Raw genomic sequence first — 57,671 nt, forward strand, 5'->3', positions numbered from 1 at the left:
AGGTATTATATCTTCTACCTTTTCTATTGTACTATTCAGACTGAATGATTTTATTACCTATTACCTATTACCTATTACCTATTACCTATTACCTATTACCTATTACCTATTACCTATTACCTATTACCTATTACCCAATAATACCCATGAAAAAAACATACGCTCTTAGTTTATCACTGCTCATATTACTTAGCTGCCAGAGTACATCCTTTCCTGATGAAGAAAGCTGGATTGATTTAACACATAGCCTCGATCAGCATACCATTTATTGGCCCACAGAACCGGGCACTTTCCATTTAGACCCCGTATATGAAGGAGAAACAGAGGGAGGGTACTATTATTCTGCCTATAAGTTTTGTATGCCAGAACATGGAGGAACTCATATGGATGCCCCCGTTCACTTTGCCGAAGGGAATAAAAGTGTAGATCAAATAGAGATCAAGCAATTGATAGGGGAAGGGATTGTGGTAGACCTCTCGGATAAGGCGCATAATAATCCAGACTACTTGATTTCGGAGAAAGATTTAGAAGAGTGGTTCAAGAAAGAAAAGGTGAATCCTACCGGGAAGATTATCTTGTTTTATACGGGACATGAGAGTAAGTGGTCAGATAGGGCGGATTATTTGGGAACTCCTCTAAAAGGAGAGGAGGCAGTACCGAATCTACATTTCCCAGGACTTTCAGAAAAAGGAGCTTTATGGCTAGTAAATGTAGGGGCTAAGGCGGTAGGGTTAGATACCCCTAGTATTGACTATGGGCAGTCTAAAGATTTTATGGCACATAGAGTATTGTTTGCGGCCAATATTCCCGCTTTTGAGAACCTGACCAATCTAAAGAAAATAGCAGATCAAAAAGTATATGTGATAGCATTACCTTCTAAGATTGGAGGGGGAAGTGGAGCTCCATTGAGAGTGATTGCCACACCGATTTAATGAAGAATGAAGAGTTAAAAATGAAGAATAAAAAATGACTATTCTTCATTCTTCATTTTTAATTCTTCATTAACTAATGGTGTTTTGCCTTAAGTTTTTTCTCTTGCTCTAAGTGAGTCTCGAAGAAGGTAGGGTGAATTTTTACCATTACCCAAGCCCAGTTATTGAACTTTTCAGCATCACCTCCTTTCAGAACTTCCATAGACTCAGTGGCTGCCATTACAGAGTAGCCGGCTTTAATGGCTACTTCATCAGAAAGGTGGTAGGCCGTAGAAATATCAATTTCTGTTCCCAGTTGAGGGTGGTATTGTCCGTCTTCTGTGACGATGTTCCCCATTGCATTAAATAGATGTGTTTCTACACTGGTATCCCAATGGTGGTAATGGTGAGATATTCCTATATAATGGTCTGCTAGTCCAACGCTATTTTCATGATTCTCTACATAGAAATAATCCATATAGCCATTGAAGTGGTGATTACTGCCATAAAGTGGATTGAAGGCACGACAAACATTATCTGTAGCGTCCATATCAGTTCCGGAAAGAAGCTCTGTGCCAGCGAGTAAAGACAAACCGTTATCTATTTTATATCTGACCTCGCAGAGAATATTATAGGCTCTAAGGTTTTGGTTTTCACAATTGGTACCTCCCTGATAATAAGCAGAAGTATTGATGCTAAGGTGATTTTTATGGTATTCGATATAAGTACCTAATAGCTGTGAGTAGATGGTTTCCAACTCTGATGGCGTATGATGGGATAGACCTTCCTCTTCCTCTTCCACATACTCAATACCGTTATTCAATAATAAAATACTCCAATTAAGGTGCTCCCACTGTTTATTGAACCATAAGAACTGCATTTCCTTATAGTTACCAGAGACCTCAAAAGGGGTTTTGTAGAGACTTTCTTCTCCTACATTATAGGCCAATCCGGCATGGAGCTTAAACAGGTTTTCATATTTGAAGAGGGCCAAGTCATGACTCCTTCCCTGTTCTGTCCAGTCCATATTCCCGAGGATACGAGAATTGTCATAGACCAGCTCTTGTCGACCAAGTTTCATGAAGAGGTGCTCATTGAAGTTGATCTCCGTCCAAGCCTCGTGAATGCCGAGATTGTTGGCATCTCCAACACTAAGCTGTTTGGTAGCACCCCAGGTTCGAACGTCCTGTACGGATACCCCCACGCTGATATGTTTTAGTTGGTTGCCGTAAAACAGGTTGAGACGAGAACGTTGTACAAAGAAATTGGCTGCAACATCCATATGATCGTCAACTGGACGTAAGGTTTTAAAGCCGTGTCGATGCTCAAAACGATGCTTCAGTTGTCCAGAGACTTTCAGGTGTTGGGCATTCGACATCAGCGGGAACAACAGTAGTAGTCCCATTAAGTAGTAGAGTGTTTTCATAACGCATTTGTAGATAATTGATGCGTTGGAGTGGAAACGGGGGAGTGTACAGTTAGTCGTCTTTTCGCGGCAGGCTAAAAATGCAGAGGCTCTTTCCACTGAAACGCATATCGTTGTATAGTGAAATCGAATAATTGTTAAAGCTTGTTCGATGGGGTAAAGGTCTATATTGGGGTAGAAAAATAAAGGGAGAGAGGTTAGTGGGAAATGGTGATTTGGGTCATCATAAAAAAAGCTTCTGACATTGCGATGCCAGAAGCTTAGATAAGTATTATTAGTGTACTTGGATTAGTCAAGAATTTCAGTTACCTGACCAGCACCAACAGTTCTACCACCTTCTCTGATAGCACTCACTTTTTCAGTATCTTTATTTACTTGAATAGGCTCGATTTCCTCTTGTTGTGTACAGTTAGAGAATGCAAACATCATAGATACAGAAGCGATCAGTACGAATACTTTTTTCATAATTTTAATTTGGTTATTAATTTAGAGGTTATTTAAAAATAGCATCAACAAGTGTTAATGATGGTGTGAAAATGCACAAAACATACTTGATATGCAAAATATATTGTTGTTTTTAATTCCAAAACCACCACTCCGCCTTCACGCCCAAGTAATGCCCCCAACGCTGAGAGCCAGCAAATCGAAGGAAAGGAGAGTAAAGTGTCTCTCTCGCTTGATCATTATAGCGTGCAAAAGAAACGACAAACCGTAAGTGAGGACGAGCAAAGTGTTGTCTCTCTTGTGTGGGAACTAGGGTAGGCGCAAAGCTGAACTTGACCATGGAAGCAGGGTCTTGCTCTCCGTCTTGACGTTGGCTATAGTGGACTTCTCCGAACAGGTGAATCAAATCACTGAGGTAATAAGTGGCTCGGGTACCTACAGTAAAGTCTTCCTTACGGTTAAATACTTCCCTTCCAAAATAAGTCTCTGCTATCCCATTGGTGTTGGCGGCACCTTTGCTGAGTTGATAAACCAGGTAGCTGCCGAATGAGATTTTATCATTAAACTGCAATACACTATGGCCTATCAAGGCCCAGGCATAAGCTCCCTTAAATTTTCCGATATCCAAATTTGGTGCTCCAAAGGTGAGGTAGGTCCTAGATATTCCTCCATCTCCACCATTGGCAATACGGTTACCGTATCGTATGGATAGATTAGTGAAGGAGTTGTTGATTAAGTTTTGATGGCTATGGTGGTATCTGGCCCCAAAGACCCACCCCCAATCGGCAGGGTAATTTAGCACATCTTGCAGGCTATCGGGTAGTTGTCGGATTTCTTCAGGATTAGCATTTTCCAGGTGATGAAACTCCATTAAGGCAGTAACGGACTGACGGGCATTAAATTGAAAGTCATGTTCTAGCGCATAGACAAATCGTCCCCTTAAGGCAATACTTGGAGTACCACTTTGTATATTGATAAAGAAAGAAGGAGGAAGGGTAGAGGTAGTATCTGTCGAAGAAACTACAATTGTTGATAAACGAGTATTTTTATATTCTATCCCAAATCCTTGTCCTGAATGGTCATTGAAGTAAAAATAATCTGCAATTTGGATATCCCCTCCACGGTAGAGTCGGCTACCTAACCAGACATTTAAGGGAAGGCCTTTAATACCTTTAGCCAATACGTACAGTTCCGGAAAAGCAAAGGCTAATCCTCCAGGAGAAGCACTGTTGGCGTTAGCAAAGTAGCTTAAACTTTTGGAAAAGATCGAAAGACGAGACTGTATATGGATAAGTGTAGAGTCTGGTGTTGGGGAAGTAAAGCGAAAAGCATTGGCTAATTCAAAGTAATCTTGCTCTTCTAATCGGCCGCCTATGCTCCCCATATTATCCAGGTTTAATCTCCTCCCTAAACTTCCATTGTTCTCATAGTTCCAATCCATTCCTACACGTCCATAGGTACCTATAAAAACCTTATCATTGGTAATTTCCTGATAGGCAATTTGACTGTAGAGGTTGTGATTTAATATGAGTAATAAGAATAGGCTAATACAGAAAGCTCTCATGGGTTAGTAGTGTTTATGGGGTATCCTATTTGCCTTGGATGAAAGGTGTTATAAGGTTTTAGGTTAAAGTAATATTTAAAATCATTAACTTTTGGGAAGAAAAAAAGGAAAGGGGAGAGTTTTCTAAAACTTTTACGGTATAGAAAAGTTATTTGATGAAGGATGAAGCAAGGGCGTCCCTTGTGGTCGCCCCGACGATAGTAAGGAGAAGTAGGAAGTAAGGGCGCCCCTTGTGGTCGTCCCGACGATAGTAAGGAGAAGTAGGAAGTAAGGGCGCCCCTTGTGGTCGTCCCGACGATAGTAAGGAGAAGTAGGAAGTAAGGGTGTCCCTTGTGGTCGCCCCGACGATAGTAGGGAAAAGTAGGACATGACTGATTTTTTAAGACTATTATAAAATAGATATGAAAGCAATTGTAATAGGAGCAGGAGTTGCAGGGCTTTCTTCGGCATGTCGATTGGCGGCCGATGGCTTTGAGGTAAAGGTGCTCGAAAGAAATGCATTTGTAGGAGGAAAGTTATCGACTTTTTCATTGGGAGAGTATCGCTTTGACCGAGGCCCTTCCTTGTTTACACTTCCACATCTATTGGAAGAGACATTTTCTTATTGTGGAAAGCGCTTGGAGGACTACTTCTCTTATGTGACGGAGTCTACGGGATGCCATTACTTCTGGAAAGATGGTACACAGTTACAAGCGGCGACTAATCCTGAGGAGTTTGCAAAACAGGCTGAAGATTTATTTGGAGTTCCTGCAGAGCAGGTTGCTCAATACCTTCAAAAAAGTCAATGGAAATATGATTTGACTAAGAATGTTTTTGTCGAAAACTCCTTACACCGTTGGTCTACTTACAAGCAGAAAGGGGTGGCGAGTGCTGCTTTACAGTCTTTTAAACTCAACCCGTTTACTTCCTTAAATAGTTTGAATCGTAGGAAGCTTAAGCACCCTAAGTTGGTTCAATTGTTTGATCGTTATGCGACATATAACGGGTCGGACCCTTATCAGACTTCCGGGGTGATGAGTATGATTCCTAGTTTGGAGTTTAATCAAGGTGTACACTTCCCCGTAAAGGGAATGCAATCCATCAGTGATGCGTTGTATCACCTGGCTTTAGACATGGGGGTGTCGTTTCATTTTTCAGAAGGAGCAGAGGAGATAGAGATCCAAGAAGGAAAAGCAAAAGGGGTACGTAGTACCAAGGAAAGGTATCCGGCAGATGTCGTGGTTTCCAATGTTGATATATTCTATACTTATACAAGGTTGTTGAAACAACCGATCAAAAAGCGTTATGACTTTAGGAGTTTCCCAAGTTCCTCAGCCATTGTTTTTTATTGGGGAATGGGTAAGGTTTTTCCAGAACTAGGTTTACATAATATATTTTTTAGTGAAGACTATAAACGGGAGTTTGAGCAAATTTTTGGAGATAAAACTTGGCCGGAAGACCCTACCATCTATGTTCATATTTCTTCCAAAGTGGTAAAGCAGGATGCTCCAGAAGGAAAAGAGAATTGGTTTGTGATGGTGAACCTTCCTGCTCAGGAAGGAGAGGAAGTGTTGCTGCCAGAAAAGCAAAAGGCAATGAAGCAACTTGTTCTCAAAAGGCTATCAGAAGCCCTGAACGTAGAGGTAGCTTCTTATATTGAAGAGGAGGAAATCATGAATCCTCAAAAAATCGAACAAAAGACAGGCTCTTTTATGGGGGCCTTGTATGGAGGAAATAGCAACTCCTGGCAGTCGGCTTTCTTAAGACATCCCAACCATACGTATATTAAGGGATTGTATTGTGCAGGAGGTACAGTACATCCAGGAGGAGGTATTCCTCTATGTTTAAACTCAGCAAAGATAACGGTAAACATGATTAAAGATGACATTACAATTGAAGCATAGTGTTTGGCTGGTCTATTTTTTTCTGACGGTAGGAGTGATAGGGATGGCTACCCCTTGGAGTGCGATTTTCGTAAACTTGACACCCATGATGCTCTTGATGATCTTGGTAGTGCTCTTGTATTTACAACAGGTACGGGAGGCTAAACGAATCGCATTGATAGGGTTGATATTTACAATTGGATATGCGGCAGAGATATTAGGCGTGAATACGGGAGTGCCTTTTGGTAATTATACTTATGGAAGTACTTTAGGGCCGAAGTGGTTGGAGACACCTCCAATGATTGGTGTCAACTGGGTAATCGTTAGTTTGATCAGCGTGAGCTTGGTTCCTTTCAAAAATGAATGGTTAAAATTATTCCTCTCCGCAGGTATATTGGTGTTGTTGGATATTCTTATAGAACCCGTGGCTATTCATTTTGAATGGTGGACATGGGAAGAGGGTATTGTTCCCTTACAAAATTATGTCGGCTGGTATGTTGTGGGGTTAGTCGCTAATTTTATAGGAATGGAGGTTGTTAAAGAACGACAGTATACCGCCATGTTGGGTGCAGGAATGTTCGTGTTTTTTGTCGCCCTGAATATATTAGTTAATTAAGAATTATACATTCTATGGAAATGCTAACAAACATACTGGTATTGATCGGAGTATTCTGGTTGATGGAATTTGTCGCTTGGTTTGCACACAAGTACGTCATGCATGGTTTTTTGTGGAAGTTGCATGAAGACCATCACTCACCTTATCATGGGATATTTCAGAAGAATGACTCCTTCTTTTTGATTTTTGCAATTCCAAGTTGGTTGTTGATCATGTTTGGAATGATGCATGGGTATGATTACAAGATGTGGGCTGGATTTGGTATTGCCTTGTATGGATTGGTTTACTTTTTTATTCATGAACTGTTTATACATCAGCGCCTGAAAGTGTTGACACATACGGACAATGCTTACCTAAAAGCGATTCGAAAGGCCCATAAGGTGCATCATAAGCATCAGGGAAAAGAAGATGGGGAATGTTTTGGGATGTTGGTAGTCCCTTTGAAGTTTTATAGGGAACAAAGAAAGAAAAAAGCATGAGTCTATATCTTTGGATTGATTTACTCGTCATTATATTTCCACTGCTGTTGAGCTTTGATAAGAAGGTGCATTTCTATACGTACTGGAAGGCCCTTTGGCCTGCAATTACTGTGGTGGGTACTTTTTTTATTCTGTGGGATATATTATTCACGGCTTATGGAGTGTGGGGATTTAATCCGAGGTACTTGCAAGGTATTGCCTTCTTTGGGTTGCCGATCGAAGAGATATTATTCTTTGTAACGGTTCCTTATGCCTGTATTTTTACCCATTACGTTTTGACGACCTATTTTCCTTATCAACTATCAGAACAGTTGACAGAAAAGATAACGTTGGGTTTACAGTTGGTGTTAGGAGGTTTATTGGTGATTTATTGGGATAACTGGTATACAGCATCTGCCTTTGCATTTACCTTACTGTTGATTATGGGTATTGAACGTTCTGCACATAAAACGATACTACGTCAATTTTACTGGACGTATTTGGTGATGTTATTGCCGTTTTTATTGGTGAATGGAGTATTGACTGGAACAGGTATAGAGGAAGAAGTTGTATGGTATAATGAAGCGCACTTTATGGGCTTCCGTATCTTAACTATTCCTTTGGAGGATAGTATTTATGGAATGGGATTGATTCTAGGTGGAGTCTTTATGACGGAGTATTTAAGGAAGAAGAAACGTAACCCGAGGCTGGAGCCTCGTTAAAAGCGCTTTTAGGTCGTAAGCAGGAGCTTACGACCAGTATGTTGACCATAAGCTAAATACTGGGCATAAGCTCTAACTTAAACACTAAACACTAAACACTAAACACAAAACACTGGTCGTAAGCTCCAGCTTACGACCCACAAGCGATTTGGAGGCTCCAGCCTCCAGTATTGTGAATCCTATCCAAATACCGTATTTTAAGGAGAACCCAACCCTTAAAATATGCGTCCCCAATTACTAAACAGTTTCCAAAAGCAATGGAAGAGCATTAAAAACTCTATCTCGTTTTATGCCTCTTTGGTTGCTTTTCTTTTTTTCTTGTTTGCACTCCTTATTCGGTCGTTGGAGTATACGGAGTGGGCCATTTATTATAAGGAGAAGTGGTCTATTATAAATACGGAAGAAAATGCCCGTTTGATCTTAGGAACCTTAGTGGGAGGGATAATTTCATTGATGGTATTCAGTTTCTCTATGGTGATGGTGGTGATTAATAATGCTAGTCAGAGTCTTTCGCCAAGAGTAGTACCTGGAATTATTGCTCATAAACCTCACCAATTGGTATTAGGAACCTATATCGGTACGATTCTTTTTTGCTTGATCATGGTGACGGCTGTAGGAGAGGCAGTACCCAAGGGAAGGAGTACTGCTGACTTGGGTGTTATGCTTTCTTTGGTGTTGGGAATAAGCTGCTTTGGTTTGTTTGTATATTTTATTCATTCTATTTCTCAATCTATTCAGGTGGATGCTATTACCAATAGGGTATATGAAAGGGCATTGGGGAAAATACAGCAAGCGATAGAACAGAATAAAGAACTTCCAGAAAAAGTATTTGACAAAGAGAAGAATGGAGAAGATTGGAAGGAGGTTTATACAGATACGGTTGGTTACCTTAAAAATATACATTTATCCCCTTTACTTTCCTGGCTACAGGAACGGGAGTTAAAGTTAGAAGTGGTCAGTAGGATGGGAGATTTTACAGTAAAGGGATTCCCATATTTGCGAGTAAATCAAAAATTGGAAAAGGAGGAAGTGAATGAGCTGCAAACCTTTTTTGAGTTTTATCAGCAAGAGTATGAACATGATCATTACCGCTTTGATTTTAAGCAAATAACTGAGATCGCTTTGAAGGCCTTGAGTCCTGGGATCAATGACCCTAGAACAGCGGTTAGAGCCGTAGATTTATTGACCATCCTTTTTGCAGAACATTTTGAAATCAAAGATTGTACTGTATACCTCAATGAGGAAGAGAAACCTTTGATTTTCGTTAGAGAGCCTACTTTTGAAGAGCTTTTATATGAGTGTGTAACCCCCATACGTCAATATGGGAAAGAAGATCACTTGGTCACAGGAACGGTATTGGACATGCTCAAGAATCTTATCATCGTAGCAGTAGATCAAGGACATGAGTCAAACCTTTCAGTACTGAGTAAGTTTGTTTCCAGTGTTTCTGAAGAAGTTGATCGTTCCATTCATAATAGCCTGGATCGTAAGAAACTTAACCGGATGCTGGAAACTATAGAGCGATTGCTGAATGAAAGAGAAGGAATTGATCCGGAAGATTATATTAAGCTATGTATTGATGAATAAGAACATGTTCTAAGTGTTTCATTTGGGTAGATGCACTGTAAATGTAGTGCCTTTTCCTTCTTCGCTGTCTACGGTAAACCACCCTTGATGCAGATCTAGAAATTGTTTGGAAATGTACAGTCCTAAGCCACTTCCAGTGATATTCACGGCATTGGACGCACGATAAAAGGATTTGAATATATTGAGCTGTTCCTCTTTTGGAATACCTATTCCGAAATCCTGTACTTTGATCTGTATACTGCGAGTTCCTTCAGTCAGTGTAACCACTGCAGGTTTTTGATTAGACGTATACTTAATAGTATTATTTAGAAGGTTCATAAAAATATGGTGAATCAATTCCGGATCAATCATCATATCCGTAATCCCTTCTGAAGGGTAATGGAATTGAATTTGCTCAAATCGTTGATTCTCCAATAAATGTTCTAGAAGTTCTATCAGATTACAAGAGACCGGGTGAAAGGGAAGCTTATCTGATTTGGTTTGTGCATAGGCAAGAATTTCAGATTGTAGTTTATTTAGGCGGTCAATTCCCTCCATACTTCGCTCACAATAGATCAATAGCTTATCATTTTCAGGCATTTCCTGCTGCTTGAGATAGAGCTTAATGAGTTGAATATGTGATTTGACAATAGACAATGGAGTAGCAAATTCATGAGAGACAATCTGTATCAGGTTATCTTTGAGTTCGTTGATTTTTTTTGTTTTGCTGAGTGCTTCTTCAATACTTTTTTCTGCCTTGGCTTTTTGATCTCTGTTGATAATACAGGCATAGGTGTGTAACACGGCAGGGGACCCGAGGTAAACACTTTTATACCATACTTCACTATTGAAGACTTGCCCTTGAAGTGTTTTATGTTTCCAGTGAAAATGGTGTTCCCCTTTCTGAATAGACTCTTGGGTGTGTTCCTTAATTAAGGAAAGGATTTCGTTCTCATTTTTGCTAGGAATATAGGAGAAGTCAATCACTTTTTTATTCAGGATATCTTGTTTTTCCTTTCCTCCAAATAATTGAATAGTAGCCTTATTACAATCGATTATGCTTCCTTCCTTGGCCAGAATCATTGCGAGTGGAGAGAGTTCAAAGAGGGCTTGCAGTTTCTGTTGCTCTGTGGTGAGCATTAATTGTTGTTGAGTGCGCTCGGCTAATTCCAGTTGTTTCTCTTTAGTAATATTTCGGATAATAAATAAGGTACTATTGTCTTGTAGTCCCACGACCCTACACTCATAATGTTCAAGAGTATTGGACATGGCAAGGTCATATTCGACGGTGGTACTCTTTTTTGTAGAATGTACCTTTTGCTTTGCCTCAGCACATTTTTCGGCTACATGTTTAGGGACTGTTTCTGTAAACATTCTTCCCATGAAGGCTTCTGGAGGAACGTAAGTTTTTTGTCCTTTGGGAGCATGATAATGAATAATTTTATCCTGACGATCTGTAATAAATAATAGGTCGGGTATTTCCTTTATAATCTCGGCATTGATTTTTTCCGTGAAGGATAAGGATGCTTTTGTTTTCTGTAGGGTAGTAATATCGTTGATGACGAGTATACTTTGTGTTTGTCGTTTATGAATAAAGTAGTTTTTGGCATAAGGGTAAAACCGTAGTTGTAGCCATTTCTGAACTCCTTTTGGAGTAGTATAAAGTATTTCTTTAATGATAGGGGTAGAGGATTGTGTGACCTCAGCAAAGTCTTGTATTTGTTTTGCAGGTAAGTGAAGTAGGTACTCAGAAAGGTGTGCTTGCTCAGAATTGGGGAGTTCCAACAGTTCAAAAAACATATTGTTGTGCCATCGGATCTGTCCTTTTTTATTCAGCACAAGCATACAGGTTTGTGTATGCTCCAGTGCTAAGTCCATTTGTTCCAGGTGATTGATTTTGAGATAAATGTAATTTCTCAAAAAAATGAACAAACTAATTACGATAAAAAAGCCCGCTCCGAATAATGCGGATATGACCAGTATATGAGGGGTGTTGTAGTCTTGTATACTTAAATTTAGTAATGGTATGTTAGGTAGAAATAGTATCATACGCTTAAGGATAGAAAAAGATACTGGATGGAAGAGATCTTATTTTAGCCCTTAAATATAAATACTGTTAGTTGGAAGAGAAAAGTGATGTAGGGTATGAAGAAGTTTTGTTAATAAAGTTAAATTCCGCTTATCGCTTATCGCTTATCGCTTATCGCTTATCGCTTATCGCTTATCGCTTATGCTTGGGTACTATCAATTAAATAGTAGTTAAACGATAAGCGATAAACAATAAGCAATAACCGCTAAAAAACGATTAGTTGTATTCTATAACTTTAATGCCAGGATTATTCAACCTAACTTGCAGCCAGGATTCCATCTTACCAGCATAAGCTTTTCGTTGCGTATAACGCATTCCCTTTTTTAGCTTGATCAATACATTGGTCAGGGTATCCATTTGTATGGAGTCCTGTAGCTGAAGGTGAGTGCCTTCTGAAATACTGAATCGCTCTACCTCAGGGTACTGAAACTGAATTTCTTTTACCAATTGCTGTAAAGGAAGTGTGTCTGATTCGGTTTGAGCGTACTGTAGAATGCGCTCTTCCAAAAGTTTAATTTTAAGATCTTTTCCCTGAATCACTTCCTCATTTTTCTTATAGATATCTTCTAGAATTCTGATCTGTAGCTGACTATTGTATTGGTCAAATTTCTTCTCAATATCTACGGTATTACCATCTTCCTGATGCACGCGTACCACTGTTTTCTTGGTTAATGGAAACCAGCGATCTTCATTGTTGGCAATCTTGTATTGTGATAAACGATCATTCAGCAATAGTACTTGATCATCATTGATCCTTTTACCCATATAGTAAAGGTCAATCACAGATAAGGTGTCTGAGAAGTTTACTTTATGAGTAAGTAATTCACTTCCATCCAAAGAAGTGCTCTCTTTGATAAATGCATCCACCGCAATGCGGAAACGTGTTTCTTGGATTACATTACTGAAGATGATACCACTAGGAACAACGGTAATCAATAGAAATGAGATCAAGAACAGTTTATAACGTTGATATTTTTTGTGATCAATAAACTGCTTAACCGGGAAGTCTAGATAGCGTACTACAATAAAGGTAGACAAGCTAATGAACACCGAGTTGATGAAAAACAAATAGAAGGCTCCAAAGAAGTAAATCCACTTACCCGTTGCTAAACCAAATCCCGCCGTACATAATGGAGGCATTAAGGCAGTAGCAATAGCTACCCCAGGAATTACGTTGGTTTTCTCTTTTCGTGAACCGGCAATAATGCCAGAGAATCCACCAAACATAGCCACCAATACATCCAATATAGTAGGCTTGGTACGAGCTAAAATCTCTGACTGCTCTATCGCCAGGGGCGTAATCAGGAAGTATAGGGTAGAGGTTAATAAACTAATCCCTACGGCTATTCCCAAGTTTTTTAAAGCTCTCAGGAGCATATCCATATCGTGTGTCCCCACTGCAGTACCGATTCCAAGAATAGGGCCCATCAATGGAGAAATAAGCATGGCTCCAATAATGACCGCCGGAGAATTGGCATTCAATCCAATAGAAGCGATAAAGATGGAGAAAATAAGAATCCATGCAGTAGGCCCACGGAAAGAAATGTCTTTGGTAATTCCTTCCAGCGTCTGTTGAGGGTCACTTCCCTCTTTGATACTCAAGATATCATGTGCCACTCTTTTGACCGATATAAAGAAGTATCGAACGTTTTTGTTTTGCATGCTTAGCGTTTAACTTATAGTATAAAAGTGGGGAATATTAGTACATATTTATTAGGCATACAATAGGTATTATTAAAATTTAAAGGAATGATATAAAAAAACAGGAGCCTCTTACAAAGAAGCTCCTGTCCCAACTGATTATGATCTGATAAGAAACTGACTTTAAAGTCTTTTATATTTTAAACTGAAGCTGAGCGATCATCATTCCTTTGTGATCTTCAACCGTAAGCCCTTCATTATAAATAGGACGTGTAGAATATTGTACGGACAACTTCACTGCATTTTTGTGAATGAGGTAGTGTGCTCCCAAGTCATACTGCAATGAAGCTTCATTAAGTGCTTCCAGGTCTTTGTATTGTACTGCACCAAATGGCATGATGCGCTGTGTCTGATGAATCTTGAAAGGCAATAAGTAGCCAATCATTGCATAGCCTACCTGACCACTGCCAAAGGTATATTGGTTGATACCAGGCCCTTGTTGAGCGACAAAGTCTGCATTAGGATCAGTGCTGGCGATACCCCCCATCGGAATCGTTTGCCATAGGTAATTGTCTCCGTAGTCATATTGAAATAAAGCGGCATAAGCACTGACAGCTCCACCATTGGCGGTAGGAGTTTCAAAGAACAGGTCAACAGCCACTGCTAGTTGATCATGAACCTGTACTTGATTTTCTTCCATCAAGATACCTGATGCATTAGGAGTTAGTTGAAAACCAGCTCCTATATTCAGGAAGGTCCCCTTTTCTCCGAAGTATGAAGTTGACTTGAATGGAGTAACGCCTACTTTTTCGTTGGTCGCAAAACTCCAGTCCGCATACCCTCTATAGGCCATATTGCTGAACTTACGGTTCTGTGCCACGCCCATCGCCCCTTTGTCAATGATTTGCTGTGTACTCAAGGTACGGGAAGCATCCATGATAGGCTTGTTTACGGCAAACTGATAAGAAAGACGGTTGATTTTACCGTGAGCAAATACTCCGATCTGTCTTACAAACATGTCATTGACGTTGACATTCGGGAAGCTGAAGCCAGGGTTGTCAATCACTAGAATAGAACCGTAACTGGTATTGCTTAAACGAGAGAGGCCATTGAACATATGCTGACCCGCTCCCAGGTATAGTTCATTGCCTTTAGTGATTTTTACTTTAGCCCAGATATCGTGAAAGAAGGTGCGTGCAGTTCGTCCATTGTAAGGGGCCAAGCTCGTATTTCCATATTGTGTATAGAAGAAATATTTGCCTCCAAAGTTAGCCAACATAGAAAGTCTAGCTCTTCGGATCGCAAAGTCGGTGTAAGTTTCGGCAGATAATCCGGTGTTTTTATCCAGGGAGCCGGGATTGAGCGAGGCATGTCTGCCCCACACCTGTACTCCTGCCCCAAAAGTCACAGAGTTTTGTTTGTTGGCATCCAGGTAAAACTTAAGCTTTTGTGGCTTAGGAGCTGGAAGTTCTTGCTGTTCCTGTGCATATAAGCCATTTAAAGAAAGTACAATAAAAACGAGAGTGGTAAATAAATGTTTCATTGTTAATTGTTTGTGATGTAAAGTGCCTCAGCACCTCTGATAATACTATCCGTTTTGTTGTTGGTTTAATTGCTAGGGAGTTTACACCTCCCTTTAGTTGATGCAATAATGCTTTTGTTTGTTTTTATGGAGGTGAAGGTAGGGGGAAATAGTCTTATGATTTATGAGAGGAGGGTATCTTATCTACTGATCTTCCTCCTTGCTTTTTTATACTGAATAACAGTTGATAGAGGTAAGTTTTTCTAAGGAATTGCTTTTGTGTGCATTACGTAAGTTGTGTAGCTTAATTGAAGTAAATTAATTGACATATTGCTTACCCATTATTTTACTTAAAATCATGACTTACAAAAAAATGCTAAGACAATTGGCGGTACTGATCTGCACAATTGCTCTAATGTCTTCTTGCTATCCTTACAAAGTAATCTCAGGCAATGGCCCTCAAGGAAAAGGAGAAGTCACACAGTGGAACCACTATGTGATTTATGGGTTGCTTCCCGTAGGTGTTTCTGATCCTAAAGTGCTGGCAGGAGACAGCAATGACTATAGCGTGTATACCCGCCATAGCTTCTGGAATGGATTGGTGTCTGCAGTAACGTTTGGTATTTATACACCTACGACCACTACTGTAAAACGATAATCCCTTTTTTTAATGAAGAATGAATAATGAGGAATGAAGAATAAGTATTGACTCTTCACTCTTAATTTTTTATTCTTCATTAAAATCTGGACTCCAAACAAGCTTTAAGTATTAACTTCTTCATTATAATTACAATGGTTTTAGCTCGAAAAATTGCCCTAGTACTTTCTGTATTATTGACATTGGCACAAGTGCCTCGTGGTATTGATTATTTTCTGGAGACAGGAGATGAGTATACGAGTTACGATGGAGGGTACTTCTTAGGGGTGCTGTTACTTTTTGTTATTGGGTTGGGGTTGTCATTTTACTTTGCAACAAGGTTAAGTAAGCAAGCACAGTAAAGAATAGAGTATACTATGCTTATCGTTTAAAAAAGCTTTGAAAAATGTTGGTGGGTGATCTCTTATCGTATAGGGTTCAAATAACTTTGCTCACTGCTCACTGCTCACTGCTCACTGCTCACTGCTCACTGCTCACTGCTCACTGCTCACTGCTCACTGCTCACTGCTACGATAAGGCATACACACTAACTTTTTCCATTTTCCCTTTCACTTGTATGCTTCCTTTGGCTCTGCTGTTTAGGTCAGGGGTGAGTGTTTTTAATTCTTCGGTAATCAAAAAGTTTTCTTGTAGTATATCGCATTGTGTGATTAAGCGAGAGGCTGTATTGAGTACGTCGCTATGGTAGGCGATTTCTTTTCTTAAAATACCAATTTCTGCGACAGTCACCATCCCTACGTTAGCAGCCGCTTTAAACGATGGGATATGTTGGTAATGGGATAAATAATAGGCTTGTCGTTTTTGAATGGTTGTTTGGATGTCAAAAAATAATCGTACATATCGTTGCTGTTTAATTCCCTCTTGCTTTTTCCAGGTAAGTACGATCTCATCTCCTACATATTGATAAATAGAGGCTCGGTGCTTTTCTATACTTCGGTGTAGGTCTTTGTAATAGTCTTGAAGAAATTGACTATACCTCGTGTGTCCTAGCTGCTCAGCTAGCGTAGTGGAATGATTGAGATCAATAAACATAAAGATACGTTCCTCTTCAGTAGGGTTCTGATACTTGCCTGTTACTAAGTTGAACATCATTTCGGGACCCAGTCGATTCCATAGTTGCTCGATAATCGTTAACACAACCCACCAGCAGCCAGCATACATGAGAAAGGCAATAACCGTTAGCTGAAAGTTACTTTTGAATAAGGTATTGAGGGGCATATGCGGATAGAAGATCGCAATAATAAGTGCAATGGAGAAAACGCCAATAATCAATAAAGAGCTCACTCCTGTTAGACTTTTTAGTAGAATCAAGTGGGCGTAACAGAGATTGTACTGATAGGTGATTGTTCTGCTGACCTTAGATATACTCCAAAACAATAAGCCCATAAGTATCCCTAAGTAATGAGACAACCAGAAACTTACTTCTTCGAATGCCTCAAAAGAAAAAGGGGGAAGGGGAATCATTCCGGTATACCTTACCCAGCGGAAAAGGTGTACAATTCCTAACCACAGGAGTATATCACTAATTAATCCTAGCCAAAGTGTTCGTTTTTTGGATAAGTACATGAGATGCTACATTTTCAAGGCCTAACTGAAATATAAGGTAACGAGGAATGCCCCCACGGATACGGCTACTCCCCACATAAAGACTGTATAGGATATACGTAACATTCGATACTTTCCTGCAAGTACTTGTCCCAAGGAATGGATGTCGTGAATCAACTCTTCATATACATGATCTGGGTTAGCCATTAACTGTTTCATCGCCCAGGTATAATCCTCCAAAGGCGTATTATGGAAGTTACCAAAGAAGAGCATATTTACCTTCTGGCTGAGCACTTCTTCTTTCTTGAATCGCCCTTTCATGACTTGTGGACGGGTAGCCAAGACTGCAAATACAATAGAGGTGAGTGAACTGATCGCGAAAAAAGAGGTTGGGATAAACATTAATTCATTGACATAGGCTCGATAGATCAAGTAGAAAATTAAGGAGATAATCATGGAGTTGACAGAAATCATCATGTTAGCCTTTTTGTCGGCCATTTCACTCAGCGTCATATGGTTTTGAGCCATAATACGAAACATAGTTTCTACTCCTTTACCATAAGGTTGCTTCCCTTTATCAGGGGTAGGTAAAGCTTTCTTTTTCTTCTTCTCTTTTTTTGCTGCTTTCTTTTTTTTCTTGGAAACATCCGAAGACAGCTGTAGTTGTTCCTGTAGAGTATATAACGCATTGATATTTTCTTCTTTTATAGGGTTCCAATGCTGCTTTGCGTAGGAAGTATGAAAAGCATGTTCTTTCAGAAATCGAATGTTTTCCCCTATCCATTCTTTAGGGGATAAAAGGCATTGTTTATTCTGTTGAAGCTCCCGGAAAAGACGTTGGCTTTTAGTCTGAAACTGTTTACTGCCTAAATGCTGTAAGTCGGCATCCTTGATGATAGACTCTGAAAGGTCTTCAGGAGCATGTGATAGTTGTGTTGCCATAATCAGACGAGAAACTTCTTGAATATAGTCCTGAGAAACCTGTTCTTTTTCTAGGAAATTCTTGGCGATTTCTACGCTAGCCAGTTCATGCACTTCCAAGGACGTAAAATAGCCTACATCATGAAACCAAGCGGCAATAATCAATTGCTCTTGTACTTTATCAGAAACGTCTTCTTCCCGACATAAGACTTCTATGGCATGCACGACATCTGCGGTGTGTGTGAAGTCATGGAACAGGGGCTCTTGTTGCTCATGTTTTTTGAAGAATTGGCGTACATATGAAGAGGCCTTATCAATAATTGTAGAAGAAGTATAGCGTTCGGACATGGTGATTTTTTCTTGTTGTATGTTTGAAGATCATATCTATTCCAAAGAGGACGTTTCAAAACATACTCTCATAACAATTGTCAAAGCTCCCCTGTTCATAAAGGCGGAAAGGGTATTTCATCAGAATACCTATCTTGCATCAATAAATACCAATTCATTTTTTATAGACTATGATAAAACAAACACTTCTTCTGTTATTGTTCATTTACTCTTTTTTAGGAGCTTTTGCGCAATCCTTACATGTTCCAGTTGATACTGCTGTCGTAAGCCACGATCAGGTGGTGATCAATGGAAAAACGATTAAATATCAAGCGACAACAGGTACGCAGCCTGTATGGGATAAAAGCGGAAAGCCCATCGCAACGCTTTATTATACCTATTATCAAAAGAAAGATCCTGCCAAGAAAGGGAAAACAGACTATGCAGATCGTCCTTTGGTGATCTCTTTTAATGGAGGACCTGGGTCGGCTTCTGTTTGGATGCATATTGCCTATACAGGACCCAAGGTATTGAATATCGACGAAGAGGGCTACCCTGTACAGCCTTATGGAGTGCATGACAATGAGTTCTCTATTTTGGATGTGGCAGATATCTTGTATGTGAATCCGGTGAATACGGGTTACTCCCGTACGCTCCCGATAGATGGAAAGGAAGTTCAAAGAGATCAGTTCTTTGGCATTAATGCAGACATTAAATACCTGGCCGAATGGGTGAATACCTTTGTCAATCGAAATAACCGTTGGCTTTCTCCTAAGTACCTTATTGGTGAAAGTTATGGAGGAACAAGAGTGGCAGGGTTGGCTTCGGAGCTGCAGGAACGTCAGTGGATGTACCTCAACGGAGTGATATTGGTATCTCCTGCAGACTATAAAGCCATGGAGTCAGATGCTCCTATCTCTTCAGCGATTAACTTCCCTTACTTTACGGCAGCGGCTTGGTATCACGGGCAGTTGCCAGAAGCATTGCAGCAAAAAGATTTATTGGAAGTCTTGCCACAGGCAGAAGCGTTTGCCGTCAATACCTTAATGCCTGCCTTGACTAAGGGAGGATTCTTACCTCAAGAGGAAAAAGAGGCGGTAGCCAAAAAAATGGCAGAACTATCAGGTATATCCAAAGAGGTGATCTTACAATATAACCTTGACGTTCCAACGTCTTTCTTCTGGAAAGAACTACTGAGAAATAAGTCTGGCCATACTATCGGACGTTTAGATTCTCGTTATTTGGGGTTGGATAAAACAGAAGGAGGAGTGCGCCCGGACTTTAATGCAGAGCTTAATTCCTGGCTACACTCCTTTACTCCAGCTATCAACTATTATATCAAAAATCACTTGGGTTTCCGTACTGACTTGAAGTACAATATGTTTGGTCCGGTTCACCCTTGGGATAGAAGTAATAACAATACCCGGGATAACCTTAGAAGAGCTATGGCCCAGAATCCATACCTTAAGGTGCTATTCCAATCGGGATACTATGACGGAGCAACCACTTATTTCAATGCTAAATATACGATGTGGCAACTAGATCCAAGCGGAAAGCTAAAAGACCGTATGGACTTCAAAGGATATCGCAGCGGCCATATGATGTACCTCAGAAAGCAAGACCTGAAGACGGCAAATGACGACCTTCGTGAATTTATCCTTGGTAGCATGCCAGGTAGTAAGGCTGCCAAATATTAGAAAGGATAAAAGGTAAAAGGTAATAAGTAAAAGGTAATAAGTAAGGACGACTCTTGTGGTTGAGCCTATAATGCCATCATGTAGGCCCTCGCCGTGAGGCGAGGGCTATTATTGTTTATCGTTTAACAAAATACATTGATGGGTGTCACGCAATGGTTATTGCGTATTATTTCTGGTTAATATAAATTTCTTAACTGCTCACTGCTCACTGCTCACTGCTCACTGCTCACTGCTCACTGCTCACTGCTCACTGCTCACTGCTCACTGCTCACTAATCGTACAGATCTTTTTCAACCTCCCCCTTAAGATAGGTGAAAAACATAGAGATGAGAACCATGCCGATAATCATTAGAAAATTCATAGTAGTTTCTGCCTGATAATTTTATTTGGAATAGCTATAAGTGAGGATAACGATATTATTGCTTTGAGAACCCTCGCCTGAGGCGAGGATCTACATTATCTCATTATAACTAAAAAACTAGTTACTTTTTACCTCTTACTTATTACCTTTTCTCCTAATCTGCCAAAGCGTAGACCTACCTGATAGCCTGCCCATATCTGTACATTGGTAGCAGTATATTGTTTCTCGAACAAGGTGTTGGTACGGTATAGTGGAGGAGTGCCTTCTGTTAATGGATGTGCACCATAGAACTGAGAAGTAAGTACGTTAAGAGAAGGGGAGACTGCTACAGCAACCCAAGGAAATAAACGCAGTTCAAGTCCAACATTTACCTTGGAGACCAGGTTGAGCCCATTGGTCCAGAGTTCATCTTCATTGATATGAAAGGCAGAGGCCTCTGCAAAAAAGCGATTCTTGCGGTCAATAAATTTGTGGTATCCAATTCCGTAGCCTAAGGCATATCGTTTATATCCAGATTGCTCTTGATAGCCCAAGGAGAATAGGTTGTAGATATCACCGCCGCCCATACGATAGGTTGCCAGTACATCATAGGTAGAAGTGTTACTGACTTCCATACTTCTATAGCCCTTTTTGACAATGCTTAATATTCCGATAGAAGCGCCATCTACCTCATCTGCAATATTCAAGATTCCCACTTGCACTCCTTTTATATAGCGTCCCATATTCAAGCAAGCTACTTGGACTCCTTTTAAACTATCGGTAGCAAGATTAACGACACCTAATTGAGCTCCTTTACCTTCAGATGTTAAGAGGTTAGTAAGGCCTAACTGCGTACCGGAGAATTTACCGATTCCAATATTGACAGGGGCGGCTTGTACTCCGTAAAAACGAGATTGGGTAATATTGGCACCTCCTGCTGTCATAAAACCAGAAGAAGGCATACGTAACACATTTCCTAATCCACCCAATTCCATTCCTTGAAGACCGCCATTGATTCCAAACAACAGGTTTAAGGAATAATGATGGGTTGTCTTCCAAGGTTTTTTACCCATTAAAAGATTATCTGTGGATAAGCCGGGTACTAAAGAAACTTGTGTGACGATCCACTTTTTAGGAGGAGCCTCATCCAGACTGTTATTAACCAAAAAGCTAACAAAAGGATCTTGTTTAGAAGTATCTGGCACAAACGTCAACAAGGATGCTACTTCGGAGTCTTCTGGCTCCTGTGCCCACAGAAAAGTGCTCCATAAGTTGATAAGTCCAAAAAGGAGGATAAATTTCTTCATCTTATATAAGGTTTAATGACGGAGTCAGCGTATCATTGATTAAGATAGTCTCAAAGCACTAAGACCACCTTTTCGTTAATAAGATGTATGAGTCTGGGGTTACCCCTATTGAGAAATGGATTTTTTTGAAAAAAAATATAGTGTTATTTATATATGAAGTTGTTAAATAAAGCGTTATTTATGAAGAGTAAAAAGGAAAGGATAATTCTGAAAGAATTACCGCTAAGGGTTCAATAATTATTTACAAAAATATTGATATAAAATTGTCAATGCTGTTATTCGGTTTGTCAATTAAATGAAAGACGGCAAAGAGACCGTTTTTGACCAAGGTTCTATTCTTATTGAGATAAGTAAGCTACGACAACCAATTAAAAAAACATTCAAGTTGCCGTTATGGCTCAAGTGCAAGCTGTAACATGATGAACTATTTACAACACTAAGAAATTACTGAAACTAAGATTAATGATTTCTCCTGTTTAAGGAAAGGGGAGACATGACAGGGTGATCAACACTTTAGTTTACTTGTATAAGTAAGTATCATTCAAGTGATGGTCATAGTCTATAAGTACGTTTGCGATAATTTTAACCAATAACAAACAACTTTATTATTAATAGCTTATTAGAGGACTGAATTCTTATATCTCTTAAAATTCCTATATCTATAGAAAATATTGGAAGGTGGAGTTATTGCCAAAATTCCCATGATGATACTATACCAAAAGAGGTATAGGGAGTGAATCGCATGCCTCATAACAAGGTAGATTATTTCAATTCCTTAAAGTAACAGCAGCAAAAGATAATATGTGGCAGTATGCACTTTTCAGAACTGTGTATCACGGTCCATATTTTTTAATAATCAATAACTGTAGTCTAACATTTAACTTTAAACTTAACACAAATGAAAAAGTATCTATTGCTTTTGGTAGGAGTAGCATGTTTCTCAACGGAAAACTTTGCTCAAGTAACTGCAAGATTATCTAATGGAAGCAGCCTTGGAGGGAACATATCGTATACTTCTGATGCCTACTATGGTGATAAAGGCACATACTTCGCCGATGTCAATGGTGATGGTAAAGCAGATGCGATTGTCGTAAACAATGGCGGAATCGTAGCCAGACTATCTGATGGAAATAAGTTCGGTGGCCATGTTGTCATGAGCGACCATGGTTATTATGGTGACAGAGGTACCTACTTTGCCGATGTCAATGGCGATGGCAAAGCGGATGCGATCGTAGTGAACAACGATAAGGTTGTGGCAAGACTATCTGATGGCAGTAAGTTTGGAGATCATGTGATTTTGAGTGATCACGCTTACTATGGCGACAAGGGTACCTACTTTGCGGATGTCAATGGTGATGGCAAAGCAGATGCGATCGTAGTAAACAACGATAAAGTTGTAGCAAGACTATCTGACGGCAGTAAGCTTGGTGGACACGTAATCTTAAGTGATCACGGCTATTATGGTGATAAAGGTACCTACTTTGCCGACGTTAACGGTGATGGTAAAGCAGACGGTATTGTAGTAAACAACGATAAGGTTGTGGCAAGACTATCTGACGGTAGTAAGCTTGGTGGACACGTGATCTTAAGTGATCATGCTTATTATGCAGATAGAACGATGGCTTTCGCGGATGTGAATGGAGATGGCAAAGCAGACGGTATTGTAGTGAACAACGATAAGGTTGTAGCTAGACTATCTGACGGAAGTAAGCTAGGTGGTCATGTGATCTTAAGTAACCATGCTTACTATGGTACTAAAGGAACTATGTTCGCAGATGTAAACGGTGACGGTAAAGCAGATGGTATCGTTGTCAACGAGTCAGCAAACTAAGATTATTTCATTGATTTCTTTCTACGACCTATAATGTATAGGTCGTAGTTAGCTACAATTAATAAAGCCGTATTTCTTTGAGGAGAAATACGGCTTTATTGTTATTGTGGTAGGGGAGCAATATTTTCGGAAGGATAAAGGAGTAAGGATAAAGGAAGATATTTTTACGAATTTAATCCTTCTTCCTTTATCCGTCAACTGTTTTCACTAGGCTTCTGCAGTGACTTTCTTATGACGAACACCCGTTTTAGGCATTCTAAAGAAGAACATCAATAACAAGCCAATGATAAATAATCCACCAAGAGCTAGAACAGAGTAGCGCATATTTCCTGTTAGTTGCTCTATGAATCCATAAGCAAAAGTACCAATAACGATGGATAGCTTCTCTGCTACATCGTAAAAGCTGAAATAAGAGGTAGTATCAGGAGATCCTTCAGGGATAAGCTTGGAGAAGGTAGAGCGTGACAGCGATTGTATTCCTCCCATTACGAGACCAACACTCATACCTACGATATAAAATTGTAGTTGGTCCTGCACAAAGTAAGCAGAAACACATAGAGCGATCCAGATCAGAATCATGCTGATAAGTGCGGCTTTATTAGAGGTCTTTTTGGAAACAAAGGCAAATAATGCCGCTCCTCCAATAGCAACCACTTGTAATAGGATAATTAGACCGATTAGCCCGGCAGAGTCCATTTTTAGTTCTTTTTCACCAAAACTGGCAGCTAATAAGATGACGGTTTGTACACCCATGCTATAAAAGAAGAAGGAAGCCAGGAAAATACGTATATAAGGCTTGTCTTTAGCATCTCTCCATACCTTGTGAATTTCCTTATATCCTTTGCGAAATAATTTATGTACAGGAGAAGGGTCCTTTTCATGTTGTTCATTGGGTAGATGTGCAAAGGTGTATTGAGAGAAGCCAAACCACCATACGCCCACACTTAAGAAGGCTATACGAGAAGGAAGCGTATCACTTTCGATACCAAACCAGTCTTTTTTCAGAATGAGGATTAAACTAACAACCAGATGGATGACACTGCCAATATAGCCTAAGGCAAAGCCACGTGCTGATACGACATCGTATCGGTCTTCGGTGACAATCTCGGGAAGGTAAGCATTGTAGAATACGAGTGAGCCAGAGAAGCCTATGCTCGCTAACATGCTAAATAGGATACCCCATTCCACATTTTCTCCAGTAAAAAAGAATAGGGCAGTGCAGGAAAAGGATCCGAGGTAAACGAAAAATTTTAATAACTGCTTTTTGTACCCTCCAGCATCTGCAATACCAGATAATAGAGGGGATAACCCCGCAATCAATAAGAAAGAAAACGAAAGGGCATAAGCCAATAATACCGTGTTTTCTATTTCAATACCAAAAAATGGTACTATTCCCTCTTTAAAAAGCTTACCAGTGGTAGCGGTATAAAAAATGGGAAAGATTGCAGTGGAAATTGCTAAAGAATATACAGAGTTGGCCCAGTCATACATGCACCAGGCATTTACCACTTGTTTGTCGTTTTTCATGATCGTTTAGTCAAATAAGTTTCTTTTCAGAAAGCATAGTTTCTTTCGCAAAGTATATATAATTATACATACTCTGTTTACTAACGATCATTTTTTAAAAATCACATAACAGGTTCCCCATGTTTTCGCATTGTAGCAACGGCTTTATAGATCAGGTTTCTGAGCGATTGATACTTAATGCCAGTAATGGCACCGATCTCTTCATAGCTTTTACCTTCATAAAACTTAAGCTGTACAACCTCACGTTGACGGTTGCTTAGGGTAGAAAGGCTATTTTCCAACCAATACTGTTTGGCACGTTCATCCTCTTTCTGTATGATTTGCTCTTCGTCAGAAAGCTCTATTTCTGTCGTATTCCAGTCCCATTCCCCTACGTGTTGGTGTTTCTGTTGCTCTTTGACGCATTTGATCAAATTATTTCTCAGGGCACGGAAGAGGTAGGCCTGAATGGAGCGGATATCTTGCAAGTGATCCCTATTCTCCCAAAGACGAGCAAACAGATCTTGAATAGCATCCTGTGTGAGGGATTCGTCTTGAGTGATCTTGATGCCGTAAGCCTTCATCGGCGCATAATACTCCTGGAATACTTCGGAGAGCATTCCTCCCTGAGCGTGCTCGGTAGCTTCTTGGCGACCAAGCAGATGATACATAGTCATAACAGTAAACATTTAGGTTGGTAATGGAAAACCCTGTATAGTTGTTCTTTACACACCCTAAACATATCGCCTTTCGAGGGGTACTCTATCCCCGAAAAACAGGATACAAAAAAATCACGTTTTATTTATACTCTTACTCATAGTTACAAGGTAGTCGAAAATTAATCATTCTACATGACCCTAAATTCCCCGTATTCTGACTATTTATCCCTTTTTCCCTCCTATACTTTCCTGTGAATTCCTTACCTTCGATTTTTATAATACTAACTTAAAAAAGCACAGCATATGAAAGTATCTCAATTGATTTTAGCCGCAGCAGCCTCTGGTTTGCTGATGACTTCGGCTTGTAATAAAACAGATCAAAAAGCAGACGATAAAACGATGGAGCAAAATGAACCTATGAGTAAAGGAGAGGCTTTAATGTCAAGCTATACGCCTTTTACATTGACCGCTGATCTTTCGAACTTATCTGAGAAGCAGCAACAATTGGTGGCTCACTTGATTGATGCAGCCCAAATTATGGATCAACTGTTCTGGAAACAGGCATATCCTGGAGATAAGGAGGCTTTATTGGGAGCACAAACTGATCCGGCTTTAAAACAATATATTCAGGTTAATTATGGTCCTTGGGATCGTTTGAATGATAACCAACCATTTATCGATGGAGTAGGAGAAAAACCAAAGACAGCCAATTTCTATCCTACAGATATGACACAAGAGGAGTTTGATAACTTATCTGGGGAGGAGAAAAAGAGTCTTTACACTTTGATTAGAAGAGAAGGTAAGAATCTTAAAGTGGTTCCTTACAGCGAAGCATACAAAGAAGAGTTGACGCAAGCAGCAGAGCTATTGAGAAAAGCAGCAGCCTTGGCAGAAGACGAAGGCTTCAAGAAATACCTGACACTAAGAGCAGACGCTTTATTGTCCAATGAGTACTATGAATCGGATGTTGCATGGATGGAGATGAAGGATAATGAGATCGATGTCGTGATCGGTCCAATTGAAAACTATGAGGATAAGTTGTATGGGTATAAGGCAGCTTTTGAGGGGTATGTATTGATCAAGGACATGAAATGGTCTAAGAAACTGGAGAAATTTGCCCAGTTCTTACCTGAGTTACAAGAGGGATTGCCTGTTGAGGATAAGTATAAGCAAGAAAAGCCAGGTACGAATTCTCAGCTGAATGCTTACGATGTGGTGTACTATGCGGGTGATTGCAATGCAGCCTCTAAAACCATTGCCATTAACCTACCGAATGACGAGCGTGTACAGTTAAAATATGGCTCAAGAAGATTACAGTTGAAAAATGCAATGCGTGCGAAGTTCGATAAGATTTTGGTACCTATCGCTAAGGAGTTGATTGACAAGTCACAGCAACAAAATGTCACATTTGATGCCTTCTTTGCGAACACAATGTTCCATGAGGTAGCACACGGGTTGGGAATCAAAAATACGATTAACGGAAAAGGAACTGTACGTAATGCACTTCAGGCACATTACTCTGCATTAGAAGAAGGAAAGGCTGATATTCTTGGCTTGTATATGGTGCAGCAGCTACATAAGAAAGGAGAGATTGAAGGTGATATGAAAGACTATTACACGACTTTCCTGGCGGGTATCTTCCGTTCGGTACGTTTTGGAGCAGCTTCTGCTCACGGAGTAGCGAATATGATTCGTTTCAACTTCTTTAAAGAGTACGGAGCTTTTGAAAAAACAGAGAAGGGAGCCTATAAGGTGAACTATGATAAGATGGAGGAAGCAATGAACGCTCTTTCTCAGAAAATTCTTCAACTGCAAGGAGAAGGAGACTTTGAAGGTACATCTCAATTGGTAAAAGAGATGGGGATGATTTCCAATGATCTTCAAAAAGATCTGAACCGATTGGAGGAAGCAGGTATACCCGTTGACGTTATATTCAATCAAGGTAAAGAAGTAATGGGCTTGTAATTTTTCCTTGCAAAAACAACCTCTTAATTGTAGGATGAAGGAATCTATACCCTGAAAAGATGTATTTTCCTTCATCCTTCATCCTTCATCCTTCATCCTTCATCCTTCATCCTTCATCCTTCATCCTTCCACTTCTTTTTCAACTGAGAGATAACCATTTTTTGTTAATTAACAGAAATGGTACAATTAGGACAAAGAGTATTATAATTTAATTATATTCTTTAGTCTATATGATTTAGTTTTAAAAAAATCATAAAAAATATCATAAATTTGGCCAGTAAACTCACGTGGCTTTAAACACTAAATTAAAGAAAACGAATGTTTAAGCATTACGAATTCTAACTTATACTTTTGTTATTGACTATGAGCAGAACTAAAACTAAGATCGCATTGGGGCTGAGCTTAATGCTGGCATCCTCATGTGCATTGATTAATGAAGAAGTAGTAATAGATAAGGATAATCTGGTGAAAGCACCCAATGATTTTCAAGCGGGGTTGCCTTTGCTGGATGGTATTATAAATATAGACGACTTTATCTCAGCAGGAGAAGGGTTGACAGTAGGTACAGATGATATCTATACTTTTGAGGAAACATCTTCGATGTCTTTATCCAATTTGGATGATGTAGCACAAGGGATGGGATTAGATTCCTTTGATGAGTTAGTCAATCTGGATTTCTCGGATTTAGCTATTTTTGATGAGATGGTGACCTATGAGGATATCGTTATGCAAATCAAGCCAGATCTAGAGGTTACTTTTCTTCCAAGTGGAGCAGCAAGTAATAATATTTCTGTAGTGATAGATCCTTATTTGCCAGAGAATATTGACCCATTTAATCCGCCATCATTTGATAATCCAGCAGCCTTTGAGTTTGAGGTGCCGTTGGCAGTGACTGAAAATTTGGTCTATGACTTGGGTATTGGATTAATAGACTTTACACAGGGAGGTATGTCAGTAGTGTTGGACGTACACAATGCTGATCTTTTTGAGGCAACAGTAAAGATCAATAATCTAAGATCAGAAGATGAAGCAGAGGTAGAAGAAGTGATTGCTCCCAAGGAGAAAATAAGTAATACGAAGGTAAGATATACAATACCTTTGAGTGGAAAGGTTTTCGACTTAGTGACAACAGGGGCTTCTTACCCTAAAGAACTGTTACCTAAGTTGACAATTACGGGAGCCACTACTCCTTATATGATTTCAGGGTTGGAATTAGCTCCTGAAAAAGAAATCTCTACGGTAAAGGTATTATTTAATCAGGATGCTGATATCAGTATCGATATTCCAGAGACTACGCAGGATTTTGCCTTGGATCTAGGCGCTATGGAAGGAGCAAGTATTACATTTAATCCAAACAATGAGGACTTAAAGATTGGAATGGACTTCCATAGTTCGTATGGAATTGATGTTTCTTTTGCTCCTAGTCTTAAAGCAACATTTAGCGATAATAGCGTTGAGACAATCTTCTTACAGCAAGAAAATGACTTGGGAGCTACAGAGAAGATTGAAGAAAGTGCCGTTATTAAAGGTGCAATGGAGGATGGTGCAATGGCAACGACTTCTGTGAGTATCTATGAGGTGGCTAATTTGTTGAATATCTCTCCTGAAAAGAAAATTTCTTCATTGGCATTAGGAGGTCAGATGAAGTTGATCAGTGCTGGGAAAGACTTATTAGCTGCAGGAACTGAGATTACGTTGGAAGTAGGTGATGAAGCGACAATGGAGCTGGCTGCAATCATCCCGATTGATGCTCGATTAGACGGGCTTACTTCTGAAATCGCCTTGGAAGATGGTTTTGCGTTGGATCAGAATATTAATGAAGAAAGTGAAGTGACCATGTCTATTGAGAGTAAGAGTGAGATTGCTCTTGATCTAGGAATGACCTTTGAAGTACAGACAGAAGAAGGAATACAAGTATATAGTCTAAATGAAGGTAAAGCAGTGATCGTAGGGGGAAGACCTACGGGGTATATGACTTCCTTTAAGTTGACCGCAGAAGAAATCAATGCGCTATTGAACAATCAGGGATTGACTGTAAAACTGACAGCTGAGTCATCTGATTTGGATGAGGATGGCATCAAGGAGTTTACCCAATTGAAAAAGGGAAGTTCCATTGAGCTGAAAGGCGGTATTTTGCTGCATGTGAAAAATGGAAGCAACGAGTAGTAATCACTGACATTATTAAGACTATAGAAACAATATCATGAAAACATATATTCTTAGAAGCCTGACACTTTCTTTGATGTTTTCCCTGGCAACTTTTACGGCATGGGGACAGGACATCTATTTCTTCAATGACTCTCACCACCAATCGCTTCATTTGAATCCTGCGAAGCGTTTGAACCATCGCTTTAATCTGGTGCTTCCTGCAGGTTATATGAGTACCAATGTGTATGGAAGTCATTCGTTTAATCAGATTTTCTCTGAAAACACTGAAACAGGAAAATATCAGATCGATTTGGATCAATTGTATGAGCAATCTACTGATGGTGCTTTTTCAGAGGTAGATTTTAGCTTTGAACTATTTGGTGCTTATTATAAGTCGGATAAGTATACGGCATTCTTATCGGTAAGAGAGAAGGTCTTCTCAGAAGTGGGTACTTCTCCAGAGTTGCTTGAGTTTATGGCAAAGGGACCTGCATCTAAGACGGACTATACATGGAACCTAGCTCCTGTTTTTGATCTTCAATACCTTAGAGAGGTGAAAATTGGAGGTTCTTATAAGGTCAATGACCGATTGAATATCGGTGGTGCGATTAACTATCAGCAAGGAGTACAATCGTTCAAGATTCAGGAAGAAGGAAACATTTCCGTGACACAAGGTGGTGCACCTAACTATCCAATCACTACATCTTCAGATTTAATTATTCTGACGACAACTTCTCTGGGAGATTTCGATACAGAAAACAATACGTACGAACTGGTAGAGAGCGATGAGATTATTAGTCAAGCAATTAGTCCTTCGAACAAAGGGTTTACCATTGATCTGGGAGCTACCTTTAAGCTAACAGACAAAATTAACTTGGAGACAAGTATCTTGAACCTGGGTACTGGTGTGGTTTGGAAAAACGATATTACAGGATATAAAGTAACTTTGGATAATGTAAGCTTTGAAGGTCTTGATCCAGCAGAACTGCAAGGAGATAATGCTGATTCTGAAAGTAGTACTTCTTTTGCTTCTGATAGTTTACTCTCTTATGAGAATATATCAGAAGGCGTAGAAGCGTATTATATTGGTCAACCTACGGTATGGAATATTGGAGGTAGCTATGAGCTATACAAGAACCTGACAGCAGGTGTGTTATTGACCAATAAATTCTATAATGATCGAGTGAATACTGGATTGGGAATTTACATTGATCAGGGTTTAGGTGATTTCCTAAATGTAGGCTTGGGATATAAAATCGATAGCTTTGGTAGCCAATTAGGCGCTTCTCTGGCATTGGGATTCCCTGGCTTCAAGTTGTATATGTCAGCTGATAATGCATTCGGCCCGATGATTGGTGGAGGTCTGGGTACCAAACGCTTGAATGTCAATACGGGTATGGCTATTCAAATAGGAAGAAGCAAAGAGCAACGCTATCCTGCCAAACTGAAATAAGGTATAGGAAGTCAGTTGAATCATGAAAGCGCAGTGTGCCTTGGCATATTGCGCTTTCTTTTTATTTTAAATGAAAAGTAATAAGTCCTTCCATAGGAGATACTTGAATGCGTTGTATGTCTATACCCATTGCTTCACCTTCCTCCCTTAAAAGATCCTGAAAGTAGAAAGCTACAGAACCGACAATATGAACGGGGAATATCACGCTATGTTCTGTTTCTTCATAAGTTTTGACAAAGTAGGAGAAGAATAGTCGGAAGTTTTCCCTGACCATTTTTTCGATGACCTCAACTTCAATATGTTTATAAATAAAGTGTGTAAAGGAAGCAAGAAAGCGATTGGGATAGGCTTTTCTATAGAGGTTGTTCAATATATCTACTTTTTGTAAGTGATATTCTTGATGAAAAGCATCTTCAACTTTTCGAGGCAATTGATGTGTTAATAGGAGGCCTATGAACTCTTTACCCAATACAGCTCCACTTCCCCAATCCCCAAGAATATACCCTATGGAGGGAACGGTTTTGATGATCTGAGTACCATCATAGAGACATGAGTTGGTCCCCGTTCCCATGATACAAGCGATGCCAGGGCGATCTAGGAATAACCCTCTGGCAGCTCCTAACATATCAGAAAATACTTCAATATGAGGAATTTCTAGTGCTTTAGATAGATGCGTTTTTACCCATTCAGCTTGTTTTTCAAGTCCACATCCCGCTCCATAGAAAAATAAGTGTTGTACCTCTTTCACAGAAGGTAGTGTTTCTTGCAGATAAGTTACAAAGGCTGTCGATTCCCAAAAGTAAGGGTTCAGTCCTTTGGTAGTGAATTCTTTAGTGATTTGTTTAGTTTTTGGGTCCAACACTACCCATTGGGTTTTGGTTGATCCACTGTCTGCTATCAGTATCATCGTTATTCGTAAAAGGGTAAAAAGGTGAATAGTTTGCTGGATGTACATGCAATAGATTATTGTGATCTATCCATCTCTAAAAGGTGTCACCCTATGGTGCTTTTATAACTTATAATAGTACTACAAGAAAGTAGAAAATACAAATGAACAAAAAAGGGATGTACGTGAACCGCACATCCCTTTTATATCAAGTATCAAAAGACTTTATTAAGAATTGCTTCCCGAGGTATTCTCAGTCTCGCCATCGTTACTTTCTGAAGGAGTAGTAGTATCTACTTTTTCAACTTCTTCTGCAACATTCTCTGGCTTTTCCGTGTATTCCTGATAAGTAGTTTTCTTGCTAAAAGGTCTTTCACCGATCAGTTTTACCAAATCATTTTGATAAAGGATCTCTTTATCCAGAAGCTGTTGTGCTAAGATCTCCAAAGCATCTTTATGCTTATTTAAGAGGTCTTTGGTGCGCTCATAAGCTTCGTCAATAAGCTTCTTAACCTCTTGGTCAATTTTCTCTGCAGTCGCTTCTGAGTAAGGCTTGGACATGTATTCTTGACGTTGTGGGTCATAGAATGAGATGTTTCCAATTTCCTTATTCATACCATAGATAGAGACAATGCTGTAAGCCATCTTGGTCGTGCGCTCCAAGTCACTTAATGCACCCGTTGAGATACGTCCGAAGATTAACTCTTCTGCCGCACGTCCACCTAGTGTCATGCAGATCTCATCGAGCATTTGCTCTGTCGTATGCAAGTACTGTTCTTTTGGTAAGTATTGTGCATACCCTAGGGCAGCTACACCACGAGGAACGATACTTACTTTTACCAATGGGTCTGCATGCTCCAGGAACCATCCTGCAACGGCATGTCCTGCCTCATGGTAAGCGACAATCTTTTTCTCGTCAGGAGAAATGATCTTATTCTTTTTCTCCAAACCACCGATCACACGGTCAACAGCAGCTTGGAAGTCATCCATATCTACTTTTTCCTTCCCATTACGGGCAGCAATCAAGGCTGCTTCGTTACATACGTTGGCAATCTCAGCACCAGCAAATCCCGGTGTTTGAGCGGCAAGTTCTTTAGGTTTTACACCATCAGCCAATTTGATCGGTTGTAAGTGTACCTTGAAGATTTGCTCACGACCAACGATGTCTGGTTTGTCCACACTAATCTGACGGTCAAAACGACCCGGTCTCATCAAGGCGTTGTCCAAGATATCCGGGCGGTTAGTGGCAGCCAAAAGGATCACACCTGAGTCTGTTCCAAAACCATCCATCTCCACCAATAGGGAGTTCAGGGTGTTTTCTCTTTCGTCATTAGAGCCTGGCATAGCGCCTTTTCCTCTAGAACGTCCAATCGCATCAATCTCATCAATAAAGATGATACAAGGTGCTTTTTCCTTTGCTTGCTTGAAAAGGTCACGTACACGAGCGGCACCTACCCCCACAAACATTTCCACGAAATCAGAACCTGACAAGCTGAAGAACGGTACACCTGCTTCTCCTGCAACGGCTTTAGCCAAAAGGGTCTTACCGGTACCTGGAGGGCCTACAAGTAATACTCCTTTAGGAATCTTGCCCCCTAGGTCAGTATACTTGCTTGGTTTTTTCAAGAAGTCAACCACTTCTTCTACTTCTTCTTTGGCTTCATCAAGCCCTGCCACATCCTTGAAGGTTACCTTCATGCGGTTGGCATCAAACATGGTCGCCTTGGACTTACCGATGTTAAAGATTTGTCCGCCAGCACCACCGCCAGCCATACGACGCATCAGGAACCAGAATCCGAAGATAAATAGGAATAGTACTCCCCAGCTGATCAACCAATCGAAAGGATTCTCTCTGGCTTCAGTTTTCAAACCTTTTACTTCCTGTCCTTTTGGAAGTTGTTCCTTTACTTCCTCAATCAGTTCATAAGGACGCTGATCGTTACCCACTTGAAGTACATAGTGAGGGCCACGGTTAACACCACTTAGTGGACCGGAGTTTTCCAGGTTGTGTTCCGCTTTCTTCAGGGCTTCATCTGTAAGCGTAATTTCTATGAATAATCGGTTTCTAACGAATACATGCTCTTTGACTTCTCCCTTTATAAGGAGTTCCTTGTATGTACCCTCATCGATCTCTACTGTAGTGGCTCCTTTGTTAAACCAAGACACGCCCAACACCACAATAATCAGGGCGATCAAAAGCCAAACCTGATATCCTCCTTTAGGTGTTGGTGTCTTTGGTGCATTATTATTGTTATTCGGATTCAACTTTGAGAAGTTTAATATTCAAAAAAAGGTAAATTTATGTGTTCTGTTACTAATTAGGCGAAACATATAATGACTAGGTCATTATTCCTTAAACAAGGGAATCTATGATATGTGACAAAAACCTATTAAAATATACTTGTTAACAATTAAACAAAACAAATATCATAGTGTTTTTTTAGTCTTTTTAATGCCCTATGTTATAGTAACTTCTTTTTATTCTGCTGTGTCGGCCTTGCCTAAATCAATGCGAGTAGTTTTGGCATCTCCCCAAAGGTCCTCCAAACCATAATGTTGACGTTTGTTTTCCACAAAAACATGGGCAACGACATCAATATAGTCCAAAAGGATCCACTCTTTTCTTTCCATTCCTTCTCGACGCCACGCTTTGGTTCCAGATTCCTTTAGGGTGGTTTCTTCGATACCATCGATGACTGCTGCAGCATGTCGGTCTGAAGTAGCTGAGCATACCACGAAGAAATCGGATACCGCATGCTTGATTTCTCTTAAATCCATCAATACGACATCTTTGGCTTTTTTATCCAACATCCCCTTAACTACCAACTCCGCTAATTGCTTAGAGCTTAGTTCCTTCTTGCTATCTTCCATTATTCTTGATGAAATTCTCCGTTTTCTATTTATATTTCCTGCGCTTTTTCACTGCCGGTCGGGCTTTGCATCCTATTGGAGTGAAGCATAGCTTTATTTTGTTCAATTACCATACAAAACTAATAATTAGTTGAATATTATCTGTTCCAATACACTTTTTGTCGGAAAAAAAGTCGTTTACCTGCCAACTTGTCTGTCTACCAATACCGAAGCTGTCAGTATGCTCCAAAAAGGACCTGTGATAGAAGGGACAATTATTTACACCCCAGAGCAAACGGCCGGTAGAGGACAAAGGGGAAATCAGTGGGAAGCCAAAGCCAATAAAAACCTGACATTTTCAATGATTCTTAAGCCGACTTTTCTACAGGCACAAGAGCAGTTTCAGTTGAATGTAGCGGTTTCATTAGGAATCATGGATTTTTTTCGGGAAGTGATTGGCTTATCCGTGAAGGTGAAATGGCCTAATGATATTTATGTGGAGGATCGCAAAATTTGTGGTATTCTGATTGAAAATTTCTTGCATGGAAACAGTATTAGCCACGCGATTATTGGAATAGGAATCAATGTCAATCAACAAGTGTTTGACCACCCCAAGGCCACCTCTATAGCACTTGAAGTAGGGAAGCAATATAAGCTAGAATCTTTGTTGGAAGAGATAGCACAGTACATTGAAGCACGTTACTTAAAACTCAAGAACCAAGGCTACCTTGCGTTGAAGACGGCTTATTTACAATCCTTGTACTGGTATCAGGAGGTGCATCAATTTGAACGATTGACGGAAGTAGGAAAAGGAACAATCTTTGAAGGAAGCATTTTGGGTATTGATACCCATGGGAAATTGATTTTGCAATCGGAAAAAGGATTAGAGACTTTTGGGTTAAAGGAGATTCGCTTTCACCAATAAAATCATAGCGTGTAGTTGGAATACCTATTTTGGAAGAAATTGACATTCTAAACATACTCTTAATATTAAAAAAAATATATTTGCACACCTGCGATGAACGTGGATCATCAATCATAGCATAAACCAGCAGGTCATGGTACTTCTCTGAGGAGAGATATTTTGAACTGCCTTAATTTTTTTGAAACTGATGGAAAATAATATTCTAGTCATAGCCGGAGAGCTGAATGTGAGGCCTCAACAGGTTGAAGCCACCGTAAAGCTATTGGATGAGGGAGCGACCGTTCCTTTTATTTCTCGTTACCGTAAAGAAGCGACCGGTAGCCTTGATGAAGTTGCAGTAGCAGCCGTTAGGGACCGAATGACACAGCTTAGAGAACTAGACAAGCGAAGAGAAAGTATTCTGAAGAGCATTGAGGAGCAAGGAAAACTAACGGATGAGCTGAAAAAGAAAATTGAAGCAGCCGATACCATGGCTGTTTTGGAAGATATCTACCTCCCTTATAAGCCTAAGCGTAAGACACGTGCTTCTGTAGCTAAGGAAAAAGGACTAGAGCCTTTAGCTGAAACGCTTTTCAATCAGGAAGATGTTTCTTTGGAGGAGTTGGCTAAGCCATTCCTTGATGAGGAGAAAGGAGTGAAAACAGTAGAGGAAGCATTGGCCGGAGCCAGAGATATCATTGCTGAAAAAGTGAATGAAGATCAGGAAGCTCGTAAGGCCGTTCGTCACTTGTTTGAAAAACAAGGGACCTTTAGTGCAAAAGTAATCCCTGGGAAAGAAGAAGAAGGAGCCAAGTATAAAGATTACTTCGAGTGGAGTGAGCCGATTGAGAAAGCACCATCGCATCGTATTCTGGCAATGAGAAGAGCGGAGAAAGAGATGATCATCTCTTTGGACTGTACGCCAGAGGAAGAGGAAGCGATCTATCGTTTGGAGGACCAGTTTGTACAAGGGCATTCCGAAGCAGCCCAACAAGTAAAACTGGCTGTAAGAGATTCTTACAAGCGTCTGATGAAACCTTCTTTGGAAACGGAAATCCGTATCAATAGCAAGAAGAGAGCAGACGAAGAAGCGATTCATGTATTTGCAGAAAACCTTAGACAATTGCTGTTGTCTGCCCCTCTAGGACAGAAAAATGTATTAGCGATTGACCCTGCCTACCGTACAGGTTGTAAAACGGTTGTATTGGACAAGCAAGGAAAGCTACTATATAATACGGTGATTTATCCTTTGGATCGAGTGGCACAAGCTACGGCTACTGTAAAGGATCTTTGCAAGCGTTATGATATTGAAGCGATTGCGATTGGTAATGGTACAGCAAGCCGTGAGACAGAGCGTTTTGTCAGGGGATTAAACCTTGCCGAAATTCAGGTGATCGTAGTGAACGAGAGTGGAGCATCAGTATATTCTGCTTCTGAGGTAGCAAGAGAGGAGTTCCCTGATTATGATGTGACGGTAAGAGGAGCCGTATCCATTGGCCGAAGATTGATGGACCCATTGGCAGAGCTGGTAAAGATCGATCCAAAGTCCATTGGTGTAGGACAGTATCAACATGATGTGGACCAGACCTTATTGAAAAACGGACTGGATGATGTAGTGGTAAGCTGTGTGAACAAAGTAGGGGTAGAGGTCAATACTGCTAGTAAGGAGTTGTTGACTTATGTTTCTGGTTTGGGAGCAACGATTGCCAAGAATATTGTAAACTACCGAAACGAGAATGGGCCATTCAAGTCCAGAACAGAATTGAAGAAAGTGGCTCGATTAGGTCCAAAGGCCTTTGAGCAGTCAGCAGGTTTCCTTCGTGTTCGTGGAAGTAAAAATCCTTTGGATCAAAGTGCAGTACACCCAGAGAGCTATACCATTGTACAGCAAATGGCGAAAGATCTAAACTGTACGGTGCAGGATTTGATGGATAAGCAAGAGCTTCGTGCGCAAATTGATCTGAAAAAATATGTCACCGATACCGTTGGTTTACCAACATTGACGGATATCCTTCAGGAATTGGCAAAACCGGGACGTGACCCTCGTGAGCAGTTTGAGACTTTTGAGTTTGCGGATGATGTAAACGAAATGGAAGATCTTAAGATTGGAATGAAGTTACCGGGTATTGTTACAAACATTACTAATTTTGGTGCTTTCGTTGATATTGGAGTGCATCAGGATGGGTTGGTACACGTGAGTGAATTGTCGGATGACTTTGTAGATGATCCTAACGAGGTTGTGAAAGTACAGCAGCAAGTAGAAGTGACAGTCTTGGAAGTGGATATTAGACGAAAGCGTATTTCTCTTTCCATGAAAACAGGTAAACCGTCACAACGTAAAGCGAAGCGAAAGCAGGAGCCACAGCGTGAAGCAGAGAAATCAATGGATGATATGTTGGCGATGTTGAAAGCCAAATTCAAATAATATAGTATGAAAACTGGGGAGGGATTGTCTTCCTCAGTTTTTTTTATTTGTAAAGCCGTTACATCTATTATCTTTACAAGTATTAAATTATAGTAAGTGTGTCATAGAAAGAGATAGCCCTTTCTATGACCTATTTAGCAAAATGTGATCATGAATAACCTTAAGGATAAAGCACTCGAAGCATTAAGTTATATACAAGAGAGAAGTCAACAGTTTACTCCTCAGTATGGTATCGTGTTGGGAACTGGTCTTGGTGGACTTGTAGAGGACGTAGAGATTCAGTATACGATTCCTTATGAGGAAATTCCATATTTTCCGGTATCTACGGTAGAGTCTCACTCAGGTAAGTTATTATTGGGAACATTGGCAGGAAAGTCAGTTGTTGTGATGCAAGGACGTTTCCATTATTATGAAGGCTACTCGATGCAGGAGGTGACTTTCCCTATCCGCGTATTGAAATTATTAGGTATTCAAAAGTTATTGATCTCTAATGCTGCAGGAGGCTTGAACCCATCTTATGCGATGAGTGATCTTATGGTGATTGAAGATCATATTAATTTGTGCTATGAAAATCCACTAACAGGAAAGAATATCGATGAGTGGGGAGATCGTTTTCCGGATATGTTCGCTCCTTATGATTCTGAGTTGATTGCTTTATCTCATCAAGTTGCTAAGGAACATAACATTACCTTGCAAGAAGGAGTTTATGCTTCTGTACCGGGACCAAATCTGGAAACTAGAGCAGAATACCGTTACCTCAGAATTATTGGAGGTGATGCTGTTGGGATGTCGACAGTTCCAGAAGTTATTGTGGCTAAACATATGAATCTTCCTGTATTTGCCGTTTCAGTGATAACGGACCTTTGTTCTCCTGATCACCTGAAGCCCGTAGTCATTAAAGAAATCTTGGAAGCAGCTCACAAAGCCGAGACGAAACTAAGAACTTTATTCCGAGCTATGATAAGTGCGGATAATTAATAATCTATTTTTTATATAATACGTTTTAACGCTGCCTACTCCAGCGTTAACTGTTGGTATTTCTAAAAGTTGAGTAGTTAAACCTATCAGTGCCATGAATGAACTTCAAACAATACTGGTCGCACTAGATCTTTCTGAGATGGACCTGAATCTGATTCGATATACGTTGAGGATATCGAAATCCATGGACATAAAAAAAATCATCTTATTGCACGTTGCTTCCGAAAACAGCCTGAAGAGAAGTAAAAAACAACATGATAAGATCTTGCAGCAAATGAAGGATACGGTTGCTCAGGCTTCCGAGAATGCAGCTGATCATTATGCGATTGCTTATGAAATTACAGAAGGGGAACCTGTCGCTCAGATTCAGCGTGTAAGTAAGGAGCAGTCTTGTGATATCATTGTGATAGGTAAGAAGAAAATCGGAGATGGTACTGGTACGAAAGCCCGTCGCCTGACGAGACGTTCTCTTTGCTCGGTATTGACCTTAACAGAAGTTCCTGCCTCTGGGGTAAATAAGATTTTATTGCCAATTGATTTCTATGAGATGTCTCAAAGAGCATTGAAGTCGGCAATTAACTTCTGCAGGAAGTCCAATGCTTCTTTAACTTGCTTGCATATTACGAAGTTACCAACGGGGTACCATACTTCAGGAAAAAGTCCAGAGGAATATGCGAATATTTTGAAGGAGCATGCTGAAAAACGTTTCCAGAACTTATTGAAGACTATGGATGCAGAGGACCTATCTATAGATTTTAGGGTTCACTTTGATCAGACGAACTCTAAAGGAGCCAAGATTATCTTTAATATAGCTTTGGTAGAGGATGCAGATATTATTGTTATGGGCTCCAGAGGTCGTTCAACAATAGCAGCAACCTTACTGGGAAGTACGACAGAGAAACTATTGGTGAATAACATAAGTATTCCTACCTTAGTTATCAAAAACAAGGAAAAGAACTTAGGCTTCTTTGAGGCTTTATTAAAAATATAGTTAAAGGATATGCTCTCCAAAAAAACAAAATATGCCCTTAGGGCACTGAAGCACCTTGCCAGTAAATATGGGGAAGGGCCTGTGCTGATCAGTGAAATTGCCAATTCAGAACATATCTCACAGAAGTTTCTGGAGAGTATATTATTGGAATTGCGAAAGGGGCGTATTCTGGGAAGTAAAAAAGGAAAGGGTGGAGGTTACTACCTGATTAAGGAACCGAAAGATGTACCCTTATCTGAAATCCTTCGCAAGATCGAAGGGCCTATAGCCTTATTGCCTTGTGTGAGCCTTAACTACTATGAGCCTTGTGACGATTGTCAGGATGAGGTAAACTGTACGCTTAAAAGGGTAATGATAGAGGTAAGGGATGAGACCTTGAAGATTCTGGAGAATAAGACGGTGGCAGACCTGCTTGAAAAACAGTAGTTGTTGAATCGTTGATTCGTTGAATTGAGCTTCGCTCCATTACATGGCGTCTTGATTCGAGTTGATATGTTGTATGAGTATCAGTACATATTTCAATCAACAGTTCAACTCAAATCAACTCACCGAAGGTGAAATTCAACGATTCAACAAGCAGCGTAAGCTGCCTCAACAATTTACCTTAAGGAAGAGATAAATAAAAAAGACCGAGGAAAATCCTCGGTCTTTTTTCATAATTACTTCAGAAATATGTACTCTCTTATTGCTTGATTAATTTTTGTACTTGTCGGCTGTTTCCAGCTTGTACGCTCATTAGGTAAACACCGGAAGATAATTTGCTGCCATCAATGGCGATGCTTTGCATTCCTTTGTCCAGTGACTTCTGTATACGTTTTACGATACTGCCTTGTAGGTTGTAAAGTACTACGCTTACTTCCGTTTGCTGTGAAAGGTTCAGCTGTACCTGTGTTTGTTCACTGAATGGGTTCGGGTAGAACTTCACATCCAATTGAGGAGATACAATTTGCTGTTCTGCAAAACGGGCACTACCATAAAGGGCATTATTCATGGCTGTCAGTAGTGATTTAGATGGGTCAGTCACATCAAATGTAAGCTCCCAAATAATCGTTCCTTGCAGGCCATTGTTTTTGGCATAAGTTACCTTAGCGGCAGCCCCCTTAGGTGTTTCATAGTAGATCTTTCTACCGTCCTCAGCTCCTACAAATCCATTCAGTTGGTTTGGATCGTTTGGATCATAAGACGTAGCAGCATCAGGGTAAAGGCTAAGGATCTCATCATACCCTATAAAGTAGAATCCATTAGTGCCTTGTCCAGCATCTTTCTTGCTTAGGGATAGGTCATATCCATAGAATGGAACGCCAATTGCCAGTTTGTTCTTCGCTACTCCGTGTCCAGACCCTTGCCATGTCGCCCAGTCTCCACTCCAGTATTCCAAGGCAACCTCAGAAGAGTAGATAGGGTTGTCAGCAGAAGCTTTGTCGTAAAGGCTATTGTCTACGGTATACAGGGAAGCGTGAGGACCGATTGGAGAATCATCCCATGAGCCTGTGAAGTCATACGTCATCAGGCCGATATAGTCTAAGTAAGCGGCTACATCTGCATCATAGTTGTTACCGTACCAAGGCGTAGCAAATAGCGCTGCAGAAAGCAATAAGTCAGGGCGTTTTGCTCTTAGCTTTTTCGCTAGAAGTGTCATGCCGTAAGCGGCAGGGTGTGCCCCTTGATCTACGTTCTCATTCCATTTGTCAATACCTCTTTTTCTACCTCCTTGCTCAGCTGTTCCTGGGATAGCAGGGTCTTGCCACCAACATTCTAGGTCAAGGTCGATACCGTCCAGGTTATATTGATCAACAAAGTCGATCAAGTCATCAGCAAGTACGTCAATCATGGCAGGGTTGTCTCTGTATTGCTCCATTAGTTTTAGGAAGCCGTAGTCAATTGCTCCACCGACAGCGATGGATACCGTAGCGCCTTGTGCATGTGCTTTAGCTTCGATGATAGGCAACAAAGAATCCAATAGGTGTAGTTCTTTAGGATCGTAATTACCTGTAGCGAAGTCAGCGTCAGTATACGCTGCACCAGCTTTCATCTCGTACATCAGGAAGGCAACATTAACGTGAGTAACTTTGCTGTAATCCAAGTCTCCAGGGCTTCCTTTCCAAGTAGGAACATATCCAACGATACGTTGTGCGCCTGTAGGGGCAGGAGCGAACGGCCCGGTTAGGTTGATACTACCGTCAGGATTGATGTCATTCACTGAGCTTTGCGTAAACAACAATGTTTTGTTGGCTGTAACTGTATTTCCTTGAGCATCGGTTGCAGAGACAGCTACTAGGTAAGAACCGTAAGCGGCAGGAGTGAAGTTCACTAGATTTCCGTTACTTGTTTGTCCATCAACAGTGATATTCACGTCACTTACCGTACCGTTTTCATCTGTAGCACTTACTTCAACCTGTACGGTAGTTAGTGCCGTATAAGTGTCTCCACTAGGCTGAAGGAAAGTGATTACAGGAACTTCATCACCTAGACCTCCTTTTCCACAAACTTCTCCAGTTGACTCCCAAGGGTCTCCAGCCGTTGGCAGGACTCCTTTGTTGGCATACCATTTAGCCTGATAGATGTCTCCATTGTAATTGACTTTCGTACCTTGTGTATAGTCCAGGCTGCTGTCCCAGTCAGCGTAAGGACACTCAACTGTTGATCCTTGTTCAGCAACGGTAACACTTGCTTGGTCTGTTGCAGTTAGGCCATCGTTGTCTGTAGCAGTTACTACAATCACGTAGTTTCCAAAGGCAGTTGCCGTGTAGTCACCTTCTGTAGCACTTTCTCCATTTACGGTGTAAGTGATAGAAGCAATCGTACCATCTTCGTCATTAGCGGTAGCACCAATGCTGAAAGTATAAGGAAGGCTTTCTACGTTCACGGTACCGCTTACTGAGGTCGATAGTGTAACCGTTGGAGCTTTTGGTTGTGGCGCTAGAAGTGTTACCGTAACCTGATCCGTAGCAGTCATTCCGTCATTGTCGGTTGCAGTAGCTATAACAACATAGTCTCCATAAGTATCTGCCTGGAAATCTCCGGCTGCAGCATCTACACCGTTGACTGTGTAAGTCAAAGAAGTCACAGTACCATCGCTATCTGAAGCAGTTGCCGCCAATGATAAGGTATATGGAAGGTTAGCTGTTTCGACAGTACCCTCTGCAGGAGAAGTAAGGCTTACGGTAGGGCCAACCGGACCGGATTGACAAGGTCCTAGAGGTTTCCACCAATGGTCAGCAGCACCAGGTGTTACATTGTAAAGGTTGTTTACTTGTGCCTCATACAACATACCATTATAACTTACCTGATCACCTGAGTTGTAGATCGTAGGATATCCTTCATATTCTGGAGCATCACAACCACCTGTTTGTACAGGCTCAGTAAGTGTTACTGTTGCTTGATCTGTAGCAGTCATTCCGTCATTGTCAGTAGCGGTTACGACAATGACATAATCTCCGTAAGCAGCCGCTGTATAGTCTCCATCGGTAGCGTCTACACCATTTACAGTATAAGTAATGGAAGTAATGCTACCATCTGTATCCGTTGCTGAAGCGTCAAGTGTCAAGGTATACGGAAGACTACTTACTTCCATGCTTCCTGTAGCTGGAGAAGTTAGGGATACTGTTGGAGGTGTACCTGCTTGAGGTGCTGTCACCGTAATGGTTGCTGCATCGGTAGCGGTCAGTCCATCACTGTCTGTAGCTGTTACTTCGATGTTGTAGGCTCCGTAAGATGTAATCTCATATGATCCTTCAGGTACTTCAGTGCCATTTACCGTATAGACTACTGATGCAATCGTTCCATCCGTATCCGTAGCTTCTGATGCTAGCGTAATGCTGTATGGCAGTGTTTCCACTTCTACGCTGCCTGTAGCTGGAGATGTAAGGCTTACAGAAGGAGCAACAGGGTCAATCGTTCCATCATCCTCGCAAGGTCCTAGTGGTTTCCACCAGTGATCTGCAGTACCTGGCGTTACATTGTAAAGGTTGTTGACCTGAGCTTCGTAAAGTGAACCATTGTAGCTTACTACATCACCTGAATTATAAATGCTAGGGTACCCTTCGTATGCAGGAGCATCGCAACCAGGTTGAACCACTACCACTTCCTCTTCTACGGTTACAGAGATTGTAGCCATAGCGGAAGCGCCTTCATTATCTACTACATAAGCAGAGATGGTATAGGCACCGAATGTAGAAGGCGTCCAGCTTGCTGTGCTACCTTCAAATACCTGACCGTTTACTTCTATACGTACCGTATCAATAGTTCCATCGGTATCGTTGGCATCTACGCTAATGCTGATAGCTCCAAGACTTTCTTGTGTAATCACGGCTTGATCAGCAGGAGCAGTAATGCTTACGGTAGGCGCAACGTTTGGTACTGTAGGATCTATCACGTTCACTTTAGCAGTACGTGTTGTACTCTTTCCTTGGTCATCCGTTGCAGTAACTTCGATTGCTTGCTCTCCATAAGCAGAAGGTGTAAATGTCGCACTGTATACATCACCCGAAACCGAAGGAGTAACAGCCGTGCCATTCACTGAAATGGTAACATTGGCAATAGCGACATCATCAGTAATGGTAGCACTGAAGCTAATCGCTTCCAAGCTTTCTTGCTCTACAGAAGTCGGGGCCGATATACTAACTACAGGAGCAGGGTTAACAGGGCCTGCGTTTTCAGCAAATACCTTGTTGACTACGTGTGCTAGCTCTGGCTTGGTATCCGGGCAGTAAGGATAGGTACCTACTTTACTTGTTTCAGGACCTACTTTCCAGTCTGTGAATACTTCCCAGATAATCACACCACCTGCGTTATTGTCTGTAATGTACTCGGATTTTAGTTTAATAGATTCCTCATCGTCATAACTAGTGAAATAATGGAATCCATTTTCAGATTTCGTCATATAAGGAACTTTGGCAATATCGTCCCAGTGACGAGTCCATCCACCTCCAGCAAGGGCATCTCTAATTTGCGTGTAATAAGGAGATCCTTCTGTTGCTGTCCAGTTGTTCATGTCAGCTGCTGACATTACAGGACCATCTACAGAGAAACTTACTTGTTTCTTAACAGTAGGAGCATTGACTCCTGGAGTGCTTTCCGTGATAACACCACGACCATAGAAGGCCATACCCATGTTGACTTTTTCGGAGTTGATACCCAAAGAGTCTACCATATAAGAGAATGTGGTATGCCATGAGAAGTCTCCCCATTCCTCACCAGGGTATGGATATAGAGGAGAGTTGTGTCCTGCGATATTGGACCACCCACCATGGAAGTCATAACTCATCATATTATAGTAGTCCATTACTTTATCCAGCTCTTCCCATTCTAGGTCTTTCAGCTTGGAAGGTACTGCACTAAAGGCAGCAGTAACCAAACGATCTGGACCAATGGCTTCACGGATTTCCTGCATTAGTACTGTGAAATTGTGATAATCTGCTTCAGTACCAGTAAAGTTCATACCTGAGAATGGTCCCGGGTATTCCCAGTCAATGTCGATACCATCAAAGCCGTAATCTTCAACCAAAGTGATACAGTCTTGAATGAAACGAGCTCTCTTGATTGGATCAGCAGCCATTTCAGGGAAGTGCTTACACATGGACCATCCACCGATGGAAGCCATAACCTTAACACCATTGTCATGTGCCAATTTAATCATACTAGGCTGTACATACTCTACCAAAGGCCACTGTCCTGTTTCACCAGAAGCGGGTTTTACCCACCCCAGATAAGCACCGTTTGGATTCGGTTCATAGCCCAGGTCATATAGGATGTCATCCCATCCCCAGAATTCTTGAGGCACTCCTAATACCATCGCCTGATCATGGCTACTGTAAGGGTCTGGGTGAAGTAGATCGTCAGGTTGCTGGATTTGCCCATCCTGATAGATCTGTTTATTTCTAAGGTCTCCACTGTGCATGGAGCCATCAACTGCTACCCCAAAGAAAGAGAAGTTTAGAATGGTGTACTGGGAGTAATCAATATTGTAGTGATTGTAGGCTCCCTTAGGAATGTTGAAGTCCTGTCCTTTCCAGGCATCCCAGTTAGGGACATACCCGATGATTTGTTTTTCATGATCTGCTGTAGAATACGGGCTACCCGAGTTGATTTGTGCTTCTGCTCCTATTAGGGAGAATAGCATCAATAAAGCGGTAAAAGCCCCACTCCACCATGTGTTGTTTTTCATTTTCATTTTAAGGAATGGTAAAATAAATATGTGAATAATAAAGTGGCAGGCGAGAAAACATTACGCAACGATTGGGATGGTTGATGTTACTGCCACTTGTTGTTTGTTCACACAATCTACGATGCTAAAAAACAGCTGTACAAATGTTAACGGGGTACAATTAGGGATACCTGTTATGAATAAATCACTGAAAAAAGGGGGTACAAATAAGGGGATACAGTGACCTTTAAATACCTTATTTTCCCCCTAAGAAAGGTGTTACGTAGAAAAAAATAGGGGATACACCCCCAAATACAGGTTAAGGAGCTGTTAAAACGCTATTAATTCATTTAACTCAGGTTTTTATTTTGAAAATTTACTTTATTGCAGAATAAGGTGTTGTACTGTTTGATTATTATTTTATATTATTTTTATACACACCTTGTCTTTACCAAATGCCGATAACAACATGCTTCTCAAACAATCATTTCTAGTAGGGATTTTATCGATTCTGACTTCTTTTACATATGCGCAATATGCCCAACTCAAAAAGTTAACAGCAACAGATGGGTTGAGCCAAAATGATATTTATTGCATTGCCCAAGATTATCAAGGTTTCATATGGCTGGGGACAGATGATGGACTTAATCGTTATGATGGGTATGAAATGGAAACCTATAAAAAAGGGAGTGAGCCAGGTACCTTGAGTTTTAATGCTGTAAGGGTATTGTTGGAAGACAGCAAGAAACGGTTGTGGATAGGTACTCATGCTGGGTTGAATCGCTACAATCGAGAGAAAGATACTTTTGTAGTCTATAATAACTTTGAGGATAGCTTACAACATGACATCAGAGCTATTATGGAAGATCAACAGGGGGCTGTGTGGGTTGGTACAGTAAGTGGTGGTTTATTTTACTATGAAGAGGAGTCTGATACCTTTCAGTCTGTTACGGAGGTATTTCAAGGAAATGCCATTCAAGCATTGAGTATAGGGAATAATGGAGAGGTTTGGGTAGGGACAAGTGCAGGTATTTATCAGTACAAAAATGGAGAAGCAAAGTTGATAGGATTACCTGAACTAGAAGTACGTAGTTTACAAATGGATGGAGACAAGTTGTGGATCGGTACTTATTTGAATGGGTTATACCAGTATGATATGAAGCATAAAAAGCTTCAAAAGAAGTTAGTAGAGGTAATTGGAGGAAGAGGTTCAGTGCTTTCCTTAATGATTGACCGAAGTGGTTTGTTGTGGATAGGAATGGAGCAGGAAGGAGTATTTATCTGGAATAGAAAGCAAAAGCGGCAAGAACGCTTAGGGTTTTCCAGTAGCCGTATGGATACGAAAGCCCTGCTAAGTTTGATGGAAGACCGGGAAGGGAATATCTGGATTGGGGCGTTCGCTAGTGGAGCATTTATTTACAATCCTCAGGAACGCTTTCAGTTATTGACACAAGAATGCTTTCATTCTTCGACCATTTCAGGGAAAAATATTACAGCACTCTATGAAAGTAAGAATGACGATTGGTGGATTGGAACGGATGGAGAGGGTTTGGATCGTTTTCGTCCTGATATGATGTCTTTTACTAATTATCGTTTTAGCTCTTCAGACCCAAATACATTGGGTAGTAATAATATCTTGTCATTGGATGAAGATGCTCAAGGAAATATTTGGGTGGGAACGTATGGAGGTGGGTTAGCTCATTTAGAGGTTGCTACTGGCAAGATTACACGCTATCAGTATGCGGCAGGAAATACCAATAGTATTGTAGATGATAATGTATGGGAGGTTTTGGTAGATCAGGAAGGTAAAGTGTGGGCCGGAACGGATAAAGGAATCTCTGTTTTTGATCCAAAGAATAAATACTTTGAACATTATACGGCCGATGATCGAGAGGGGACATTAAGTAACGGAGAGATACGCTCCATCTATGAGGATGTGAGGGGAGATATTTGGATAGGAACGTTTTATGGGCTGAATCGATTTGACCGAAAAACCAAACGCTTTGAGGTGTATCACCTGCCTATTTTTAATAATAATACGTCTAAGGGAATATTGTGTATTACTGAGGATAATGCGCTGAACTTATGGGTAGGAACTTTTGGGGGAGGAGTATTTCGCTTTAACCGAACGACCCGAAAGTTTGAGTCTTTTTCTGATGAAGAAGGATTACCCAATAATATGGTATATAGTATCGTGGAGGACGATGCACATCATTTGTGGATGGGAACAGGCAGGGGAGTAATGGACTTTAATCCAATGACGATGGAACATAGTGCTTTTACAGAGGAGGATGGTCTGCAAAGTGGACGTTTCAATCGAAATGCAGCAGTGAAATTAAAGGATGGGCGTTTACTATTTGGAGGAGTGGAAGGTGTCAATATTATTGATCCTTCAGACGAACCGCAAGGAAATGTTACTCCAGAGGTGCAATTGACCAAGTTGAAGGTGTTTAATCAGGAAGTAGGTATCGGGGGAGAGGAAACCACATTACCAAGACAGTTGACTCAAATGGAGAAGATTGTTTTGAAGCCAGAAGAGAAAGCATTCTCGATTACCTATTCGGCAATGAACTATCTTTATAACGATAAAATGCGCTATGCTTATCGTCTAAAAGGCTTTGATAAGCAATGGAACTATGTAGGCAACCAACGTACTGCATCTTATACGAACTTGGCACCAGGTACTTATACTTTAGAAGTAAAAGCGACTATAGATACAAGAAATTGGCCAGATAAGGTAAAGACCATCAGAGTAGTGGTTGAGCCATTTTTTTGGCAGACACCTTGGTTTGCAGGCCTGGTGATTGGTATTGTGATTATAACACTCTTTTCTTTTTACCGTTGGAAGTTGGGGGTGGAAAGAAGACAACAGCAGCGTCTTAATCGATTGGTAAAGCAACGTACCGAAGAGTTGGAAGAAGAGAAGAGAAAAGCGATACGAAAAGGAAAGTTGCTACTGGCGGCAGAGCAAGAAAATAGAGAATTGGTACAGAGTCAGTTAGAGGAGCAACTCTCATTCCGTGAAAAAGAATTGATGACACATACCTTACACACCATTCACAAAAATGAACTATTGAAGCGCTTAAGGGATGCATTGAAACAGATGGAACGAAAACAGGAAACAGCAAGGAGTGCTTTAAAGGGCTTGATAGGACAGATTGATGATAGTTTTCAGTTGGATAAGGATTGGGAGCAGTTTAATGTCTTGTTTAGTGAGGTACACAAGAACTTTATTAAGGCTTTGAAAACGCAGTTTCCTGACTTGACAGAGACTAATTTAAGGCTTTGCTATTTGTATAGAATGCAGCTTTCTTCTAAGGATATTGCCGTGACATTGGGGATTTCTATTAACAGCGTCAAGGTTGCCCGACACCGTTTGAGAAAAAAACTAGGACTTTCGCAGGATGAAAGTCTACGTCAGTTTTTGCAAGAGTTGTCGGCAGAAGAAGTCTATGAATAAAAAATGAAGGGCGATCCTTGTGGTCGCCCTGACGCAGGAATAAAGGATGAAAGAACTATTATCTTTTATCCTTCACCCTTTCTCTATTTGAACTATTCGAAATCGAAAGAACGTCTTGTGTCATCCAACTCTACTTCTCCGCCATTTTTCTTGAACTTCTCAATGAAGTCAGCGATGTCTTTTTCTGTGATTTCTTCACGGTTAAGACAAACATCTAACCCTACGCCAATTTCAGCAGCAAACTCATCCATTTCATAGAACTCAGAAACTTGATAATCCTCGTCTTTGGCTAATGCATCAACAATACCGTCCATTAATTCCAGGTGAGGGCCTTCTTCTGCGTTGAAATCCATCTCAGCGTACTCAGGCTTTTGTTGAATAACCTCTTGTACTGCATCTTCAAAGATATTCGCAAAAAACTCTTCTTCTAATGTGTAAAAGAAAGCATCGAATAGCTCCTCTTTACCATCAAATTCAGCAACAAACAAGACATTTTTGTGCATCTCATCTTGTTCTGCGTCTGGACGCATAATAAACGCACGTCCTTCTTTGGCTGCTTGCGCCTTTACTTTTGCAATTTCTTCAGCGTGATTCATATTTGGTGTCAAATTGATAAGTTTTGAACTTTTATAGAAGCAAATATAGACGGATCTATAAATAGTTAAATGATTATTGCTTTAAATATTTCTGTGAAGTGTAGACTTACTTTTTCTTTTTCATGAATTGCTCACTGAGGTGTGTAAAGGGCTTATCAATATTGAAGTATAGGGAGCGAGATTCTCCTTGTTCATCCTCAAGGAATAATAAATCATAGCGATGGCCTTTTAAGTGAAGAAGCTCTTGAGTGACAGAGGAGTACCCTAGGTTACGCACAATATCATATTCGTCATGGGCAGAAATCACTAATAGGGCTTGGTCTTCATTATAGCCGGTGCCAGTGGCCATAATTCCATTGAGAAAGCCCTGATAGATTTGCATGTATTTTTCGAATTTCTCTGTGTTTTTTTCTGCAAAGTAAGCAAGGGCCAATGTTTCATACTTTCGTATGCCATTGAGTGGTTCTCGATCGATGAGTTCTTCACCTATTTTAATGCAAAGTTGATAATCGCCCTTTTGGAAGGCTGCTTGCATTTCATTGTCTTGCATGCTGTAAGGAGCATAGGCTTTGGTATTGGCATATCCGTAGTATAACATAAAGTACTCATCCAGCGATAAGCTTAAAGGGCTGTTTTTAAACTTTTTACTTAATTGTTTATAAGAGTATTTTCCTCTCCGATGCTCACTCCATTGGGACAGTTGTTTTAGGTTTTTGGCATGAATATCCTTAAAGAGTATATGCTGCTCATTGTTGTAGTAGAAAACTTCCTCTGGAGTACGAGACATAATGAGTGCCTGGGCTTTCATCGCTAAATGTGAGATGTCATCTGTTAACGTAAAGGCTTGTTCAAATTCATCGGCTGCTTTTGTGTAGTCTTTTTGATCAAAGTAGGCTAATCCTTCAACAATGTACATACTGCTATTCAGAGGGGCAATGGTTTTGGCTTGCTGTGCCCACTTGATGGTCTCCTCCAAATGTCCTTGATCGTAGTTAACCCATGCCAGCAAGTATAAAGGCATAATGTTTTGTCCGTCCATGGTAACGGCTTTTTCCAGTAGTTCTAGTCCTTCTTCAGTTTTTCCTGACAGGTGTAAGAGCATTCCCTTGCGGGCATGTCCATTGGGATCCTCAGGCAGCAGCAAAACATATTGCTCCATATGATACAACGCACCATTCAAATCTGATTGTAGTTCCAGTAATCCACTGAGGTTATAATGGACATCGGCATTGTTGGGGGCTAGCTGTAGTATAGTTAGGTAATCTATTTGGGCGCTATCAAAAGCAGCTATTTCCCAGTAACAATTGCCCCTGATTTGTAAGGCTATAGTATCCTCCGGAAGGGTGGATAAATGAGTAGATAATAATGTAATGGCTTCTCGATAAGCCCCTTGTTGGTATAAAGTTTCCCCTTTTTCAATTATGGTATTGTTGGTTTGTGCAAAAAGTAAAGGCCAATGGATAAGCGTTAGGAGTAGGATGCTGATATATTTTTTAGTCATTGGATTCAGGGGTTATTTTCATTGGGTTGTGAGGAATAAGTCACACCATTCGATTTATAATACAATGAAATGTATTGTTTCAGTAAGTAGTTGAGGAAGGACTTTATATATAGGCATGACTTGTTAGTTGGTAATGGGTTATCAATGAGTTTGAACCTTCCATTTTTTAATTTAAAGAACCTTTTGAGGATTGGTGTTTACCTTTCTTTAATACATGTTAAGCCTTATTCAGGCATGTAGGAATTTTGCTTGTTTCATAGGAAAATGGAGTGATCAACAAGGATATATGAAAAAAATGAGAGAGAGTTTGTTCATATATGACAAAAGTATTACATTTGTAAATGAATACTCATTCACTTAAGTAAATGAGGCATTCCCAAAGAATAGATAAATCGTCATAGATATATAAGATATAGTTTAGGTGATCGAAAGATTGCCTATCCGATTAGTTAGTTTAATAGGTTTCTAGAGACTGCCCCTTTGCAATGCATTGGGGTAGCTTTTTTTTAGAGGAATGGTTCATAAAGACTTCACGAAATAATTATTTAATTTGCTCGTTTTGTGTAAGTAATAAAGATTAAAAAAGAATAAAATGGACAATTCAGACAAAAGGAAAGCGGCGGAAAGCCGTTACCTTGAGATCAACCGAAAACTGTGGAACGATAAAACTACCCATCATTTAACTTCTGATTTTTACAGGCAGGAGCACTTCTTAAAGGGAGAGAATTCTCTAAAACAAATTGAGCTGGATTTATTGGGAGACCTTAAAGGAAAAGAGGTGTTGCACTTACAATGTCATTTTGGGCAAGACTCCTTGTCTATGGCACGTATGGGCGCTAAAGTTACCGGGGTAGACCTTTCTGATAAGGCCATTGAAACGGCTAAAGGACTGGCAGAAGAACTATCGCTGGACGCTGACTTTATTTGCTGTGATTTATATACCCTTCCTGAACACCTGAATAAGCAGTTTGACATAGTCTTTGCTTCCTATGGCACGATAGGTTGGTTGCCAGATATGGATCGTTGGGCTGCGATTGTTCAGCAATACCTCAAACCAGGAGGGCAATTTGTCTTTGTAGAGTTTCATCCTGTCGTATGGATGTTTGATGATCATTTTAAGAATGTTGATTACAGGTACTTTAAATCGGAACCTATCGTAGAACTAACCGAAGGGACTTATGCTGATCCGGATGCACCTATTTCCAATAATTCGGTGAGCTGGAATCACAGTTTATCAGAGGTCATCGGAAGTCTGCTGAAACAAGGATTACAACTAAAGCACTTTGAGGAGTTTGATTACTCTCCTTATGATTGCTTTGCCCATACAGAACAAGTTGGAGAGAGCCAATATAGAATCAAACACCATGGAGATAAGTTGCCGATGACCTACTCTCTGTTGATGGAAAAGTAGTGATGCCGCAAATAGTGTAGAAATCACTATTTCTAAAAAAAGTTAAAAAAGTGGTAGGGTGAATCCATTTTAGTCTGTATAACTTATTGAAAGCACGGATGATACGAGCAAAAGATGAAAGCTCTTTTCCTGTTTAACCATGCAACTAGAATGTTGCGACTTATATGACTACTATTGGATAAAAGAACAGTTTATGCCAAGTCGAGAACTTTTTGAGCGAGAAAAGATTTTTTGGACTTGATGGCATAAAAAGAAAGATCAAGAACCTTGTTCGATTTTTTAGGCTGAGCAAATGAACAAACGAATAAAAGAGCCTCCAGGAATGGAGGTTTTTTTATACCCTTAGGTTTCTAAGGATAATGTCTTGTTAGATGATTTTTGACATTTTTGATCCTGCTATTGATTCCTTATCTTTCTTGGATTCTAAATAATACACTCATTATACAATAATCCGAAGAACTATGAACGATATAGAGAAACTAATGCAGAAGTTGGTGGATATTGGTACCGAATATGGTCTGAAATTGATTGGGGCGGTAATTGTCCTGGTGATTGGCTTGTGGGCCGTAAAGCTGATTACCAATATCATTAAGAAACGAATGGAAAACTCTCAACTGGATGTTAGTGTTCGTCCTTTCTTAATCAGCTTAATCAATACCCTGCTGAAGGTATTACTGGGGATAGCGGTTTTAAGTACTATGGGTATCGAGATGACATCCTTTGTCGCGATACTAGGTGCGGCTGGTTTGGCCGTGGGTATGGCCTTGTCAGGTACCTTGCAGAACTTTGCTGGAGGAGTGATGATTCTTATTTTTAAACCGTTTAGGGTGGGACATTTTATAGAGGCGCAAGGTTACTCCGGAACGGTCAAGGAAATACAAATCTTTGTAACCATTCTTAATACGGCAGATAACAAGGTTATCATTATTCCTAATGGACCACTCTCAAATGGGTCATTGATTAATTATTCAAGAGAAGAAAAAAGGAGAGTGGACTGGACGATTGGAGTGAGTTACGATGATGATATGGAGAAAGTTCAGGCAGTGATTAGAGAGGTAGTTCAGTCTGATGACAGAGTATTGAAAGACCCTGAAGTCTTTATTGGCCTGAACCAGTTTGCCGACAGTTCTGTCAACTTTGCGGTAAGGGCATGGGTGAAGAAGGAGGATTATTGGGGTGTATATTTTGACACCAACAAAAAGCTATTTGCGGCATTTAATGAGCAAGGAATTAGCATTCCTTATCCACAAATGGACATTCATATGAAAGAGAAATAAAAATATAAAACGTTCGTAGCATACGCTACGAACGTTTTATATTTTTGGGCACTTTTTACAGTACTTCCCTTTCTTTTTATACTTTTTACAGCACTTCTTTTTGTTCTCACAAAATAAGCACGCTCCTTGTTCGAATTCACAGATCGTATCGTCTTTGAATTCCTCATTAAATGGCTTGATTAACTTCTCTAATCCCATGATCGTTTGCCTGATAGTCTGATAATCATTTATGTATCCCAAGATAATACAATGAAAATCTAGGGATAGTTTCATTTAAAGGTGACTATCTACTTTTTTCTTCTTTAAACTTCCTAACCAGGTTGTTAGCGAAAAGGAATTCTTGTAACTCAGGACTTTTGGCATCTAGAATTTCCTTATTGTTCCCTTCCCAAACTTTATGTCCTTGATGGATATACATAATGTATTCTCCAATTTCCATTACGGAGTTCATATCGTGAGAAACGACAATGGTCGTTAGATTATACTCATGAGTAATCTCTTGAATAAGATTATCGATCATCAATGAGGTTTGAGGGTCCAACCCGGAGTTAGGCTCATCACAGAATAGGTATTGGGAGTTCATCACGATCGCCCTTGCAATACCTACTCGCTTTTGCATTCCTCCGCTAATCTCCGCAGGTTTTCTATCAGCTGCATTTTCTAGCCCTACTCTTTTTAGACAGAAGAATACACGTTCTTTCTTCTCGCTGGCAGACATGTTTGTCAACATGTCCAAAGGGAATCGAACGTTTTCCTCTACGGTTTTGGAGTCGAAAAGAGCCCCTCCTTGAAAAAGCATTCCAACTTCACGTCGAATCTGCTTTTGCGTATCTATGTTTGATTCATAAAAATCTCTACCATCAAAGAGTACTTTGCCTTCGTCGGGCTGTATAAGGCCTACAATACATTTAAGCAATACACTCTTACCAGTACCACTGGCACCAATAATCATATTGGTTTTTCCTTTCTCAAATTTTGCGCTGACATTCTTAAGAACATCCTTGTCTCCAAAGCTCTTGGATATATTTTCAATCTGAATCATATTGGTTGATCTGAGTTTCCTGAAGTGCTTATTTCATGGTTTGATGTTGAAACTGCCAGTGTATTAGAGTAATAACTTGGCAAGTAACAAGTCTGCAACCAAAATAAGGATACTGCTGCTATTAAAGGCAGAAGTAGAAGATTGCCCTACTTCCAATGCTCCTCCTTTGGTATAAAATCCTTTGAAGGCAGAGATAGAAGTAACAATAAATCCAAAAACAATTGCTTTGATCAAGGCAAAAGGAACTGTAAAGGGATCGAACTCCATACGCAAACCGTAGAAGTAGTCTGCTACAGACATGAGTCCGGTAAGCATAACAAGTACATACCCACCTAATATACTCAAGAATGCAGAGTAAATGACCAATGGTGGAAACATAATGATACCGGCTACAATTTTTGGAAGTACCAAGTAAGAGGCAGAGTTAATCCCCATGACTTCAAGCGCATCAATTTGTTCTGAAATTCGCATGGTCCCTAGCTCACTGGCAATATTGGAGCCTACTTTTCCGGCCAGAATAATCGCCGTTACGGTAGGGGCAAATTCTAATACGACCATTTCTCTTTCGGCAAAACCAATAATAGAGATAGGAATAAATGGAGAGTCCAGGGCATTATCCATTTGTAGGACGATTACCGCACCCACAAAGAAGGCTATGATAGAGACAATCATGATAGAATTATTCCCCACCATAATGCACTCGTCCATCATACGAGACAAATATACTTTTAGCGGCTCCCTATTTCGGAACAGCTTTCCCATAAAAATAATATACTTTCCTAAGGCTTTCATTTTTTAGCTATTAGTGCTAGCAGAAGCTAGTGTAGTTCTATTGTATGCCAAAATCATACGGTGTACAATATGATCAAGGTATTGCAATATTATAAGAACTTCCATGTCAATCAAAAGTTTTAATAAGTTTCCTGACATAGGAGGAAAAGCTTTGTATTTTTTTAACGTCCTGAATCAGTGGAATTCTCCATGGGGTTTCCATGTGACCTCATGTAGATATTGAGGATTTGTAGGCATTTTACATTACCTTCGGGGCGAAATCATTGGAGTGGAAGGTTAAAGGGCTTATGTTTTATCGATTACTTCTTACCTTCTACCTTAAAAATATTGGTATTAAAACGGAAACATAAATCATGATTGTAGTAACAGGAGGAACCAAGGGTATTGGGAAAGCCATCATTCATAAGTTTGCGCAGGCAGGACATGCTGTAGCAGTTTGTGCCCGTAACGAGCAAGACCTTATGGCACTGAAAACAGAGGTGGAAAGTACCTATGGTATTAAAGTTTATGCACAACCGGCTGACCTTTCAAAGAAGGAAGAGGCGATGAAGTTTATTGATTTTGTTCTCCAAACAGGTGAAGAGGTGGATATTCTGGTGAACAATACGGGGGTATTTGTACCAGGAGCGATTCATGAAGAAGAGGATGGCGTATTGGAAATGGTGATGCAAACCAATTTGTATAGTGCTTACTATCTTTCAAGAGGGTTTATTAAAGGCATGAAAGAGCGTCAAGAAGGACATATCTTCAATATTGCATCCGTAGCCGGAATTATGGCTTACCCGAATGGAGGGACCTATGCCATTTCTAAACATGCGATGATGGGATTGTCTAAATGTCTAAGGGAAGAGTTGAAGCCTCATAATATTAAGGTAACCTCTATTATGCCAGGAGCAACCTATACGGCGAGCTGGGATGGCGTAGAGTTGCCAGAAGATCGCTTCAGTAAACCGGAAGATGTAGCCGATGTGGTTTATGCATCATATATCCTATCGGATCGTTCTTGTGTAGAGGAAGTCGTTATTCGTCCACAGTTAGGTGATCTATAACACTTTGTTGAGGCGGCTTGCACCGCTGGTTGAGCGCTTCGCTGTTGAGATTCACCTTCGGTGAGTTGAGAAAAGAAGGTAGGGCTTCGCCCTAAAATAGGAAAATAGCACAGGACATCACCCTAGAATAGGAAAAATAGCACAGGGCATCGCCCTGTGTCAATTATATTATTATCAATTATGATC

General features: G+C 40.4%; 42 protein-coding genes (1 of these 42 only partly in view). 23 read left to right on the plus strand and 19 right to left on the minus strand.

What is annotated here, in order from left to right; all coding sequences use genetic code 11:
• Positions 1-146 precede the first annotated feature (146 nt).
• A complete protein-coding gene (locus tag ABD985_RS01240) occupies positions 147-932 on the plus strand; it encodes a cyclase family protein (RefSeq protein WP_345368597.1) in 786 nt (261 codons plus the stop codon).
• A 73-nt stretch (positions 933-1,005) separates the two neighbouring features.
• Here ABD985_RS01240 and ABD985_RS01245 read toward each other — a convergent pair whose 3' ends face one another.
• The 3 genes from ABD985_RS01245 to ABD985_RS01255 all read right to left on the minus strand — a co-directional run bounded on the left by ABD985_RS01245 (position 1,006) and on the right by ABD985_RS01255 (position 4,345).
• On the minus strand, positions 1,006-2,337 hold the full coding sequence (locus ABD985_RS01245) for an alginate export family protein (protein ID WP_345368598.1): 1,332 nt from the start codon (positions 2,335-2,337) through the stop codon (positions 1,006-1,008).
• A gap of 288 nt (positions 2,338-2,625) precedes the next feature.
• A complete protein-coding gene (locus tag ABD985_RS01250; protein ID WP_345368599.1) occupies positions 2,626-2,802 on the minus strand; it encodes a hypothetical protein in 177 nt (58 codons plus the stop codon).
• Between the two features lie 112 nt (positions 2,803-2,914).
• Positions 2,915-4,345 carry a carbohydrate porin gene (locus tag ABD985_RS01255; RefSeq protein ID WP_345368600.1) on the minus strand — a complete coding sequence of 477 codons (1,431 nt, stop codon included), beginning with the start codon at positions 4,343-4,345 and terminating at the stop codon, positions 2,915-2,917.
• A gap of 401 nt (positions 4,346-4,746) precedes the next feature.
• Between ABD985_RS01255 and crtD the strand changes: the two genes are divergently transcribed.
• The 5 genes from crtD (at position 4,747) to ABD985_RS01280 (ending at position 9,590) form a co-directional block, all read left to right on the plus strand.
• Positions 4,747-6,228, plus strand: coding sequence for a 1-hydroxycarotenoid 3,4-desaturase CrtD (crtD, locus tag ABD985_RS01260; protein WP_345368601.1), 1,482 nt, complete (start codon positions 4,747-4,749; stop codon positions 6,226-6,228).
• Positions 6,206-6,823 carry a carotenoid biosynthesis protein gene (locus ABD985_RS01265; RefSeq protein ID WP_345368602.1) on the plus strand — a complete coding sequence of 206 codons (618 nt, stop codon included), beginning with the start codon at positions 6,206-6,208 and terminating at the stop codon, positions 6,821-6,823. Before crtD ends, ABD985_RS01265 begins: the two co-directional genes overlap by 23 nt.
• Positions 6,824-6,837: 14 nt before the next feature.
• Positions 6,838-7,302, plus strand: a complete 465-nt coding sequence (locus ABD985_RS01270) for a sterol desaturase family protein (protein WP_345368603.1) — start codon at positions 6,838-6,840, stop codon at positions 7,300-7,302.
• Positions 7,299-8,003 carry a lycopene cyclase domain-containing protein gene (locus tag ABD985_RS01275; protein ID WP_345368604.1) on the plus strand — a complete coding sequence of 235 codons (705 nt, stop codon included), beginning with the start codon at positions 7,299-7,301 and terminating at the stop codon, positions 8,001-8,003. The genes ABD985_RS01270 and ABD985_RS01275 overlap by 4 nt, the downstream gene beginning before the upstream one ends.
• Before the next feature lie 222 nt (positions 8,004-8,225).
• Positions 8,226-9,590 (plus strand): DUF2254 domain-containing protein, encoded by a 1,365-nt coding sequence (locus ABD985_RS01280; RefSeq protein ID WP_345368605.1) that lies wholly within the window; start codon positions 8,226-8,228, stop codon positions 9,588-9,590.
• Between the two features lie 18 nt (positions 9,591-9,608).
• Here ABD985_RS01280 and ABD985_RS01285 read toward each other — a convergent pair whose 3' ends face one another.
• From ABD985_RS01285 to ABD985_RS01295, 3 genes are all read right to left on the minus strand, one after another.
• Positions 9,609-11,447, minus strand: coding sequence for an ATP-binding protein (locus ABD985_RS01285; RefSeq protein ID WP_345368606.1), 1,839 nt, complete (start codon positions 11,445-11,447; stop codon positions 9,609-9,611).
• Positions 11,448-11,874: 427 nt separating this feature from the next.
• Positions 11,875-13,320 carry a TIGR00341 family protein gene (locus ABD985_RS01290; protein WP_345368607.1) on the minus strand — a complete coding sequence of 482 codons (1,446 nt, stop codon included), beginning with the start codon at positions 13,318-13,320 and terminating at the stop codon, positions 11,875-11,877.
• A 172-nt stretch (positions 13,321-13,492) separates the two neighbouring features.
• Positions 13,493-14,842, minus strand: a complete 1,350-nt coding sequence (locus ABD985_RS01295; protein ID WP_345368608.1) for a hypothetical protein — start codon at positions 14,840-14,842, stop codon at positions 13,493-13,495.
• Between the two features lie 337 nt (positions 14,843-15,179).
• Here ABD985_RS01295 and ABD985_RS01300 point away from each other — a divergent pair, with 337 nt between their 5' ends.
• Positions 15,180-15,479: a Bor family protein gene (locus tag ABD985_RS01300; protein WP_345368609.1), complete on the plus strand. Its 300-nt coding sequence runs from the start codon at positions 15,180-15,182 to the stop codon at positions 15,477-15,479.
• A gap of 134 nt (positions 15,480-15,613) precedes the next feature.
• Positions 15,614-15,820 carry a hypothetical protein gene (locus ABD985_RS01305; protein ID WP_345368610.1) on the plus strand — a complete coding sequence of 69 codons (207 nt, stop codon included), beginning with the start codon at positions 15,614-15,616 and terminating at the stop codon, positions 15,818-15,820.
• 166 nt (positions 15,821-15,986) lie between these two features.
• Here the strand turns inward: ABD985_RS01305 and ABD985_RS01310 are convergent, their stop codons facing one another.
• Together ABD985_RS01310 and ABD985_RS01315 are read right to left on the minus strand one after the other, a co-directional pair.
• Positions 15,987-17,045, minus strand: coding sequence for an adenylate/guanylate cyclase domain-containing protein (locus tag ABD985_RS01310; protein ID WP_345368611.1), 1,059 nt, complete (start codon positions 17,043-17,045; stop codon positions 15,987-15,989).
• Positions 17,046-17,066: 21 nt separating this feature from the next.
• On the minus strand, positions 17,067-18,293 hold the full coding sequence (locus ABD985_RS01315) for a Pycsar system effector family protein (RefSeq protein WP_345368612.1): 1,227 nt from the start codon (positions 18,291-18,293) through the stop codon (positions 17,067-17,069).
• A 170-nt stretch (positions 18,294-18,463) separates the two neighbouring features.
• On the opposite strand from ABD985_RS01315, the gene ABD985_RS01320 reads away from it, so the two are divergent.
• A complete protein-coding gene (locus ABD985_RS01320) occupies positions 18,464-19,969 on the plus strand; it encodes a S10 family peptidase (protein WP_345368613.1) in 1,506 nt (501 codons plus the stop codon).
• A 489-nt stretch (positions 19,970-20,458) separates the two neighbouring features.
• On the opposite strand, the gene ABD985_RS01325 is transcribed toward ABD985_RS01320, so the two are convergent.
• Positions 20,459-21,616: a hypothetical protein gene (locus ABD985_RS01325; RefSeq protein ID WP_345368614.1), complete on the minus strand. Its 1,158-nt coding sequence runs from the start codon at positions 21,614-21,616 to the stop codon at positions 20,459-20,461.
• Positions 21,617-22,514: 898 nt separating this feature from the next.
• Between ABD985_RS01325 and ABD985_RS01330 the strand changes: the two genes are divergently transcribed.
• Positions 22,515-23,447, plus strand: coding sequence for an FG-GAP repeat domain-containing protein (locus ABD985_RS01330; protein ID WP_345368615.1), 933 nt, complete (start codon positions 22,515-22,517; stop codon positions 23,445-23,447).
• A 207-nt stretch (positions 23,448-23,654) separates the two neighbouring features.
• Here the strand turns inward: ABD985_RS01330 and ABD985_RS01335 are convergent, their stop codons facing one another.
• Together ABD985_RS01335 and ABD985_RS01340 are read right to left on the minus strand one after the other, a co-directional pair.
• On the minus strand, positions 23,655-24,974 hold the full coding sequence (locus tag ABD985_RS01335; protein WP_345368616.1) for an MFS transporter: 1,320 nt from the start codon (positions 24,972-24,974) through the stop codon (positions 23,655-23,657).
• Positions 24,975-25,075: 101 nt separating this feature from the next.
• Positions 25,076-25,630 (minus strand): RNA polymerase sigma factor, encoded by a 555-nt coding sequence (locus tag ABD985_RS01340; RefSeq protein ID WP_345368617.1) that lies wholly within the window; start codon positions 25,628-25,630, stop codon positions 25,076-25,078.
• A gap of 285 nt (positions 25,631-25,915) precedes the next feature.
• Between ABD985_RS01340 and ABD985_RS01345 the strand changes: the two genes are divergently transcribed.
• The 3 genes from ABD985_RS01345 (at position 25,916) to ABD985_RS01355 (ending at position 31,178) form a co-directional block, all read left to right on the plus strand.
• A complete protein-coding gene (locus ABD985_RS01345; RefSeq protein ID WP_345368618.1) occupies positions 25,916-27,577 on the plus strand; it encodes a dipeptidyl-peptidase 3 family protein in 1,662 nt (553 codons plus the stop codon).
• Positions 27,578-27,940: 363 nt separating this feature from the next.
• Positions 27,941-29,743 carry a hypothetical protein gene (locus ABD985_RS01350; protein ID WP_345368619.1) on the plus strand — a complete coding sequence of 601 codons (1,803 nt, stop codon included), beginning with the start codon at positions 27,941-27,943 and terminating at the stop codon, positions 29,741-29,743.
• Positions 29,744-29,780: 37 nt separating this feature from the next.
• On the plus strand, positions 29,781-31,178 hold the full coding sequence (locus ABD985_RS01355) for a DUF5723 family protein (protein ID WP_345368620.1): 1,398 nt from the start codon (positions 29,781-29,783) through the stop codon (positions 31,176-31,178).
• A 61-nt stretch (positions 31,179-31,239) separates the two neighbouring features.
• On the opposite strand, the gene ABD985_RS01360 is transcribed toward ABD985_RS01355, so the two are convergent.
• From ABD985_RS01360 to rsfS, 3 genes are all read right to left on the minus strand, one after another.
• Positions 31,240-32,085, minus strand: a complete 846-nt coding sequence (locus ABD985_RS01360) for an N-acetylglucosamine kinase (RefSeq protein WP_345368621.1) — start codon at positions 32,083-32,085, stop codon at positions 31,240-31,242.
• Positions 32,086-32,292: 207 nt separating this feature from the next.
• Complete coding sequence (gene ftsH / locus ABD985_RS01365; RefSeq protein ID WP_345368622.1) at positions 32,293-34,329, minus strand: ATP-dependent zinc metalloprotease FtsH; 2,037 nt, start codon at positions 34,327-34,329, stop codon at positions 32,293-32,295.
• A 213-nt stretch (positions 34,330-34,542) separates the two neighbouring features.
• Entirely contained in the window at positions 34,543-34,935 is a 393-nt protein-coding gene (rsfS, locus tag ABD985_RS01370; RefSeq protein ID WP_345368623.1) for a ribosome silencing factor, read from the minus strand.
• Between the two features lie 130 nt (positions 34,936-35,065).
• Here rsfS and ABD985_RS01375 point away from each other — a divergent pair, with 130 nt between their 5' ends.
• From ABD985_RS01375 to ABD985_RS01395, 5 genes are all read left to right on the plus strand, one after another.
• The gene (locus tag ABD985_RS01375; protein ID WP_345368624.1) at positions 35,066-35,839 is read left to right on the plus strand and encodes a biotin--[acetyl-CoA-carboxylase] ligase; all 774 of its coding nucleotides are present in this window, start codon (positions 35,066-35,068) and stop codon (positions 35,837-35,839) included.
• Positions 35,840-36,026: 187 nt separating this feature from the next.
• Positions 36,027-38,243: a Tex family protein gene (locus ABD985_RS01380; RefSeq protein ID WP_345368625.1), complete on the plus strand. Its 2,217-nt coding sequence runs from the start codon at positions 36,027-36,029 to the stop codon at positions 38,241-38,243.
• Positions 38,244-38,393: 150 nt separating this feature from the next.
• Positions 38,394-39,221, plus strand: a complete 828-nt coding sequence (locus ABD985_RS01385; protein WP_345368626.1) for a purine-nucleoside phosphorylase — start codon at positions 38,394-38,396, stop codon at positions 39,219-39,221.
• Positions 39,222-39,315: 94 nt separating this feature from the next.
• Complete coding sequence (locus ABD985_RS01390; protein WP_345368627.1) at positions 39,316-40,212, plus strand: universal stress protein; 897 nt, start codon at positions 39,316-39,318, stop codon at positions 40,210-40,212.
• Positions 40,213-40,221: 9 nt separating this feature from the next.
• Positions 40,222-40,638, plus strand: coding sequence for an RrF2 family transcriptional regulator (locus tag ABD985_RS01395; RefSeq protein WP_345368628.1), 417 nt, complete (start codon positions 40,222-40,224; stop codon positions 40,636-40,638).
• 256 nt (positions 40,639-40,894) lie between these two features.
• Here the strand turns inward: ABD985_RS01395 and ABD985_RS01400 are convergent, their stop codons facing one another.
• Positions 40,895-46,378, minus strand: coding sequence for a glycosyl hydrolase family 18 protein (locus ABD985_RS01400; RefSeq protein WP_345368629.1), 5,484 nt, complete (start codon positions 46,376-46,378; stop codon positions 40,895-40,897).
• Between the two features lie 448 nt (positions 46,379-46,826).
• Here ABD985_RS01400 and ABD985_RS01405 point away from each other — a divergent pair, with 448 nt between their 5' ends.
• Complete coding sequence (locus ABD985_RS01405; protein WP_345368630.1) at positions 46,827-49,817, plus strand: ligand-binding sensor domain-containing protein; 2,991 nt, start codon at positions 46,827-46,829, stop codon at positions 49,815-49,817.
• A 92-nt stretch (positions 49,818-49,909) separates the two neighbouring features.
• Here ABD985_RS01405 and ABD985_RS01410 read toward each other — a convergent pair whose 3' ends face one another.
• Both ABD985_RS01410 and ABD985_RS01415 read right to left on the minus strand, forming a co-directional pair.
• Complete coding sequence (locus ABD985_RS01410; protein WP_345368631.1) at positions 49,910-50,413, minus strand: hypothetical protein; 504 nt, start codon at positions 50,411-50,413, stop codon at positions 49,910-49,912.
• A 106-nt stretch (positions 50,414-50,519) separates the two neighbouring features.
• Positions 50,520-51,914 (minus strand): DUF4919 domain-containing protein, encoded by a 1,395-nt coding sequence (locus ABD985_RS01415; protein WP_345368632.1) that lies wholly within the window; start codon positions 51,912-51,914, stop codon positions 50,520-50,522.
• 592 nt (positions 51,915-52,506) lie between these two features.
• Between ABD985_RS01415 and ABD985_RS01420 the strand changes: the two genes are divergently transcribed.
• Positions 52,507-53,325, plus strand: coding sequence for a class I SAM-dependent methyltransferase (locus tag ABD985_RS01420; RefSeq protein ID WP_345368633.1), 819 nt, complete (start codon positions 52,507-52,509; stop codon positions 53,323-53,325).
• A 461-nt stretch (positions 53,326-53,786) separates the two neighbouring features.
• The gene (locus ABD985_RS01425; protein ID WP_345368634.1) at positions 53,787-54,602 is read left to right on the plus strand and encodes a mechanosensitive ion channel family protein; all 816 of its coding nucleotides are present in this window, start codon (positions 53,787-53,789) and stop codon (positions 54,600-54,602) included.
• 283 nt (positions 54,603-54,885) lie between these two features.
• Here ABD985_RS01425 and ABD985_RS01430 read toward each other — a convergent pair whose 3' ends face one another.
• Entirely contained in the window at positions 54,886-55,644 is a 759-nt protein-coding gene (locus tag ABD985_RS01430) for an ABC transporter ATP-binding protein (RefSeq protein ID WP_345368635.1), read from the minus strand.
• Positions 55,645-55,707: 63 nt separating this feature from the next.
• Positions 55,708-56,436, minus strand: coding sequence for an MlaE family ABC transporter permease (locus ABD985_RS01435; protein ID WP_345368636.1), 729 nt, complete (start codon positions 56,434-56,436; stop codon positions 55,708-55,710).
• Between the two features lie 353 nt (positions 56,437-56,789).
• On the opposite strand from ABD985_RS01435, the gene ABD985_RS01440 reads away from it, so the two are divergent.
• Both ABD985_RS01440 and ABD985_RS01445 read left to right on the plus strand, forming a co-directional pair.
• Entirely contained in the window at positions 56,790-57,485 is a 696-nt protein-coding gene (locus ABD985_RS01440) for an SDR family oxidoreductase (protein WP_345368637.1), read from the plus strand.
• A gap of 180 nt (positions 57,486-57,665) precedes the next feature.
• Positions 57,666-57,671, plus strand: partial view of a 1-acyl-sn-glycerol-3-phosphate acyltransferase gene (locus tag ABD985_RS01445; RefSeq protein WP_345368638.1) — the 5' end (the start) only. Its footprint extends 588 nt past the window's final position; the window shows 6 of its 594 coding nt (coding positions 1-6); its start codon is at positions 57,666-57,668; the stop codon falls past the right edge of the window.

Origin of the sequence: Algivirga pacifica, assembly GCF_039543525.1 — a bacterium.
Classification (GTDB): domain Bacteria; phylum Bacteroidota; class Bacteroidia; order Cytophagales; family Flammeovirgaceae; genus Algivirga; species Algivirga pacifica.

Coding starts and splice junctions, on each gene's coding strand:
- ABD985_RS01280 (WP_345368605.1), top strand. CDS start 8,226: ATGCGTCCCCAATTACTAAACAGTTTCCAAAAGCAATGGAAGAGCATT.
- ABD985_RS01400 (WP_345368629.1), bottom strand. CDS start 46,378: ATGAAAAACAACACATGGTGGAGTGGGGCTTTTACCGCTTTATTGATG.
- ABD985_RS01430 (WP_345368635.1), bottom strand. CDS start 55,644: ATGATTCAGATTGAAAATATATCCAAGAGCTTTGGAGACAAGGATGTT.
- ABD985_RS01360 (WP_345368621.1), bottom strand. CDS start 32,085: ATGATACTGATAGCAGACAGTGGATCAACCAAAACCCAATGGGTAGTG.
- ABD985_RS01420 (WP_345368633.1), top strand. CDS start 52,507: ATGGACAATTCAGACAAAAGGAAAGCGGCGGAAAGCCGTTACCTTGAG.
- ABD985_RS01295 (WP_345368608.1), bottom strand. CDS start 14,842: ATGAAACATTTATTTACCACTCTCGTTTTTATTGTACTTTCTTTAAAT.
- rsfS (WP_345368623.1), bottom strand. CDS start 34,935: ATGGAAGATAGCAAGAAGGAACTAAGCTCTAAGCAATTAGCGGAGTTG.
- ABD985_RS01255 (WP_345368600.1), bottom strand. CDS start 4,345: ATGAGAGCTTTCTGTATTAGCCTATTCTTATTACTCATATTAAATCAC.
- ABD985_RS01270 (WP_345368603.1), top strand. CDS start 6,838: ATGGAAATGCTAACAAACATACTGGTATTGATCGGAGTATTCTGGTTG.
- ABD985_RS01265 (WP_345368602.1), top strand. CDS start 6,206: ATGACATTACAATTGAAGCATAGTGTTTGGCTGGTCTATTTTTTTCTG.
- ABD985_RS01395 (WP_345368628.1), top strand. CDS start 40,222: ATGCTCTCCAAAAAAACAAAATATGCCCTTAGGGCACTGAAGCACCTT.
- ABD985_RS01390 (WP_345368627.1), top strand. CDS start 39,316: ATGAATGAACTTCAAACAATACTGGTCGCACTAGATCTTTCTGAGATG.
- ABD985_RS01300 (WP_345368609.1), top strand. CDS start 15,180: ATGACTTACAAAAAAATGCTAAGACAATTGGCGGTACTGATCTGCACA.
- ABD985_RS01315 (WP_345368612.1), bottom strand. CDS start 18,293: ATGTCCGAACGCTATACTTCTTCTACAATTATTGATAAGGCCTCTTCA.
- ABD985_RS01355 (WP_345368620.1), top strand. CDS start 29,781: ATGAAAACATATATTCTTAGAAGCCTGACACTTTCTTTGATGTTTTCC.
- ABD985_RS01340 (WP_345368617.1), bottom strand. CDS start 25,630: ATGACTATGTATCATCTGCTTGGTCGCCAAGAAGCTACCGAGCACGCT.
- crtD (WP_345368601.1), top strand. CDS start 4,747: ATGAAAGCAATTGTAATAGGAGCAGGAGTTGCAGGGCTTTCTTCGGCA.
- ABD985_RS01245 (WP_345368598.1), bottom strand. CDS start 2,337: ATGAAAACACTCTACTACTTAATGGGACTACTACTGTTGTTCCCGCTG.
- ABD985_RS01425 (WP_345368634.1), top strand. CDS start 53,787: ATGAACGATATAGAGAAACTAATGCAGAAGTTGGTGGATATTGGTACC.
- ABD985_RS01385 (WP_345368626.1), top strand. CDS start 38,394: ATGAATAACCTTAAGGATAAAGCACTCGAAGCATTAAGTTATATACAA.
- ABD985_RS01380 (WP_345368625.1), top strand. CDS start 36,027: ATGGAAAATAATATTCTAGTCATAGCCGGAGAGCTGAATGTGAGGCCT.
- ABD985_RS01345 (WP_345368618.1), top strand. CDS start 25,916: ATGAAAGTATCTCAATTGATTTTAGCCGCAGCAGCCTCTGGTTTGCTG.
- ABD985_RS01330 (WP_345368615.1), top strand. CDS start 22,515: ATGAAAAAGTATCTATTGCTTTTGGTAGGAGTAGCATGTTTCTCAACG.
- ABD985_RS01325 (WP_345368614.1), bottom strand. CDS start 21,616: ATGAAGAAATTTATCCTCCTTTTTGGACTTATCAACTTATGGAGCACT.
- ABD985_RS01405 (WP_345368630.1), top strand. CDS start 46,827: ATGCTTCTCAAACAATCATTTCTAGTAGGGATTTTATCGATTCTGACT.
- ABD985_RS01240 (WP_345368597.1), top strand. CDS start 147: ATGAAAAAAACATACGCTCTTAGTTTATCACTGCTCATATTACTTAGC.
- ABD985_RS01250 (WP_345368599.1), bottom strand. CDS start 2,802: ATGAAAAAAGTATTCGTACTGATCGCTTCTGTATCTATGATGTTTGCA.
- ABD985_RS01320 (WP_345368613.1), top strand. CDS start 18,464: ATGATAAAACAAACACTTCTTCTGTTATTGTTCATTTACTCTTTTTTA.
- ABD985_RS01305 (WP_345368610.1), top strand. CDS start 15,614: ATGGTTTTAGCTCGAAAAATTGCCCTAGTACTTTCTGTATTATTGACA.
- ABD985_RS01440 (WP_345368637.1), top strand. CDS start 56,790: ATGATTGTAGTAACAGGAGGAACCAAGGGTATTGGGAAAGCCATCATT.
- ABD985_RS01350 (WP_345368619.1), top strand. CDS start 27,941: ATGAGCAGAACTAAAACTAAGATCGCATTGGGGCTGAGCTTAATGCTG.
- ABD985_RS01285 (WP_345368606.1), bottom strand. CDS start 11,447: ATGGACTTAGCACTGGAGCATACACAAACCTGTATGCTTGTGCTGAAT.
- ABD985_RS01335 (WP_345368616.1), bottom strand. CDS start 24,974: ATGAAAAACGACAAACAAGTGGTAAATGCCTGGTGCATGTATGACTGG.
- ABD985_RS01435 (WP_345368636.1), bottom strand. CDS start 56,436: ATGAAAGCCTTAGGAAAGTATATTATTTTTATGGGAAAGCTGTTCCGA.
- ABD985_RS01310 (WP_345368611.1), bottom strand. CDS start 17,045: ATGTACTTATCCAAAAAACGAACACTTTGGCTAGGATTAATTAGTGAT.
- ABD985_RS01415 (WP_345368632.1), bottom strand. CDS start 51,914: ATGACTAAAAAATATATCAGCATCCTACTCCTAACGCTTATCCATTGG.
- ABD985_RS01290 (WP_345368607.1), bottom strand. CDS start 13,320: ATGCAAAACAAAAACGTTCGATACTTCTTTATATCGGTCAAAAGAGTG.
- ABD985_RS01410 (WP_345368631.1), bottom strand. CDS start 50,413: ATGAATCACGCTGAAGAAATTGCAAAAGTAAAGGCGCAAGCAGCCAAA.
- ABD985_RS01275 (WP_345368604.1), top strand. CDS start 7,299: ATGAGTCTATATCTTTGGATTGATTTACTCGTCATTATATTTCCACTG.